The 57,671-nt window shown below is 40.2% G+C and carries 60 protein-coding genes and 1 pseudogene (2 of these 61 running past the window's edge); 43 read left to right on the top strand and 18 right to left on the bottom strand.

Annotated elements, in window-relative coordinates:
- The 5 genes from uxaC to AC1D69_RS15770 form a co-directional block, all read left to right on the top strand.
- Positions 1-139: the 3' portion of a glucuronate isomerase gene (uxaC, locus tag AC1D69_RS15790; protein WP_495457132.1), read on the top strand. Its footprint begins 1,265 nt before the window's first position; 139 of the gene's 1,404 nt are visible here — the last part of the coding sequence; the start codon falls outside the window, past its left edge; it ends in the stop codon at positions 137-139.
- Positions 140-238: 99 nt separating this feature from the next.
- Entirely contained in the window at positions 239-1,240 is a 1,002-nt protein-coding gene (locus AC1D69_RS15785; protein ID WP_495457097.1) for a LacI family DNA-binding transcriptional regulator, read from the top strand.
- A 170-nt stretch (positions 1,241-1,410) separates the two neighbouring features.
- Positions 1,411-2,883: a tagaturonate reductase gene (locus AC1D69_RS15780; RefSeq protein ID WP_495457096.1), complete on the top strand. Its 1,473-nt coding sequence runs from the start codon at positions 1,411-1,413 to the stop codon at positions 2,881-2,883.
- A complete protein-coding gene (locus AC1D69_RS15775; RefSeq protein WP_495457095.1) occupies positions 2,880-4,370 on the top strand; it encodes a UxaA family hydrolase in 1,491 nt (496 codons plus the stop codon). The genes AC1D69_RS15780 and AC1D69_RS15775 overlap by 4 nt, the downstream gene beginning before the upstream one ends.
- A 208-nt stretch (positions 4,371-4,578) precedes the next feature.
- Positions 4,579-5,484 (top strand): DMT family transporter, encoded by a 906-nt coding sequence (locus tag AC1D69_RS15770; RefSeq protein WP_495457094.1) that lies wholly within the window; start codon positions 4,579-4,581, stop codon positions 5,482-5,484.
- A gap of 252 nt (positions 5,485-5,736) precedes the next feature.
- On the opposite strand, the gene AC1D69_RS15765 is transcribed toward AC1D69_RS15770, so the two are convergent.
- Positions 5,737-6,429 carry a DUF1129 family protein gene (locus tag AC1D69_RS15765; protein WP_495457093.1) on the bottom strand — a complete coding sequence of 231 codons (693 nt, stop codon included), beginning with the start codon at positions 6,427-6,429 and terminating at the stop codon, positions 5,737-5,739.
- Positions 6,430-6,613: 184 nt separating this feature from the next.
- On the opposite strand from AC1D69_RS15765, the gene AC1D69_RS15760 reads away from it, so the two are divergent.
- The 3 genes from AC1D69_RS15760 to AC1D69_RS15750 all read left to right on the top strand — a co-directional run bounded on the left by AC1D69_RS15760 (position 6,614) and on the right by AC1D69_RS15750 (position 8,663).
- Entirely contained in the window at positions 6,614-6,826 is a 213-nt protein-coding gene (locus tag AC1D69_RS15760; RefSeq protein WP_495457092.1) for a hypothetical protein, read from the top strand.
- 133 nt (positions 6,827-6,959) lie between these two features.
- Positions 6,960-7,790, top strand: coding sequence for an alpha/beta hydrolase (locus tag AC1D69_RS15755; protein ID WP_495457091.1), 831 nt, complete (start codon positions 6,960-6,962; stop codon positions 7,788-7,790).
- Between the two features lie 93 nt (positions 7,791-7,883).
- A complete protein-coding gene (locus tag AC1D69_RS15750; protein ID WP_495457090.1) occupies positions 7,884-8,663 on the top strand; it encodes a DODA-type extradiol aromatic ring-opening family dioxygenase in 780 nt (259 codons plus the stop codon).
- Positions 8,664-8,788: 125 nt separating this feature from the next.
- On the opposite strand, the gene AC1D69_RS15745 is transcribed toward AC1D69_RS15750, so the two are convergent.
- Positions 8,789-9,313: a DoxX family protein gene (locus AC1D69_RS15745; RefSeq protein WP_495457089.1), complete on the bottom strand. Its 525-nt coding sequence runs from the start codon at positions 9,311-9,313 to the stop codon at positions 8,789-8,791.
- A 236-nt stretch (positions 9,314-9,549) separates the two neighbouring features.
- On the opposite strand from AC1D69_RS15745, the gene AC1D69_RS15740 reads away from it, so the two are divergent.
- From AC1D69_RS15740 to corA, 4 genes are all read left to right on the top strand, one after another.
- Complete coding sequence (locus AC1D69_RS15740) at positions 9,550-10,623, top strand: DUF3048 domain-containing protein (protein WP_495457088.1); 1,074 nt, start codon at positions 9,550-9,552, stop codon at positions 10,621-10,623.
- Between the two features lie 194 nt (positions 10,624-10,817).
- Positions 10,818-11,432: a DUF47 domain-containing protein gene (locus AC1D69_RS15735; protein ID WP_495457087.1), complete on the top strand. Its 615-nt coding sequence runs from the start codon at positions 10,818-10,820 to the stop codon at positions 11,430-11,432.
- A 14-nt stretch (positions 11,433-11,446) separates the two neighbouring features.
- Positions 11,447-12,436 (top strand): inorganic phosphate transporter, encoded by a 990-nt coding sequence (locus AC1D69_RS15730; protein WP_495457086.1) that lies wholly within the window; start codon positions 11,447-11,449, stop codon positions 12,434-12,436.
- A gap of 117 nt (positions 12,437-12,553) precedes the next feature.
- A complete protein-coding gene (gene corA, locus AC1D69_RS15725) occupies positions 12,554-13,513 on the top strand; it encodes a magnesium/cobalt transporter CorA (protein ID WP_495457085.1) in 960 nt (319 codons plus the stop codon).
- A 69-nt stretch (positions 13,514-13,582) separates the two neighbouring features.
- On the opposite strand, the gene AC1D69_RS15720 is transcribed toward corA, so the two are convergent.
- Positions 13,583-14,143, bottom strand: coding sequence for a tyrosine protein kinase (locus AC1D69_RS15720; protein ID WP_495457084.1), 561 nt, complete (start codon positions 14,141-14,143; stop codon positions 13,583-13,585).
- Between the two features lie 300 nt (positions 14,144-14,443).
- On the opposite strand from AC1D69_RS15720, the gene AC1D69_RS15715 reads away from it, so the two are divergent.
- The 4 genes from AC1D69_RS15715 (at position 14,444) to rlmD (ending at position 17,946) form a co-directional block, all read left to right on the top strand.
- Positions 14,444-14,734, top strand: coding sequence for a YerC/YecD family TrpR-related protein (locus AC1D69_RS15715; protein ID WP_068661038.1), 291 nt, complete (start codon positions 14,444-14,446; stop codon positions 14,732-14,734).
- Between the two features lies 1 nt (position 14,735).
- Entirely contained in the window at positions 14,736-15,506 is a 771-nt protein-coding gene (locus AC1D69_RS15710; protein ID WP_495457083.1) for a sirohydrochlorin chelatase, read from the top strand.
- Positions 15,507-15,526: 20 nt separating this feature from the next.
- The gene (locus AC1D69_RS15705; protein ID WP_495457082.1) at positions 15,527-16,414 is read left to right on the top strand and encodes a diacylglycerol kinase; all 888 of its coding nucleotides are present in this window, start codon (positions 15,527-15,529) and stop codon (positions 16,412-16,414) included.
- Positions 16,415-16,485: 71 nt separating this feature from the next.
- Positions 16,486-17,946 carry a 23S rRNA (uracil(1939)-C(5))-methyltransferase RlmD gene (gene rlmD / locus AC1D69_RS15700; RefSeq protein WP_495457081.1) on the top strand — a complete coding sequence of 487 codons (1,461 nt, stop codon included), beginning with the start codon at positions 16,486-16,488 and terminating at the stop codon, positions 17,944-17,946.
- Between the two features lie 400 nt (positions 17,947-18,346).
- Here rlmD and AC1D69_RS15695 read toward each other — a convergent pair whose 3' ends face one another.
- Positions 18,347-18,805: a MarR family winged helix-turn-helix transcriptional regulator gene (locus AC1D69_RS15695; RefSeq protein ID WP_495457080.1), complete on the bottom strand. Its 459-nt coding sequence runs from the start codon at positions 18,803-18,805 to the stop codon at positions 18,347-18,349.
- A 143-nt stretch (positions 18,806-18,948) separates the two neighbouring features.
- On the opposite strand from AC1D69_RS15695, the gene AC1D69_RS15690 reads away from it, so the two are divergent.
- Entirely contained in the window at positions 18,949-19,878 is a 930-nt protein-coding gene (locus AC1D69_RS15690; protein WP_495457079.1) for an ATP-binding cassette domain-containing protein, read from the top strand.
- A 15-nt stretch (positions 19,879-19,893) separates the two neighbouring features.
- Positions 19,894-20,682, top strand: coding sequence for an ABC transporter permease (locus AC1D69_RS15685; RefSeq protein ID WP_495457078.1), 789 nt, complete (start codon positions 19,894-19,896; stop codon positions 20,680-20,682).
- 341 nt (positions 20,683-21,023) lie between these two features.
- Here the strand turns inward: AC1D69_RS15685 and AC1D69_RS15680 are convergent, their stop codons facing one another.
- The 3 genes from AC1D69_RS15680 to AC1D69_RS15670 all read right to left on the bottom strand — a co-directional run bounded on the left by AC1D69_RS15680 (position 21,024) and on the right by AC1D69_RS15670 (position 22,833).
- The gene (locus AC1D69_RS15680) at positions 21,024-21,338 is read right to left on the bottom strand and encodes a retropepsin-like aspartic protease (protein WP_495457077.1); all 315 of its coding nucleotides are present in this window, start codon (positions 21,336-21,338) and stop codon (positions 21,024-21,026) included.
- 70 nt (positions 21,339-21,408) lie between these two features.
- The gene (locus AC1D69_RS15675) at positions 21,409-21,711 is read right to left on the bottom strand and encodes a hypothetical protein (RefSeq protein WP_495457076.1); all 303 of its coding nucleotides are present in this window, start codon (positions 21,709-21,711) and stop codon (positions 21,409-21,411) included.
- A gap of 216 nt (positions 21,712-21,927) precedes the next feature.
- Positions 21,928-22,833 (bottom strand): helix-turn-helix transcriptional regulator, encoded by a 906-nt coding sequence (locus AC1D69_RS15670; protein ID WP_495457075.1) that lies wholly within the window; start codon positions 22,831-22,833, stop codon positions 21,928-21,930.
- Between the two features lie 199 nt (positions 22,834-23,032).
- Between AC1D69_RS15670 and AC1D69_RS15665 the strand changes: the two genes are divergently transcribed.
- From AC1D69_RS15665 to AC1D69_RS15640, 6 genes are all read left to right on the top strand, one after another.
- Positions 23,033-23,881 carry a sugar phosphate isomerase/epimerase family protein gene (locus tag AC1D69_RS15665; RefSeq protein ID WP_495457074.1) on the top strand — a complete coding sequence of 283 codons (849 nt, stop codon included), beginning with the start codon at positions 23,033-23,035 and terminating at the stop codon, positions 23,879-23,881.
- Between the two features lie 23 nt (positions 23,882-23,904).
- Positions 23,905-24,924: a Gfo/Idh/MocA family protein gene (locus AC1D69_RS15660; protein WP_495457073.1), complete on the top strand. Its 1,020-nt coding sequence runs from the start codon at positions 23,905-23,907 to the stop codon at positions 24,922-24,924.
- A gap of 24 nt (positions 24,925-24,948) precedes the next feature.
- A complete protein-coding gene (locus tag AC1D69_RS15655) occupies positions 24,949-26,172 on the top strand; it encodes a Gfo/Idh/MocA family protein (protein WP_495457072.1) in 1,224 nt (407 codons plus the stop codon).
- 158 nt (positions 26,173-26,330) lie between these two features.
- The gene (locus tag AC1D69_RS15650; protein WP_495457071.1) at positions 26,331-26,522 is read left to right on the top strand and encodes a CD3324 family protein; all 192 of its coding nucleotides are present in this window, start codon (positions 26,331-26,333) and stop codon (positions 26,520-26,522) included.
- A 595-nt stretch (positions 26,523-27,117) separates the two neighbouring features.
- Positions 27,118-27,663 (top strand): hypothetical protein, encoded by a 546-nt coding sequence (locus AC1D69_RS15645; protein ID WP_495457070.1) that lies wholly within the window; start codon positions 27,118-27,120, stop codon positions 27,661-27,663.
- Positions 27,664-27,754: 91 nt separating this feature from the next.
- Positions 27,755-28,270, top strand: coding sequence for a hypothetical protein (locus AC1D69_RS15640; protein WP_495457069.1), 516 nt, complete (start codon positions 27,755-27,757; stop codon positions 28,268-28,270).
- A gap of 2 nt (positions 28,271-28,272) precedes the next feature.
- Here AC1D69_RS15640 and AC1D69_RS15635 read toward each other — a convergent pair whose 3' ends face one another.
- Positions 28,273-28,473, bottom strand: coding sequence for a hypothetical protein (locus tag AC1D69_RS15635; protein ID WP_495457068.1), 201 nt, complete (start codon positions 28,471-28,473; stop codon positions 28,273-28,275).
- Positions 28,474-28,594: 121 nt separating this feature from the next.
- On the opposite strand from AC1D69_RS15635, the pseudogene AC1D69_RS15630 reads away from it, so the two are divergent.
- A pseudogene (locus AC1D69_RS15630) lies at positions 28,595-28,811 on the top strand (GNAT family N-acetyltransferase); the annotation flags it as partial.
- Here AC1D69_RS15630 and AC1D69_RS15625 read toward each other — a convergent pair.
- The gene (locus AC1D69_RS15625) at positions 28,812-29,342 is read right to left on the bottom strand and encodes a VanZ family protein (protein ID WP_495457067.1); all 531 of its coding nucleotides are present in this window, start codon (positions 29,340-29,342) and stop codon (positions 28,812-28,814) included. It lies immediately after the preceding pseudogene.
- A gap of 318 nt (positions 29,343-29,660) precedes the next feature.
- Between AC1D69_RS15625 and AC1D69_RS15620 the strand changes: the two genes are divergently transcribed.
- From AC1D69_RS15620 to AC1D69_RS15590, 7 genes are all read left to right on the top strand, one after another.
- Positions 29,661-30,629 carry a tRNA dihydrouridine synthase gene (locus AC1D69_RS15620; protein WP_495457066.1) on the top strand — a complete coding sequence of 323 codons (969 nt, stop codon included), beginning with the start codon at positions 29,661-29,663 and terminating at the stop codon, positions 30,627-30,629.
- Between the two features lie 178 nt (positions 30,630-30,807).
- Positions 30,808-31,968, top strand: coding sequence for a cobalamin-independent methionine synthase II family protein (locus AC1D69_RS15615; protein ID WP_495457065.1), 1,161 nt, complete (start codon positions 30,808-30,810; stop codon positions 31,966-31,968).
- Between the two features lie 351 nt (positions 31,969-32,319).
- On the top strand, positions 32,320-33,486 hold the full coding sequence (locus AC1D69_RS15610) for a DUF4317 domain-containing protein (RefSeq protein WP_495457064.1): 1,167 nt from the start codon (positions 32,320-32,322) through the stop codon (positions 33,484-33,486).
- Positions 33,487-33,678: 192 nt separating this feature from the next.
- Positions 33,679-34,419: a LytR/AlgR family response regulator transcription factor gene (locus AC1D69_RS15605; protein WP_495457063.1), complete on the top strand. Its 741-nt coding sequence runs from the start codon at positions 33,679-33,681 to the stop codon at positions 34,417-34,419.
- Between the two features lies 1 nt (position 34,420).
- Entirely contained in the window at positions 34,421-35,719 is a 1,299-nt protein-coding gene (locus tag AC1D69_RS15600; protein ID WP_495457062.1) for a GHKL domain-containing protein, read from the top strand.
- A 112-nt stretch (positions 35,720-35,831) separates the two neighbouring features.
- Positions 35,832-37,880 (top strand): serine hydrolase domain-containing protein, encoded by a 2,049-nt coding sequence (locus AC1D69_RS15595; protein ID WP_495457061.1) that lies wholly within the window; start codon positions 35,832-35,834, stop codon positions 37,878-37,880.
- Between the two features lie 146 nt (positions 37,881-38,026).
- Positions 38,027-38,596, top strand: coding sequence for an SF0329 family protein (locus AC1D69_RS15590; protein ID WP_495457060.1), 570 nt, complete (start codon positions 38,027-38,029; stop codon positions 38,594-38,596).
- Positions 38,597-38,720: 124 nt separating this feature from the next.
- On the opposite strand, the gene AC1D69_RS15585 is transcribed toward AC1D69_RS15590, so the two are convergent.
- Both AC1D69_RS15585 and AC1D69_RS15580 read right to left on the bottom strand, forming a co-directional pair.
- On the bottom strand, positions 38,721-40,058 hold the full coding sequence (locus tag AC1D69_RS15585) for a M56 family metallopeptidase (protein WP_495457059.1): 1,338 nt from the start codon (positions 40,056-40,058) through the stop codon (positions 38,721-38,723).
- Positions 40,055-40,414, bottom strand: a complete 360-nt coding sequence (locus AC1D69_RS15580; protein WP_495457058.1) for a BlaI/MecI/CopY family transcriptional regulator — start codon at positions 40,412-40,414, stop codon at positions 40,055-40,057. Before AC1D69_RS15580 ends, AC1D69_RS15585 begins: the two co-directional genes overlap by 4 nt.
- A 204-nt stretch (positions 40,415-40,618) precedes the next feature.
- Between AC1D69_RS15580 and yaaA the strand changes: the two genes are divergently transcribed.
- Complete coding sequence (gene yaaA / locus AC1D69_RS15575; protein ID WP_495457057.1) at positions 40,619-41,371, top strand: peroxide stress protein YaaA; 753 nt, start codon at positions 40,619-40,621, stop codon at positions 41,369-41,371.
- Between the two features lie 246 nt (positions 41,372-41,617).
- Here the strand turns inward: yaaA and AC1D69_RS15570 are convergent, their stop codons facing one another.
- The gene (locus tag AC1D69_RS15570; protein WP_495457056.1) at positions 41,618-43,393 is read right to left on the bottom strand and encodes an ABC transporter ATP-binding protein; all 1,776 of its coding nucleotides are present in this window, start codon (positions 43,391-43,393) and stop codon (positions 41,618-41,620) included.
- Positions 43,380-45,155: an ABC transporter ATP-binding protein gene (locus tag AC1D69_RS15565; RefSeq protein ID WP_495457055.1), complete on the bottom strand. Its 1,776-nt coding sequence runs from the start codon at positions 45,153-45,155 to the stop codon at positions 43,380-43,382. The genes AC1D69_RS15570 and AC1D69_RS15565 overlap by 14 nt, the downstream gene beginning before the upstream one ends.
- A 161-nt stretch (positions 45,156-45,316) precedes the next feature.
- Here AC1D69_RS15565 and AC1D69_RS15560 point away from each other — a divergent pair, with 161 nt between their 5' ends.
- The 5 genes from AC1D69_RS15560 to AC1D69_RS15540 all read left to right on the top strand — a co-directional run bounded on the left by AC1D69_RS15560 (position 45,317) and on the right by AC1D69_RS15540 (position 49,772).
- Positions 45,317-45,943, top strand: coding sequence for an RNA polymerase sigma factor (locus tag AC1D69_RS15560; protein WP_495457131.1), 627 nt, complete (start codon positions 45,317-45,319; stop codon positions 45,941-45,943).
- Positions 45,940-46,764, top strand: coding sequence for a hypothetical protein (locus AC1D69_RS15555; RefSeq protein WP_495457054.1), 825 nt, complete (start codon positions 45,940-45,942; stop codon positions 46,762-46,764). Before AC1D69_RS15560 ends, AC1D69_RS15555 begins: the two co-directional genes overlap by 4 nt.
- A complete protein-coding gene (locus AC1D69_RS15550; protein ID WP_495457053.1) occupies positions 46,754-47,635 on the top strand; it encodes an ABC transporter ATP-binding protein in 882 nt (293 codons plus the stop codon). Before AC1D69_RS15555 ends, AC1D69_RS15550 begins: the two co-directional genes overlap by 11 nt.
- Entirely contained in the window at positions 47,632-48,768 is a 1,137-nt protein-coding gene (locus AC1D69_RS15545; RefSeq protein ID WP_495457052.1) for an ABC transporter permease, read from the top strand. The genes AC1D69_RS15550 and AC1D69_RS15545 overlap by 4 nt, the downstream gene beginning before the upstream one ends.
- Before the next feature lie 116 nt (positions 48,769-48,884).
- Positions 48,885-49,772, top strand: a complete 888-nt coding sequence (locus AC1D69_RS15540) for a spermine/spermidine synthase domain-containing protein (protein WP_495457051.1) — start codon at positions 48,885-48,887, stop codon at positions 49,770-49,772.
- A gap of 59 nt (positions 49,773-49,831) precedes the next feature.
- Here AC1D69_RS15540 and AC1D69_RS15535 read toward each other — a convergent pair whose 3' ends face one another.
- A complete protein-coding gene (locus AC1D69_RS15535) occupies positions 49,832-50,512 on the bottom strand; it encodes a formylglycine-generating enzyme family protein (RefSeq protein ID WP_495457050.1) in 681 nt (226 codons plus the stop codon).
- Between the two features lie 24 nt (positions 50,513-50,536).
- Complete coding sequence (locus tag AC1D69_RS15530; RefSeq protein WP_495457130.1) at positions 50,537-50,902, bottom strand: DUF4180 domain-containing protein; 366 nt, start codon at positions 50,900-50,902, stop codon at positions 50,537-50,539.
- Positions 50,903-51,223: 321 nt separating this feature from the next.
- Between AC1D69_RS15530 and tnpB the strand changes: the two genes are divergently transcribed.
- The 3 genes from tnpB to AC1D69_RS15515 all read left to right on the top strand — a co-directional run bounded on the left by tnpB (position 51,224) and on the right by AC1D69_RS15515 (position 53,378).
- Positions 51,224-52,375 (top strand): IS200/IS605 family element RNA-guided endonuclease TnpB, encoded by a 1,152-nt coding sequence (gene tnpB, locus AC1D69_RS15525; protein ID WP_495457049.1) that lies wholly within the window; start codon positions 51,224-51,226, stop codon positions 52,373-52,375.
- A 157-nt stretch (positions 52,376-52,532) separates the two neighbouring features.
- Positions 52,533-53,216 (top strand): hypothetical protein, encoded by a 684-nt coding sequence (locus AC1D69_RS15520; RefSeq protein ID WP_495457048.1) that lies wholly within the window; start codon positions 52,533-52,535, stop codon positions 53,214-53,216.
- An 18-nt stretch (positions 53,217-53,234) separates the two neighbouring features.
- Positions 53,235-53,378, top strand: a complete 144-nt coding sequence (locus AC1D69_RS15515; protein WP_495457047.1) for a hypothetical protein — start codon at positions 53,235-53,237, stop codon at positions 53,376-53,378.
- Positions 53,379-53,623: 245 nt separating this feature from the next.
- Here the strand turns inward: AC1D69_RS15515 and AC1D69_RS15510 are convergent, their stop codons facing one another.
- Both AC1D69_RS15510 and AC1D69_RS15505 read right to left on the bottom strand, forming a co-directional pair.
- Positions 53,624-54,163 (bottom strand): PadR family transcriptional regulator, encoded by a 540-nt coding sequence (locus AC1D69_RS15510; protein WP_495457046.1) that lies wholly within the window; start codon positions 54,161-54,163, stop codon positions 53,624-53,626.
- Between the two features lie 45 nt (positions 54,164-54,208).
- Positions 54,209-55,396, bottom strand: a complete 1,188-nt coding sequence (locus AC1D69_RS15505; RefSeq protein ID WP_495457045.1) for a YhgE/Pip domain-containing protein — start codon at positions 55,394-55,396, stop codon at positions 54,209-54,211.
- A 292-nt stretch (positions 55,397-55,688) separates the two neighbouring features.
- On the opposite strand from AC1D69_RS15505, the gene AC1D69_RS15500 reads away from it, so the two are divergent.
- Both AC1D69_RS15500 and AC1D69_RS15495 read left to right on the top strand, forming a co-directional pair.
- A complete protein-coding gene (locus AC1D69_RS15500; RefSeq protein WP_495457044.1) occupies positions 55,689-56,786 on the top strand; it encodes a nucleotidyltransferase domain-containing protein in 1,098 nt (365 codons plus the stop codon).
- Positions 56,787-56,977: 191 nt separating this feature from the next.
- A complete protein-coding gene (locus AC1D69_RS15495) occupies positions 56,978-57,538 on the top strand; it encodes a hypothetical protein (RefSeq protein ID WP_495457043.1) in 561 nt (186 codons plus the stop codon).
- Positions 57,539-57,632: 94 nt separating this feature from the next.
- Here AC1D69_RS15495 and AC1D69_RS15490 read toward each other — a convergent pair whose 3' ends face one another.
- Positions 57,633-57,671, bottom strand: partial view of an EamA family transporter gene (locus tag AC1D69_RS15490; RefSeq protein WP_495457042.1) — the end only. 870 nt of this gene lie beyond the right edge of the window; the window shows 39 of its 909 coding nt (coding positions 871-909); its start codon lies beyond the right edge, outside the window; the stop codon is at positions 57,633-57,635.

Below are 57,671 nucleotides of genomic sequence, written 5' to 3'. Positions count from 1 at the left end.
GTACTTCAGAAGACTGGTATGTCGCTTAATTGGAGAATGGGTAGAAGATGGCGAATATCCGGCTGATATGGAGTTATTAGGTTCTATTGTCGAGGGCATTTCCTATAGAAATGCGAAGGAATACTTTTCATTTTTATGATAATGTTAATTCATGCTTCACTAAGGGATACTCGTGATTTCAGTTAGGATGGGTTAACCTTATGTAGCTTACAGATTGTTACACAAGGAAGGAATTTATATGTCCGTCACGATAAAAGATATAGCCAAACTGGCAAATGTTTCACATACGACCGTATCACGCGCACTTAACGATAGTCCCCATATTAAAACGGAGACGAAAAGGAAGATCGTTGATCTTGCGGAACAGCTCAATTATATTCCTGATTACAATGCCAGAAGTTTGGTTATGCAGAAATCGTACACCGTAGGTGTATTTTTCACGAGTATAACAACGGGGACCTCATCCAGCTTCTTCTCAGACGTGATCCGAGGCGTGAATAGTGTCATTAGTGAGAATTACAACTTATTCGTAAGAGGTATCGATAACTATAAAGATTATAATTCGATCAATAAAAAACGGTTTGACGGAATTATTCTGATGAGTCAAAGCGATGTGGATAATGCTTTTATCTATCATGTATTACAGAGCGGAATTCCTTTTGTAGTGTTGAATCGTCAAGTACAAGACACCTCGATGATCAATATCGTACCTAATGATAAAGCTGGAGCATACGAAGCGGTTTCTTATCTCATAGGTCAAGGCCATAAGCAGATTGCTATGATTGAAGGGATCGAAGGATTCAAGTCAACTCAGGAGCGTAAAGATGGGTATCTGAAGGCACTCATTGAACACCGAATCCCCCTTGTTCAAGAGTATATATTGCAAGGTAGTTATGATATGGAAAGTGGATATCAAGCGATGGAGAAGTTATTAGGCTTGGAATCCCGTCCTACTGCCGTATTCTGCAGTAATGATGATATGGCCATTGGTGCGATGAGAGCTGCTTTTGATCGTGGGATACATATTCCCCGAGAATTATCTCTCGTCGGGTTTGATGACATTGGATTCGCACACTATACGACACCTGCGTTAACAACGGTTAAGAGACCCATTGAACAGATTAGTATGATGGGTGCGAAGAAGATATTGGAGCTTATTGATGAACCGAAGCAACCCGGTGAAGTTGTATTTGTGGATACAGAACTGAAGATTCGTGATTCCGTACGAAGCATGGCGTGATATATGTAGAATAGCTTGTCATGTATAGAGTACAGTTTTTAAGATACCGTGTACCTTAGAAACTGTGCTCTGAATATCATATAATGTGAAACAAATCACACAAGATAGATGTTTATAGATAAATGTTAACGTGTGCATAAATGATGACTAATTATAATGGAGGTAATATCATGGCAATGTTAAATCGAAGCACGTGGACACCGTCTTCTAATTATCCAGAGAAAATTGTGCAGTTTGGGGAAGGGAATTTTCTTAGAGCCTTTGTGGATTGGATGATTGATGTGATGAACCAAGAGGCTGGATTCAACGGGAGTGTCGTTGTCGTTCAACCCTTAGAGCAAGGATTGATTGACAAACTGAATGAACAAGGTGGACTTTATACGCTCTATTTACAAGGTATGAAAGAAGGAGAACCTGTAAAGGAGCATGCTGTGATTAGTAGTATCAGCAGAGGAATTAATCCTTACACCGACCATCAAGCATATATGGCGCTAGCCGCAAGCTCGGATATTCGATTTGTAGTCTCGAATACGACAGAAGCTGGGATCGCTTATGAACCTAACGATAAGTTGGAAGATCAACCTCAGAGTAGCTTCCCGGGTAAATTGACGGCTTTCTTGTATCGACGTTACCAAGAGTTCCAAGGCGACAAGGACAAAGGGTTAATTATTATTCCATGTGAACTGATTGACCGTAATGGGGATAAATTGAAGAAGGTTGTCCTTCAATATGCAACACTTTGGAATTTAGAGCAAGAATTCGTTATATGGATCGAAGAAGCGAATACTTTCTGCTCCAGTCTCGTAGATCGGATTGTACCGGGATATCCGAAGGATTCGATTCGTGAGATTACAGAAGAGCTGGGATATGAAGATGGTCTTGTTGTTGTGGGAGAGCAATTTCATCTATGGGTAATCGAGGGTCCACAATGGATCAAGAAAGAATTCCCGGCGGAAGCTGCTGGATTAAATGTCCTTGTTGTGGATGATATGGCGCCTTATCGGACGCGTAAGGTCAGAATTCTGAATGGTGCGCACACAGGTATGATGCCTGTATCTTATTTATACGGACTTGATACTGTAGGTGAGGCTATCAATCATGAGGTCGTTGGGAGGTATGTCAAGGATCTGATGGAACAAGAGATCATTCCGACTCTTGATTTGCCACAGGAAGAGCTGGCATCTTTTGCTGAAGATGTGATTGAACGGTTCCGGAATCCATTTGTGCAGCACTATCTCATGAGTATTTCTCTTAATTCGATCTCTAAATTCCAGACTAGAAATCTACCTTCTCTCCTGGAATATGTGAACAGAACAGGGAAGATTCCAGCCAAGTTAGCATTCTCTTTGGCTGCTCTCATCATGTTCTATCAAGGGAAGAGGGGGGAAGAAATTTTTCAGGTGTCCGATGATGCCCCTATCCTAGATTTCTATCAGACACTTTGGAACGATTGGGATGGTTCATCTATCGGTCTCGATCAGGTTGTGATGTCAGCACTTGGTAATAAGACACATTGGGAGTTGGACTTGAATTCAATTGATGGGTTAAGTGCATCCGTGATCGACTATACCAAGTGTATTCACCAATTGGGCATGCAAGAAGCATTACATCTTATGATGGAGTATGAAGGTGAGCGTGTATGAAAGAGACGCTGAGAATCAATCTAAATGACAACGTAGCTGTAGCTCTAAGAGAACTTCATGAAGGCGACAAGGTTGAGGTACATGATCAGACGATAGTACTGAAAGAGACCGTTAGTCGAGGGCATAAATTCGCAATTACAACCATTGGTACGGATCAACATGTCATGAAATATGGTTGTCCGATCGGGCATGCAATGCAAGAGATTGGTATAGGGAACTGGGTTCATACGCATAACACGAAGACGAACCTGAAAGGGATCGAAGAGTATAGCTATTTGCCGCGTAGGAGTGAGAATCCATTTGAACAGAAGAACCTCACTTTTAAAGGATATAGACGTAAAGACGGTAAGGTTGGGATTCGAAATGAATTATGGATTGTGCCTACAGTAGGTTGTGTAAATGGGGTAGCGGAGGGGATTCTAAAAAAATTTATAAAAGAAGTAGGAGACATCACTCCCTTCGAGAACACGCTCGTTCTTAAACATAACTACGGTTGTTCTCAACTTGGTGATGATCACCTGAATACCACCACTATTCTTCAGAATGCCGTTCGACATCCGAATGCTGGAGGTGTATTGGTTCTTGGTCTAGGGTGTGAGAATAATGAAATGCAATCTTTCAAGGAGTACTTGGGTGATTACGATGAAGAGCGTGTGAAGTTTCTAGTATCCCAAGATGTATCGGATGAAATGGAGGAAGGTGTGAAGTTACTTCTTGAAATCTATAAGGCCGCAGGGGGAGAGCACCGTGAAGATGTTCCGTTATCTGAACTTAAAATTGGCTTGAAATGTGGAGGCTCGGATGGTTTCTCAGGTATAACGGCCAATCCGTTATTAGGTCGATTCTCTGATTTCCTAGTCGCACAAGGTGGAACGACCGTCCTAACCGAAGTACCTGAAATGTTTGGTGCAGAGACATTGTTGATGGAGCGAGCCGCTAATGAGGAAGTGTTTCATAAGATCGTCGCACTTATCAATGATTTCAAACAATACTTTATGACTTATAATCAACCTGTCTATGAGAATCCTTCCCCAGGAAATAAGGCGGGTGGCATTACGACATTAGAGGATAAATCTTTAGGATGTACGCAAAAAGCGGGAACTTCAGTCGTTATGGATGTCCTAAAGTATGGTGAGCGGTTAGAAACCAAAGGGTTGAATCTTCTAAGTGCTCCAGGTAACGACCTCGTTGCCGCTTCCGCATTAGCCTCAAGTGGATGTCAATTAGTGTTGTTCACCACCGGACGTGGAACACCATTTGGTACATTCGTTCCAACCCTCAAAGTATCTACCAATTCAGCGATATATAAGTTGAAGGGGCATTGGATCGATTACAATGCAGGGACACTTGTGGAGGATGACTCACCTGACGAGGTGTTAGAACAGTTCGTGAACTACATCATTTCGATTGCGAGCGGCGAACAGGTCAACAATGAGAAGAACGACTTCCGTGAGATCGCTATTTTTAAGTCGGGTGTGACGTTGTAAGATCATTAAGAGATAGGGAAAAAGGGTGTCCTAAGAGCTGTTCATGGGCTTTTGGGGCACCCTGTTCTTTATGGAGACTATTATTTTGTAATGAAGGTTATTCATTAAACAAGCTAGTCTATGTAATTTCCTGATACTCGATGCATGTGTAGCGTGGTATATTTAGGGGCAGACATGTTGATTACGGTGATAGGAAGAAGGAATAGCTTTGTCTCGTCTTGTATATTTAGCACTTATCGCGCTTAGTCTTATTTGGGGTGGATCATTCTTTTTCATCAAAATGCTTCTTCATGATTTTGGACCTTGGACCATTGCTTTCTTAAGATCAGGTGCCGGCCTAGTGGTTATTGTATGTATTATGCTTGGGTTAAAGAAACCATTTAGGTTACGGTCGATTTCATGGGTCCCGATGACCATTATGGCGTTGATTAACACAGCCATTCCATGGGCTCTGATTGCATTCAGTGAGACACGCTTACCAAGTAGCATGGCATCCGTATTAAACGCAATGACGCCAGTATGGACCATTATTGTGGGGGTGTTGTTCTTCCGATCTGTATCGAGTCGAAGGCAGTGGCTCGGAATAGGTATCGCAACGATAGGTCTAATGGTTCTACTGGATATCAATCCGGAGACATTGATCTCGGTAGATCTCATTGGATTCGGGTGTATGATTGCAGCCACATTCTGCTATGCGATTGGATCTCAACTATCCAAGAGTCTTCTTACCTTAGGATACTCGATGTATCAGATGACCCTAGGAACCTTGTTGTGCACGATGATTGGAAGTGGAATCATGGCATTCTCAATGGAAGAGGTCTCTATACCTCAGCTTACTTCGTTATCTAATATCCTGATGATTATTGGATTAGGTGTATTCGGATCAGGTATTGCGTATATCTTGTTCTATTTCATGGTTGAAAAAGGAAGCCCTGAATTTGCAACGATGGTAACCTATCTTGTTCCCTGTACCGCTATTCTCTGGGGATATACTTTGTTAGATGAGCATATTAGATGGACACTGTTGGTGGGGTTAGTAGTTATTCTTACTGGAGTATTCATAGCTAGTCGCAAAAATAAGCCGAAGCAAGAGAAGATATTATCAGCAGATTAGTAAACCACGAATCTATATTGAATACGGGAAAAAACCTTCACTAAACACAACTGGCATCCATGTCAGCGGTGTATAGAGAAGGTTTTTTTATTATATATTTGAATGGCTAGGATCGGATATTTTTTTAGAAATGCCTCCCAATGATAGGTTCATAGTATATTTCATAGTATATATTAACCCAATTAGGAGGTATTGAAGTCACAAAATACCAAATATCATGATTTTTAGTTGTGAAAACTTAGGTGGGAAGGGTTATTTTCGATTAAATATGAATTTCCATCCCAGTAGCCCAACAATGGAAATGGCTAGACTAACCCATGGCTGAATTGTAAAAACAGGTAACATGTTACGTAATGTGTAACCAATCATCATAATGACAGCCACTACAATGATATAAATTAGGATCGTTCTCACATTAAGACTAGGCTTAGTTGCACGCTTCCTATTTGTATGAGGATCGAATTGCTCTTCGGGTTCTCCATTACGATTAAGTAACTTTGTAACAGCCTCAATCAGTAGAATGGATCCTAAAGCGATAATAATGAGTGATAAAAGACTGATACGATTAAAGGTATCCATGGAACCACCAACAAGTTGTGCTACGAAACCTACAAGGGCCTCCATAAAAAAGAACAAACTTAAAGCGATCCAAGGAATCATCACATAGTATTGAATACCCTCTACAGTCTTCCTTTTAGGTAAACTGCTAACCTTATTGCGACTATATTGTTCGGCATCCGGCCCGAATAACTGTTGTGCAGTAATCCCCTTCTCTTGTGCATCCAGAAGCTGATGTGCTAATTCTATTAATAATTTCTCACCTTGATCCTGATCCACATTACATGTGCGGAAATAAACGACAACGTCCTCGAAGTAGTCCTTATTCTCAGGTGTCATCTGCTCTCTTAAGCGATTGTTTTCTTTGATCATAGCTTTTATTGTCATGTTTGTTAGCGCCCCTATCTAGTTCAAGTATATGAACTGAAAAGATGGTTGGCAAGGAGAACTCGTTGCCAGGAATGGTAAGACTGCGTTTGTGTCAATATTGTGCAGGTGTATAAAAGCATCCGTTGATCCACAAAATATATAAAGAAGTTAAATCAAGCATGAAAACAAAGGAGGAGCTTATATGAGTGCTTATAAAGGTCACAATCTAAACTTTAAATCTGCTCAACTATCGGATGACCAAACCAACATCACATCGACAAATGAAGAGTTTGCATTAGAAATGGGAATAAAAGATGGGTTGGAGGCTCCTTCTGAACAAGGAACGAATGCGATGGACGATAACTGGGACGGGAAAAAAGAGACCTATAACATGTTCCTTCGTAGCTATGAATAACAAGAATTGAAAAGTGTAAATATCCATTGACATTCCCTTTTTAGCGATGATACAATAAATCCGTTAATTCTTATTAAACTTATCGGATTTATTTGTATATAGAAAAGTCGCTTTACAAGTAGGGGGAATGAGCATGGAACGTCACATATTAATCCGCCATAAAGAAGAGGAAATTACAGCTAATATTCACTATTCGGCTCCCAAAACAAATAAAGAGGGACGTAGTAAAGAACGAGTTCCTCTCGTTATTATTTGTCACGGGTTTGTAGGCAGTCGAATCGGAGTAGATCGGCTCTTCGTGAAGACTGCAAGAGAACTGTCAGAAGACGGATATATGGTTGTTAGATTTGATTATATCGGATGTGGCGAAAGCACGGGCGAATATGGCAAAGAAGGATTAGAATCCATGATTGACCAGACACGTGCCGTACTTGATTATACATTAGCATGTGCTGATGTGGATCCTACGCGAGTAACCCTAATTGGACATAGCCTAGGTGGCGCGGTGGCCATTCTAACGGCAGGACGTGACCGGCGAGTTAAGAATCTAGTTCTGTGGGCAGCTGTTGGGTATCCATTTAATGATATTGTGAAGATCACAGGTCGGGAAATATATGACACAGCCGTGAAGACGGGCTTCTCGGATTATTTAGGGTATGAGTTAACCCCAGCTTTCTTCGAGTCATTAGCACCGTTTCAACCTTTTCAACAAGCAGGTAAATTTAATGGAAACGTCTTGGTAATTCATGGAACATCGGACGATTCTATTCCGGTTGATTATGCCTTTCTATACCAGAAAGTATTCTGGATGCGTTCTGAGGGACGGTGTGATAAAGAGATTATTTTTCAAGCAGATCATACTTTCTCTACAGGATCTCATCGTAAGCAACTCCTTCATCGGACAAAAGAATGGCTGAATGAACAAGAAAGTTTCCAACAAGACTGGCAGAACTGGATGATTTGATAATATGGGTGATCCGACAGTATTGGTAAAATACCTTCATAAACGGTAGAATATAAAGTAGGAATGTATACTGTAGGTGGAGGTTGATTATCAATGACAATACCTTCTTTATTTGTAGCTCATGGCTCGCCATTGCTAGCTCTGGAGGATCATGAATATGCCCAGTTTCTGCAGGGGTTAAGTCAACATTTCAGAACTCCGAAGGCCATTGTGGTATTTTCAGCACACTGGGATACGCCATGTCAGTCGATGACGATGGATATATCTCATAATACAATGCATGATTTCTATGGATTTCCAGAGGAGATGTATGAACTCACATATCCTGCTCAAGGTGATCCTGAATTAAACAAGCGAATAGATGAATTATTTAAAAAAAACAATTTGAAATATACTCCCATTCAAGGTCGTGGACTCGACCATGGAGTCTGGGTTATTCTCCAGAAGTTATATCCCGAAGCTAATATTCCTGTTATTGAGTTATCTGTCGATTCAAAACGGTCACCCCAGGAACAATATAATATCGGTGCAATGCTTGCGGAACTTCGTAAAGAGGATGTACTTATTATTGGTAGTGGTGGAATTGTTCATAACTTACGAACGATAAGTGAGGGAGCACAGACGGATGAATGGGCAGTTGAGTTCGATCATTGGATAGCTGAGGAACTCGAAGAATGGGATTTGAAATCGTTATTCGCTTATCGGCACAAAGCACCATATGCAGAACAAGCTGTCCCACCCTATGGAATAGAACACTTTATTCCATTGTTCTACGCGATGGGAGCGGCGGATGATGAACGCAAAGCTAAACGACTATTTCAAGAATATCAATATGGCAACCTTAGTCTGAACTGTTGGATGTTCGGTTCATAGTACATGCGTACTAATAGAATGATGCAGTAAACAAAAAAGATACCCACAACTTGATCACGATTAGTGTTCAAATTGTGGGTATTTTTAATGAGGGATACTGACAGTTATATTTATCATATAACATTTTAGCGTAGAGCTTCTTTGGGTCTGAATTGAGTGACTTTGTTGGTGTCTTGTTTATGAAATAGACTGCGAAGATAAGGGAGCACCCAACGATCTAATCCGATACGACCTCCGTTAGCAGCAGCGACGACGATGAAGCATTCCATCAATAACATTTGAACGTTCGTACTTACTGTACCCGAGAGCAGGAAGGCGGCATTCATAACCAGTGCCATAAGTGCAGCGAATGTGGTGAATACACCTAAGATAAGTCCTAGTCCAACTAAAGTCTCTCCTAATGGAATTAAGACGTTGAAGAATTTAACACCAGGTAATGCTGCATGTTCTAAGAATGCTGCCCACCAACCTTGAACGCTAGGATTCTCACCTGTACTCTTTGCTATTGCCCCTTGGAGGAATCCTCCGGCATCGAAGCCACCAGTTAATTTATGTAGGCCACCTTTTACCCATGTATACCCTAGATAGAGACGAACGAAGGTAAGGATCCATGCTGCAACTTTGTTAGTTCTTAGCCAATTGTTAAACATAATATAGTCACTCCTCAGTTTTGGATGTAGTTTCTTTTGAAAGATGATCATCTTCTATGTCTTTATTATATGTGAAAAAAATCACAAAAGGTGTGATTTAAATCACAAATTTAAAATATATATTAAGATAATTAAATCTGAAGCAAATAATGGGTTAATTTGTACGGATGAAGAAAGACAAATGACGAACTTTGTGATTAAATGGAAGAATCATATACAAGGAGGATCATACATCCATGCATCAATCAAAGTTGACATACTTACTTACTATGCTATTAATAGTACTTACTCTTTCATCATGCGCTAATTCTAAGCCAGAGGCTGAAGCACCTCCTGTAGCAGAACCCGCCATTGTAGAAGAGACGCCTCCGGCCGAACCTATTACACCTAAGTTAGAATATATTGCTCCACTTACGGGGTTATCTATAAAAGAACCTTCGAATGTCCGTCCGTTAACTGTAATGGTTAATAATGCTCCGGCAGCTAGGCCCCAGTCAGGGCTAAGTCAAGCGGATATGGTCTATGAAGTATTAGCAGAGGGTGGCATTACGAGGCTAGTCGCTATTTATCAAAGTCACAATGATGAGGTCACGATTGGTCCCATACGAAGTATTAGACCTTATCTCATTGAATTGGGGGAACTCTATAACGGCCTATTAGTACATGCCGGTGGCAGCCCAGATGCGTATTCGATCATTCAGAAACAGAAGAAGGAAGATCTCGACGAGATTGGTAAAGCAGGTGCCTTTTTCTGGAGAGATAAAAGTCGGAAAGCTCCACATAATTTATATTCTAATATAACCAAGCTACGTGCAGGTGCAGATAAACTTAATTATGAAAAAGAAGTAAAAATACCGACCTACCCATTTCGTTCTGAGAATGAAATTATATCAGGTGAGCATGCTACAAAAGTAGACATTACTTTTTTGCTCAAAAATTATGTCGTTTCTTATGAATATGATGACACGAATAAGCTTTACAAACGTTCCATTGATGGTAAACCACACTTAGATCTTACAAATGATAAGCAATTAGAAACAGCTAATGTGATTGTGATGAGCGCGGATCACGAAGTGCTTGATGATGTTGGACGTATCTCGGTCGATATTAACTCAGGTGGAGATGCACTAATCTTTCAAAAGGGTACCCTTATAAAAGGGAATTGGGTTCATGAAAAAGGTGATGTCATTCGATTTATGAAGGACGGCAAAGAGATTCCATTGGTCTCAGGTACCACGTACATAAATATCGTGCCTAATGACCCTAGTCTTGAGAACCATGTAACGATATCTAATGCAACACAGAATTAGGATTAAGAGGCAAATATTGAGTTAAATATTAGGGCGTTTGTGTTATTTTTTAGTAAATCATATAAATCATGGCTAAGTATGAAAATGCATATAGAGATCGACTTTACAAAGGGGTTAGGGGTTATGGTAAGATAGCAAAGGATGTCTTGTAAATTGACACATCTAAGGGGATATTTCAGTAGAGGAGCAATCAAATGAAATTGAAGAAAAAAGACATTTTTTTCGAAACGATGGAGAATATGGCAGATACAATTGTACAAGCTGCTGATTATTTTGCACTAAACGTGTCGAAATTTGCCGATGTTGATTTGTTTGCAAGTGACATGAAGAAGTACGAAACACAGTGTGATGAGTATACTCATACGATTATTAAGGAGCTCAATAAGACGTTTATTACGCCGATTGATCGGGATGATATCTTAGCACTGACCTCAAGCTTGGACGATGTTATGGATGGAATGGAAGCTACGGTATCTAGATTCTACATGTATAATCTGCTTGAACCAGACGAGTATATTATTCAGTTCGCAGAAATTCTTCGTCAATCCGCTTATGAGATTCAAAAGGCCATTCATTTGTTGTCTCAAAAGAAGCTTCTTGCTATTCGAGAATATACGATTCGTTTGAATGATCTAGAGAACCAAGGCGATGATTTACTGCGTATTTGTATAAAACATCTATTTGCAACGGTTAGTGACCCGATCGAATTGATCAAGAAAAAGGAAATTTACGAACGTCTAGAACAAACTACGGACACATGTGAAGATGTGGCCAATATGCTGGAATCGATTATTATGAGCAATTCATAAGGGGTTTACAAAACATGGAAACGTCATTTTTCGTTTTAAGTATCGTCATCTTTCTAGCACTAGCATTCGATTTCATCAATGGATTTCATGATACAGCTAATGCCATAGCAACTTCAGTCTCCACTCGTGCGTTGAAGCCGAGAGTAGCAATCATAATGGCCGCATGTATGAATTTCCTTGGTGCTATTTTGTTTACTGGTGTAGCCAAAACCATCGGGGGTAGTATTGCTGACCCCAACACTCTAGATAACGGGATTGAGGTTGTCATTGCGACTCTACTCGCTGCGATTATCTGGAACTTATTGACATGGTGGTTCGGTATTCCGTCCTCCTCATCACATGCATTGATAGGTGCATTAGCAGGAGCGGTACTGGTAGGAGCTGGGGCTAGTAATGTGAAGTGGGAAGGATTTATTAGTATTGTTCTGGTACTTATCTTTTCTCCAATCATTGCATTCGCCATTGGTTATATTATTATGACGCTCTTGAAATGGATATTTGCGAAGAAGAGTCCTCATACCGTAAATAAAGGTTTCCGTTCGGTACAAGTGATCACGGCAGCCGCTCAATCCTTCACCCATGGTACGAATGATGCACAGAAAGCGATGGGGATTATCACATTTGCTCTAGTCACATCAGGAAGGCTTGACACATTTGAAGTACCACTATGGGTTAAATTATCAGCAGCTACAGCAATGGCGCTTGGTACATCCATTGGTGGATGGAAAATTATTAAAACGATGGGAACTAAAATCTTTAAAATCGAACCCATTAATGGATTTGCAGCAGATATGACTGGAGCTTCGGTTATATTGACTGCTACGGTTCTTCACATGCCAGTAAGTACAACACATGCCATTACATCAGCTTTATTAGGTGTTGGTAGTGCTAAACGTGTATCTGAAGTGAAGTGGTCGCTTGCAGGGCGGATAGTCATCACATGGTTCATCACAATTCCTATTTCGGGAGTGTTAGCAGGAATTATTTACAAGATTTTATTCTAAACTATACAGCCTTTAGATCAACTATAGAGACATACTGGGGTAGAAGTGGCCAATCAATGAAGGTTGGCTTTTTTTGTATCATAAGGTTAGCGTTTTTAGAGAGGAAGTCTTTAAATTATGATTAGGACACTTGCGATTACCCATTCACATGAGGTGAAAGTCGGAATTCCATTGGAAGAGATTCGGATGGAAGACTACGCTTGGATTTGGACGGATTTCAACGCACCAACCCTAGAAGAATCAGCACTACTAGATACCTATTTTCAGTTCCATCCATTGGCTGTCGAGGATTGTATGCTCGTATTACAACGTCCCAAGCTGGATTTCTACGATGATATACAGTTTCTAGTTCTCCATGCACTCAACCCAGATACGTTACAAGCAGAAGAAGTGGATCTATTCCTGAATCAACAAATGATCGTATCCTTCCATCACCGGGAGTTGCCAGAGGTTGACGAGGCATGGGCACAAGTTATTCAGAATGCTCACAATCGTAAAGTATGGGCTAGAGGGCCAATTGCGTGTGCGTATACATTAATTGATATGATGGTTGATCGATACTTTCCTACGTTATACAGTATTGAAGATGAATTAGCAGAGATTGAGAATCAAGGCAAGGATGAATCGGTGGAAGAATTAATGAATCAAGTATTTGCTCTAAGAGGACGCTTGTTGAAGTTAAGAAGGACGATTGTTCCGATGCGAGATCTTATGTACCGAATTATTAATTCTCAACATGTGCAGAGCAGTAGTGAGCATAAGGTATATTTTGCCGATATTTATGACCACTTACTGAAATTAGCAGACATGATTGAGGCTGATCGAGAAATGACCTCAGATTTACGTGATAGTTATATCTCGCTTAACTCTAATCGCATGAATGCGATCATGAAGACACTGACAGTTATTACAGTCATCTTTATGCCTTTGACTTTAATTGCAGGTATTTATGGTATGAATTTCGTTCATATGCCTGAACTCGATTGGAGATATGGCTACGCTATCGTGATGGCAGTAATGTTCTTACTAGGTGGGGGCATGGTGATGTGGTTCATTCGCCGCGGTTGGTTTAAATAATAAGAGTGCTCACATTAGCTGTGGCACTCTTAACAACGGCGAACGAAGAATGTGTTCATGAGATTAGATTTAGGATTTCTTCTTGGTCTTCTTAGCAGATGTCTGCTTCGTTGTTTTTTTACTTGGAGTCGTCTTACGCTTCGTAGTTGAGGAGGATTTCTTGCGTTTACGTTTACGGGGCCGATAATAAATAGCCTCATCGTCTTCGGGAGTGCTTTTGGTCTTACCTTTACCGAAGGAGCCCATCATTAGCTTGATCATTGGAGCCATTTGTTGCACACTCGTCATGACCTTCTGGAATTTCCCCATTGAACTTACGATCCCATCAATACCTCCCATTCTGTCGATTACACCTTTGAGTTCACCAATATTTGCTAAAGAGAATCCTGTCTTAGCAGCTGCTGTCGCGGCGGGAACGATGGCTGTTGATGCAGCTGTAGAGTCAATTAGATCAGCCGCAGCTAATCCGTTCAATCCACCGCCTTGAAATGGAGATAAGCTAGATGATTCAAGTTGAGGGACATCACCTAAGGAATCAATACCAGGGTATGGATTAGTATATGAAGACGAAGAGAAAGGACCGAGTGAACGCTGGTTGCTCGGAGAACTACGATGGTAATGCTCAGCCATGATTATCACTTTCCTTTTCAGATTGGTTTACAATACTGTATGTGATAGGCGAACATTAAGTATGGACGAATGCCCCCATTACCCGAGATAGGAGCGGAAATGGGCATATGCCTAGCTCGATGAATATGCTAGAATAATAATGATATAGTGGTGCAGAAGAGAGCTATTCCTTATCAAATAAGTATCCATATTTATGATTGATGGCTCACTTCTCTACTGCGGGAAATCGTTAATGCTTGAAAAGACTGCTTCGACTACAGTACAATGAGGTTACATAGTAATAGTAGAGGATGATTAGCGGTGCAACTAAAGAAGTTAAATGATAAGAGTGTTGATCAGTTGTTTGAAGCGATATTGACGCTTAAGAATGTTGAGGAGTGCTATGTTTTTTTCGACGATCTGTGTACAGTGAATGAAATTCAATCACTCTCTCAGCGTTTGGAAGTAGCACGTATGTTAGGAAAAGGATCTACGTATAATCAAATAGAAGCTGAGACAGGTGCGAGTACAGCTACTATCTCCCGTGTTAAGCGTTGTTTGAATTATGGTAATGATGGATATAAAATGTCATTGGAACGTTTAGGGCGATAATATGTTTAAACCAGGTATATTAATCATCAGTCATGGTTCGAGAGAGCCTTCGTGGGTAAATCTGGTGGATGAAGCTGTGAATCAGTTGCCGCCGCAGGAATCAATTCCTGTGGCGGTTTCCTTCTTGGAGATTGTGGAGGGCAGATTGATTCAAGATGGAATTAATCTGCTCGAAGAACAAGGTGTAACAGATATTATCGTCATTCCCCTCTTTATCTCCTCGGGTAGTACTCATGTTGACGAAATTGCTTACGCACTAGGTGTGAAAGAGACAGCAGATTGCGATACGGATCTGGAACCTTATCACGTTCGTGCTAATATACATTATGGAGTTCCTATGGATGATGATACGGTTGTCGCACAAATGGTGTGGGATAAGGTACGCCATCTTTCTATAGATAGTGACCGAGATATGATTCTTTTAGTAGGTCATGGAAGCATTTATCAAGGGTTCAAAGAGCGTTGGGAGAAAGGAATATCTTCTCTTGCGGTCAAAGTAAAGGCGATTAGCGGAGTGGCTTCCGTGGATTATGCACTACTGAATCCCAATTCTGTGCAAGAACGTACGGAATACTGGCAGAGAGAATATGGCTATAATGTTATTGTGGCTCCTCTTTTTTTGAGCGAGGGGTATTTCACTCGACATGTTATTCCGGAAAGACTTAAGGAACTATCGTATCGTTATTCAGGTCAGGCACTGTTACCACATCCTCTGTTATCTCAATGGATAGGACAACAGGTACATGCCATGTTAGAACAGTTAAAATTATGATAACAGGTGGCGTATCTCGAATGAAGAGAGCAAGATTAATATATAACCCTACCTCAGGTCGTGAGGAAATGAAAAAAAGGCTTGCCGATATATTGCAACGTCTTGACCAAGGTGGAATTGAGACTTCTGTCCATGCTACTACGGGAGAGGGAGATGCTACCCGTGAAGCCTCGGATGCTGTTGAACGGGGATATGATATGATCATTGCCGCGGGTGGTGATGGTACGTTGTATGAAGTGGTTAATGGGATGGCTGGTAAGGAGAGTCTTCCACCACTAGGTTTATTTCCGCTCGGAACTACTAACGATTTCGCTCGTGGCCTTGGTATTTCTAAGAATTGGGAAGACTACTGTGATCTGATTGTAAGACAAGAGACACGACCTATTGATGTAGGGAAAGCGAACGATCGATACTTTATTAATATTGCAGGTGGTGGAACACTAACGGAATTAACATATGATGTTCCCAGTAAGCTTAAGACATTAATTGGACAACTTGCTTATTATCTAAAAGGGATCGAGAAGATGGTCAGTCTATCTCCACAAGAACTCTTCATTAAGGCCAATGGGCAAGAGGATCTTCACGACGAATTTATGTTGTTTCTTATTGCCAATACCAATTCTGTAGGTGGGTTCGAGAAGCTAGCGCCAGGTGCACGTATTGATGATGGACTATTTGATGTTATTGCACTGAAGAATTGTAATTTGGCTGAATTTGTTCGTGTCGTGAGTATGGCGCTACGTGGAGAACATCTGAACGATAAGAAAGTGATCCATTTCCAAACGGATTATATGGAAGTTACTTCACCTGGTGAAGTGCTGTTGAACCTTGACGGTGAGCTTGGGGGTTCATTGCCAGGAACATTCTCGATGTTGAAACAGCATATTCGAATATTTGCGGGATCATAAGAAATCTTATCCTAGGGATGAGTTAACACATATATGTTGAGAAGATTAAGGAAAGAAGTGAATATAGCATCATGAAAAAACACCGTAGCGGTCGGCAATCCGATCGCCGTAGCAATCCCACTCCATTGATCGGATTGCCGGTATCTAAGAATGATGAAGTCATTATCGACATCATCGGCATGAACCATGACGGAGAAGGGGTAGGCCGTACAGAAGGCTATACCCTTTTTGTGCAGGGCGCGCTCCCTGGGGAGTCAGTTCGTGTGAAGGTACTCAAGACCAAGAAACAATATGGTTATGCGAAACTTATGGATATCGTTCAGCAGAGCCCAGATCGCATTGCGGCACCTTGTCCGATCTATGACAAATGTGGCGGATGCCAACTTCAGCATATGGACTATACAGCTCAATTAGGATGGAAACGACAATTAGTCGTAGACAATTTAGTACGGATTGGAAAGTTAGAGGTAAGTGCAGACCGTGATAACGATGGACAAGGGATTACAGTTCTTCCTACACTAGGTATGAGTGAACCATGGCGTTACCGTAATAAAGCTCAAGTACCTATCGGTGTAATGGATGGTGGGCTTGTGGGTGGTTTCTATGCCAAAGGAAGCCATCGAATTATCGACATGGAGGCTTGTCTCATTCAACATGAGAATAATGATGAGATTGTGGCACATGTCAAAGCGATCGGTCGTAAGCTAGGTATCACGGCATACGATGAAGAAACAGGACAAGGCTTACTTCGACATGTCGTTGTCAAAGTTGCTTTTCGTACCGGCGAAATGATGGTTGTCTTAGTTACGAATGGAGCGAAGATTCCAAACGTAGATACATGGATTGCTGAAATCACGAAGGCAATGCCATCTGTGACGAGTATTTGCCATAATGTGAATACCCAACAGACCAATGTTATCTTCGGAGACAAGACAAGAGTCCTGTGGGGAAAAGAAGTCATTTACGATTATATCGGTGATGTGAAATTTGCAATCTCAGCTCGTTCGTTCTATCAAGTCAATCCAGTACAGACCGAAGTATTGTACGGGAAGACGTTAGATTATGCAGGATTAACTGGAGCCGAAACCGTGATAGATGCTTATTGTGGTATTGGTACAATCTCACTATTCTTAGCTCAGCATGCGAAGCAAGTCTATGGCGTGGAGATTGTCCCTGAAGCCATTGAAGATGCCCGGGCCAATGCTGAACTGAACGGCATGAACAATGTTGAATTCGAAGTTGGCGCATCCGAAGATGTGATCCCGCGATGGAAAGAGCAAGGCATCACCCCAGACGTGATCGTTGTTGATCCACCGCGTAAAGGATGCGATTCACGCTTGCTAGAGACAATCCTTTCCATGCAGCCGGAGCGGGTAGTGTATGTGAGCTGTAACCCCTCAACGTTAGCGCGTGATCTACGCGTACTAGAAGATGGCGGGTATAAGACGGTGGAAGTGCAACCGGTGGATATGTTCCCGCATACGACACATATCGAAACGGTTTGTTCCTTGATCTATCAGGGTTTTGAGTGAGTGAATAGAGGAGTTGGGGACGAAATGGGGACGTGAGCTATTCACGTCCCTATTTTAATCGTGATTGAGGCTTGCCGGATACATCTCCATCCGATGGCTATTTTCTCTTGACCGGTATGAAAGGATACTAGTATGTCATTAGTCTTGCTTGGGAAGAAAGTGAATGCTCATAGATATCATTGATAAAAAATACATTCATTCACTCGGCTTGCCGGCGTGAAGCTAGCTGTAAGTAAAATCCCGTCCGCGATATGCGAACAGGATTTTTTTTTTGGTTTTGATGGGATGATCGGGCTGAAACGCAGATCTTACGGTGTTCTTCGATCATGTTGACCATAATGGGATGATGAAATGCCAATGCAACTGATCCAGCAACTGCAATTTCATGGATTTACCTACCTTAAGGATTGTTTCGAAATTTAGCGACTTCGGGTTTAATATCTGCTAAAAGTTTTTCTAAAATATGATTAAATTGTTGTTTTTCCTCAATCGTTAAATTACTTAAAAATACTGGCTGAAAATCTCCATTTTGATTTATAACCACTTTGCCGGCTTTAGTTAAAGTAATCATCATAACGCGTTGATCTTCTTCAGATTTATACCGCTCGATGAATCCCTTTTTTTCAAGCTTTTTAATAATTTCAGAAGCAGATTGTGGTCGCATATCTAATTGACTGACTAAATCTTTTTGAGAAATATTAGGAGTTTGATGAAGGATGCTCAATATTTTCCCTTGCCCTCGATTTACAACACTAAACGCTTTGCCTTTAAGCATACTCTCTTTTAGGAACAGCGTAAGTAAATCACTAAAATTCATGAAATTATTTGTTATATCAATATTCAATTGCTTTTCATCCATGATAATTTCCCCTCAACTTTTCTTAGTACACCTCTATTTTATCAGGTTACCGAAGTAATTCAAATAAGGGTGTTGACAATTTAGTAAGGGTACCTTATATTATTAGTAAGGGTACCTTATTAAATTGCAAAGGAGAAAACAAGATGACAGAGCTAGCTGTTTCAACAAAAGAGCTCGTTAAAGAGTTTCCTAACAAACGAGCAGTCGATGGTATTTCTTTGGATATAAAAAAGGGAGAGATCTTCGGCATTCTAGGTCCGAATGGTGCAGGAAAGACAACTTTCTTACGAATGCTTGCAACGATTACAAAAGTTTCGGGAGGCAAAGCCTTGATTTTTGGTAAAGATGTCACAAAGGAAGCTCGAACTATTCGGAGCCTAATTGGCTTAACGGGTCAATATGCAACAGTTGATGAGGAATTGACTGCTATGGAAAACTTGAAAATTTTTGGCCAATTGAATGGTTTATCTACGAGCCAATCCAAAGCGCGGGCTCTTGAACTTCTCAATCAGTTTTCATTAACTGAAGCAAAGGATCGACCAATTCGTGAATTTTCAGGTGGGATGCGTAGACGGTTGGATTTATCGGTGAGTTTAATTGTGAAGCCACCCATCATTTTTCTTGATGAACCTACAACAGGCTTAGATCCACGTACGCGAGGAGAAATGTGGGAAGTAATCCGCAGCTTAGCAAGTGATGGAGCAACGATCTTGCTGACAACTCAGTATTTGGAAGAAGCAGATCAATTAGCAGATCGACTAGCCATTATAAATCATGGAAGAATCATTTCTCAGGGAACTCCAAATGAATTAAAGTCGATGTTAAGTGAGACTCATTTTGAAATTACTCTGGAACATATGAAGGATGTTGAAAGAACCAAGGAACTAATCAAGACAGAAATCGCGCAAGAAGCAATATTTTCACCCGAAGGAACCAAATTAATCGTTAAGTTGGCAGACACAAAAGTCATGACGAAATTACTTTTATGTTTGACCCAGCAAGATATTGAAATCAAAGATTTTTCGGTGAGAAAGCCAACGCTTGATGAAGTGTTTTTGGAATTAACGAAATAATAAGGGGAGATCAATATGGAATCAATGATAAGTAAGCAAAACAACTTAAAAAGTACCATGGTTGATATTTTAGTAATGGCAAAAAGAAATATACTGAAAATTAAACATAATCCCGATAAATTGATTGATGTAACTGTGATACCCATTTTCTTCATGATCGTCTTTTCTTATTTGTTTGGAGGTGCAATTGCTGGCGGAGTAGAAGGATACTTACCCATCATCGTACCAGGGATTTTGATTCAAACACTGGTCATGTCGTCATCAGCAACAGGTACACAATTACGAGAAGATTTGGATACAGGTGTTTTTGATCGTTTCAAGTCACTACCCATTGTACGGATTGCCCCATTAGCTGGTTTAGTGGTTTCTGATATTTTGCGATATATCATGGCAGCTTTTTTCTCGATTGGTACGGGTTTTATTCTTGGGTGGCGTCCCGAAGCAGGGTTTGGTTGGCTAATCGTTGCTTCACTATTGGTTATTTTTGGTGCATGCGCAATCAGTTGGGTGTTTGCATTAATTGGTTTGCTATCCAAATCTGCATCAACGATCTCTAGTATTTCGACAATGGTCACAATGATGATGTCGTTTTTATCCAATGCCTTCGTGCCTATTGATACGCTACCTACCTTTTTGCAAAGAGTAGCTGAACATAATCCTGTTACTTATTTGGTCACGGCGTTTAAAGATTTAGCCAACCATGGAGAATTCACTTCAAATGTATTAATGACTATCATCATCGGTGTGCTAATGGTTCTGATTATCGCTCCAATTACAGTTAAAATATATAATGAAAAAATTTAGAAATCTAATTGGTAGCGTCAAAGAGGGATTCTAGCACATAAACATTGAAAACGAATATGGACGGTTTATTGGTGAGGAATTTGAATAAACTAATGATAACATTGAGGATCGGATGAATGGATATGGGGGTGGGGGTCAAACCCAGTGCCATCAAGCCTTTCCTCTATTTTGATATCAAGACATTATTCAGATTGTAATAAAGTTGTGATAGAAAAAGTTGAGTCAAATATTGAGGGGACCACGGTTTTGTAGCAGAGGGTTATTATACTGAACAAAGGTTTTTTTGAGTGCATAGAGGAGTTGGGGAAGAAATAGGGACGTAAGCTATTCACGTCCCTATTTTAATCGTGATTGAGGCTTGCCGGATACATCTCCATCCGATGAAGATCAATGACCATGTTGCCATTCTTAAGGATGTCTAGACCGATGAGGCCATTAATGTAATTAATATCATCATGAAAAACACCAAAATCAATAGGGATGCCTTCCATGATAAAATCGCTTATTTGGATCTGATCAAGCTGTTTTTGAAAAGTGTATTCGTCTCCACCGATCCCAAAACTCCGAACAAGTTTATCGCCATTTTCGAATTTAATGCCTAGTTCAGATACAATATCAGAGGATAAAAGGGAGTATGCAGCGCCAGTATCAACCACTAAATATAACTTCGTAATCCGATTTGTGATCTGGCAGATGGGGAAATGTGGTTTTCTATCCGAGGCGGTATCACCTGATCATCAAACCTGCAAAAGTACAGTTTCCTGCGAAAATACATGAATACCAAACCTTTATGGCTTGAGAAGGAATTTTATCAATCAAAAACTGTACAATCGGGGATAACCCCCGCCAATCCAGTACCTCGTATTCCGGATGCAGATTATCAAAATTACCTCGTAGCGACCACCATACATTGCGGCAAAATAGCTTCTCTGCTTCCCGGTGTCCCCGTCGCAGACGGCCGCTTCTTTCTCCTGATCTTTTCTGCAAATGGTTTTGAAAAAATGCCTCATGCGCTGCCTCGAAATCCATTGTGCCAACCTCCCGGATCATACTGAAAAACGCCCCAGTTCCATTCACACTGCGAATGGTCTGGGACGTTCTTCGTCACTCATCTTTTATTATATTGAAATAGGATTCAGTTAGCCAGTCTGAATTTATTCAAATACCTGCTCATCCTTTTGATGTCGTGTGATTGTTATTGCTAGCTTCACATGAGGATGGGGATGTATGGATGGACAAAGAGTCCTACAAAATCCGCGACAGCTTGCGGTAATTACTCGCGGAGATTCCCTCATGGCGGCGGAACATTCTGCTGAAATAATGAATATCTGGGTAGCCGACGTGAATGCCGATTTGTTCAATAGTCAGATCCGTTTCCCGAAGCAGCCTTCTTGCTTCCCGATGGCGAATCGATTGTACATATTCGCTGGGGGGTAAGCCAATGATTTGCTTAAATAGCTTGGCCGTGTAATCGATACTTAGTGCTAGCGAATCTGCAATTGACTGATTCGTCCAGGAAATACTTGGATTTTCCTGAATGTGTACAGCTATTTTGGCGATTTTTTGATTATAAGGTGATGTTGCGGCCAAAGTCTGGGACGGCGATGTTCGCATGAGCTGCACCAGTATGTTCATCATCAAGGACTTGCAGATCAGTTCGAAGCCTGGCTCCCGCATGGTAAACTCCTGGACAAGCTGCTCCATCAGTTGAACACATATCAATGAAGGTGTATAAACCGTTTGTGAGGAGAGTGGAGGAAAAGCTTCAGAACATGCCTCTTGAGCAAATGTATTCATATGAATGCTGTCTTCATTGACGACCAGGTCTGCCTCTGTCATGATCGTTAGCTCGTTAAAGAAATCAAAATGGATACCGAGAAAGAGAGCATCCGGTTCAGAGATGATTTTATTCTGATGATAAACCCCGGCGGGAAGGTACATGAGTTGACCAGCGTGATAAACATATTCCCGCCCGTGCATGATCGTTACTGCTTGACCCTGCACGACATAGAGAAGCTCAAAATCATAGAGCCTCCGTCGCGGGAATATGAATGTCGCCGCACGCTGAAATTGAGCGTAATGAATACTCGGCGACCATTCTCGAAAGGTGGTATGACGCTGCAGCGGATAAGAGTTTTCAGATTCAGCCATAATTAACTCCTTTACAGGTATTCAAAAATGATAACGGAATTGTCCAAAAAATTACTTTTATGACTAAAGAAAATATCACCTAAATCGTTTATTCTAAAGTTATTATTACATGATCACTCCTTAGATTCAAATGAGCTGAATTTGATGAAGAGGGCTTAGCCGAGTTTACGGTTACTATTTAAAATGAGGAGGTATATTCATGAAAAAAGGAATTAATATCTGGTCATTTAACGGAGAATCATCAATTGCAGAATGTATCAAGCTTGCGAAAAAAGCGGGATTTGACGGTATTGAATTGTCGCTTAACGCCAGTGGTGAACTGGGGTTGAACAGCGGAGACAAGGAAGTTCAAGAGATTAAGGCACGTCTGGAAGAAGCAGAGCTTGAGATCGCAGGGCTGGCTACCGGCTTATATTGGGATTATCCAATGACTAGTGGAAGCAAAGAAACGCAGACAAAAGCCATTGATATATGCAAAAAGCAATTGGAGCTGGCTGGAGCATTGGGTGTAGATGCCATTCTGGTCATACCGGGTGCTGTTGGTGTTGACTTTATTCCCGGTGCTGAAGTGACAGATTATGAAAGAGCTTACGAAAGGGCGCAGGAATCTATTGGCGGATTGGTTTCTCATGCGAAAAGTGCAGGAGTATCCATCGCCATCGAGAACGTTTGGAATAAATTTCTGTTATCACCGCTGGAAATGCGTTCATTCATTGACGAGATTGGTTCTTCCTATGTAGGTTCTTATTTTGATGTTGGTAATACGCTGCATAACGGATATCCGGAGCAGTGGATCCGTATCCTCGGAAGTCGGATCAAGAAGGTACACTTCAAGGATTACCGTCGCCAGGCGGGTGGCCTGCACGGCTTCGTCGATCTGCTGGCTGGTGATGTGGATTATCCTGCCGTCATGAAAGCTCTTGAAGCCATCGGGTATGACAACTATGTAACGGCCGAAATGATTCCAAACTACACGTATTATACGGATCAGATCATCTATAATACTTCCGGCGCGATGGATGCCATATTGGGTCGCAAATCATTCTAACTACAAGGGGAGAGATTTAACTTATGTTAAAAGTAGGGATCATCGGATTTGGGTTTATGGGCCGAATGCATTTTGACAACTATGTAAGACTGACGGAAGAAGGCGTACAGGTGAAGGTTACTGCTATCTGTGACCTGCGCATTGATGAACTGAAGGAAAGCTCGGTTGAGGGCAACATTGCCACAGAACAAGAGGTGTATGATCTTTCTCCTTATAATTTGTATTCTTCTATCGATGCAATGCTGGACAAGGAAGAGCTGGATCTCGTCGATATTGCCCTTCCTACCTATTTACATGCGGATATTGCCTGCAGAATGTTGGAAAGAGGGCTGCATGTATTTTGTGAGAAGCCCGTCTCCGTCACATCTGCTGAAGGCTGGCGGATGGCTGAAACAGCGAAACGCAATAACAAAACGCTTATGATCGGACAATGCTTACGTTTCTGGCCAGCTTATCAATATTTGAAGGAAGTCGTGGAAGATGGCCGTTTTGGTCATGTGAAGTCCGGTTACTTCTTCCGTGGAACCGCACTCCGAGAAGGCTGGCAAGGCTGGTATCTGGACAAAAGCAAAAGCGGTGGCTGCATAACGGATATGCATGTCCACGATGTAGATATGATTCACTGGCTGTTTGGTAAACCTGATCAAGTATCCTCCATTGGACGTAACGTGGTTACGGGTAGCGGCTATGACATCGTCTCGACTAATTACTTGTATTCAGATGGAAAAGTACTAAATGCCCAATGCGATTGGACACTTGAAGGAGATTTTGGCTTCACGATGACCTATCGGGTGAACTTTGAAGGCGGCAACCTGGTCTTCGAAAATGATCAAGTCAAAGTGAATCCAAATGACGGCTCCGGCTTTATTGCCGAATTGTCAGAAAATACGGGCTATTACGGTGAGCTTAAATACTTTACCGAGTCAATCCTGAGTGGACAATCGGTAACTATATGTACACCTGAAAGTGCAGTTGGCACCTTGGAAATCATCGAGGCTGAGATTCGTTCGGCCGATCAGTCTGGTAAACTAGAACAGCTTTAAGAAGCTAAGATATTGGAGGCACAGATGAAACGTACAGTAAAGGTTGGCATAGTTGGACTCGGCAATCGTGGAATGGGATTATTGGATGAAATTATTTTGAGAATGAAAGATGTTGAAGTTCTTGCCGTGTGTGATCTATATGAAGATCGTTGTGAAGCTGCAGCGGCCAAAGTCGAAAGCACTGGTGGCAGTCGTCCGTTCGTTACGCAACAATACGGGGAACTGTTGGCGATCGCAGAGATTGAAGCGGTAGTCGTTAGTGCTTCCTGGAGTGATCATACCCATATAGCTATCGCTTCCATGGAAGCGGGTAAATATGTGGCAAGTGAAGTAGGCGGAGCCGCTTCCATCCAGGAATGCTGGAAGCTGGTTGAAGCCTATGAAAGAACGAAAGTGCCTTGCATGATCATGGAAAATTGTTGTTATGGAAGAGAAGAGCTTATGGTTCTTAACATGGTAAAGCAAGGTGTGTTTGGTGAAATCGTACATGCCTCTGGTGGATATCATCATGATTTGAGAAGCGAGATTGCGTATGGTAAGGAGAACCGCCATTATCGGCTGGACAATTATATTCATCGAAACGGTGAGAATTATCCTACTCATGAGCTCGGTCCCATTGCCCAAATTTTCAATATCAATCGAGGCAATCGTATGGTCTCTCTCGTTTCAATGGCTTCTAAAGGAAAAGGAATGCAAGAGTACATTGCAGAAAAGAAGCCGGATGATAAGGAGCTTTTGCATACAGACTTTATGCAGGGGGATATTGTAACGACGATTATCAAATGCGCACGCGGGGAAACCATCACCATAACACTGGATACAACATTGCCAAGATATTATTCCAGAGGATTCACGGTCAGAGGAACCAAGGGGATGTATATCGAGGAGAATCAGTCGATATTTATTGACGGGCAGCATGATGAGAATCATTTTAACTGGAAAGAGCAATGGGGTAATGTAGAAGCATTCCGGGAGCAGTATGAGCATCCGATCTGGCGGAAGTTTCTAAGTGATGGTGTTCAAGGCGGTCATGGAGGCATGGATTGGCTAGAGTTTGTAGAGTTCTTCGATGCAGTAAGGAATGGAACAAACACACCTCTGGACGTGTATGACATGGCCGCTTGGATGAGTATTACAACACTATCCGAGGATTCAATTGCCATGGGAGGACAACCGGTTGCCATCCCCGATTTTACAAATGGCAAATGGGTGAATCGCAAATCAAGCTTTCCTGACATTCAGCCGTAAATCGATAATCATACGGAACGCTTAGAATACCAAGCGTTCTTTTTCTAAATCATGTCTAAGTAAGTGAAATAACGTACAGCAAAGAGAAATTGATTGAATGGATTTATATAGACTTTATTTAGAAGCAAATGCTAAATAAAGCTAAAGAGTAGATAATTATGAAATATATAAATGCAGCAGAAGTACTACCGGAAAAATTATTAGTAGAAATCCAAAACTATATAAAAGGTGAAATGATTTATATTCCTAATAACGGTCTGCAGAAGAACTGGGGAGAAAAGAGCGGCTCCAGAAAATATTATGCAAAGCGTAATAATAATATAAAAGAACAATATAAAAGAACAATATAAAATGGGAGAGTCTATTGATAAACTGTCAGATGTTTACGGACCAGCATTTGATACAGTAAGAAAAATTATTTATAGCTAGTTATAAACAGGACTTCACTGTGTTGGAGTCCTGTTTTAGTTGTGGCCCTTGGTGTTATCAAGTTTTCACTAGAAAGTTTATGTGTCGTTTTGAATGAAAAAGTGAAAAACGAAAGATGAAGTTGACAACTATCTGTATGAAATTCGATATATTTTTTTTGTTATGTACGTTGCTTCTCACTTTTACGACTAGACATACTCTATATATTAGAGAGGAAAAATTATCAGTTTTTTAGTTGAGACAAGATTTTAGCTGATAATGGAATTTTTTTATATATTCCTTTTATGTCAAATTGCGACTTATATTATATATCACATCCTAAGTTATTTGTTATTCTTTTCACGTACTAGTACAAAACACAATACAGGAGGTAGTATAATGAAAGTGTTCAAAAAAGGAGCAGTTTTTTTATTGACTATTGTGCTGTTATTTACGTTGTTAGTGCTAGCGATGTTCAATCTACCGATGTTAATGGAGTGCGTGGTATTGACTTAGATCAATTTTTTGCAGACAATCTTGTACCACAAGAAAAACAGGTTCTGCTTAAGGAAAAAGTTAAAAATAGTGAATTATGGGATGCGTTGTGATCAGGATAAATATTATCGTTTCCCTGATGGTTCATTCATCTATGTAGGTACGGAGGTTGGAACGACAAGTAAGGATCCTGGAATGATACAACCATTTGGAAGCTCAACAGATCAATATGGAACTACATATTGGGATTTCAAATGCACAAAAACCATTGGTACAGCAAGTACCTATGTATACGCAGACTTCCTCTTGACTTTCGAAGGGAATGGATATAAATCAAACTTTAAATTATATGGTGCAAACGCTTCGGGGTTTGGAGTCACTGGGACCCCTTCCACAGAAATAGTAAGATCGGATGAGGACTTAGAAAAATCAAGATCTGCTTTGGCTCGTTCCTACTGGTTTGCAAAAACTGATCTTAATCTTTCTTGGGAAGGAAATGGAATTAATACTTCTATTGGAACCACTTGTTCTCTTTGGCTCGCTGCAATAAGAGGGAAATTGTATGTAGATTCAAAACTCCCATATTGAGGAAATTCATATAATTCAGTGGGAGACATCTATATGTCTCCCTAACTTTCACAAGTAGTCTGAGATAAATGTGATTAAAAGGAGAGAAAGTATGTTTAGAAGAAATTTAGCGTTAACATCATTATGTCTTATTCTAATCACGACTATTATCATTCTTTCGTATCAACAATTTCTACTTCGTCAAGATCCGAAAGTCTATAGCTTCACTATTGAAACAACTGACTTTCGAATAAAGGACATCGAATTTATAGTTTATCCAGCCTCTAACTCTGTGTATGTTTCTGATCACTATTTAGAAATTATTGGGGAAAACAAGCGGTTTTCAAGTGTTGCCTACAATATATCTATTGATGGAAAAATGATTTTGTCGAATAATCAAGCGGATGATCCATTTACTTTACCCGATGCTTTCAATGGTAAGATAATCTACACCTTTAGAAATTTAATTCGAGATGTAAAAGTTCGATCTGATGATGAAATTAATATTGAAATAATATATGAAGTAAACGGGGTTACTAATAATAAGGTGGGAACTGTTAAATTGAAAAATGTAATCAAGCCTTTTTCCACAACAGGCAATAGTAATAAAAATATCATTCGCTATTAAGGTCACGATACCCCATCACCCGTTAAAGCCCAAGCGACCACCGGAAAAGCGCTGGCGTTCCATTGGGCTTTTTGCTTCGCTTCCAGCTCTGCAACCACGGTGCCTGATGGCGTGAAAAAAGCGCCAGAAGAGGAAGAGGCAGTCTCAAAAGTAGATAAATCTTCTACAGAGGTGCAGATTTCCCTAAAAAAATATTGATGCAAGATGCAAGAAAAATAGCAGGTCAAGGTGGGTTAATATGCTATTTGGTGTCTTTGGTCCATTGCGGCTTGCTTTGGGATAGCCCCTTTTATTTAGTTTGGCATAAAATAAACATAGCCATGAGATTATAATAAAAGGTCAAGGGTTAAGTGGGGGATATTTGCCAACCCTAAAACCGATCAATTACTTGGAATTATTGAAGCCATCGACTTTAATCAAAAGGTAAACACTGTGACGATTCGCTACTATTTATCGGATGAGACAAGCAACACTATGGGCAGGTAAAGTGATTGTCGACTTAGAAATATATAGTATTTTAAAAAAAGATTATGAGAAATGATCAACGATTAACTATAAAAATCAATGAAAATAATACTATAAAAATAGCTGTACCAATCGAAGCTAATATATTTACAATTCTCTTAGTCTTTGTATCACTTTTAAATATGTTGCACAGTATGAAGTAAACCCCAATTCCGATAATCCCACCTAGCGTATTTCCTATGAAATCGGTCATATCGGTAGCACCAATCGCAAATATGAACTGGATTACTTCAAACAATAAACTTACACTTGCTATAGGAGTAATTTTTTTTATAAATGTCGAATCTGGCTTCAACATACTTATATATATTCCGAATGGGATAAAAATAAGAATATTATTAATAATCTCTCCAAAATTAATCCGATTGTTAACAATAGCTGAACCGGCAAATGGGATTAAATTAATGCCTCTTAAATTAGGCAATTCTTGAAACGAAAAAGTCATTTTAAACAATATGATCCATGTTAGTGCTAACAAGTATATAACCAACAAACTCACAGTAAATCTCTTTTGAGTTCTCTTTTGAGTTCTCTTTGATTTCTCCAAAAAAAACGTCTCCTTCGTATGAATCAATATTTTATGTGTTATCACCCATATAAGTTGTGCTAATGAAATCAGTATATGCCTCTAACATGACTATCAAGTGACTCCATAGTGACAATCTAGTCACATACAATGAACATGGAGACAAGCACACTTAGGGTGGGTAGGTAAAGGAACTGTCGATTTAGAAGAAAGTGATTGATTGATAAAAATATACTTAAAGAAGACATTGGATGAAGATAATATAACAAAGCTAGGTTATACTTTAATAATGATTTAATTATTTTTATTTACCTGTAATGAGAGGAATTGAATTTATATATGAAAGAAAATTTTTGGATGGATTTACCTAGACCATTTTTTGTACTAGCACCAATGGAAGATGTGACGGATGTTGTTTTTCGACATGTCGTGAGTGCAGCAGGTAAACCTGATGTATTCTTTACAGAGTTTACGAATTCGGATAGTTATTGCCATCCTGAGGGACAAAAAAGTATGCGCGGGCGTTTGCTTTTTACTGAAGATGAACAGCCAATGGTTGCACATATTTGGGGGGACAATCCTGAGAATTTCCGTCAAATGAGTATTGGTATGGCAGATCTTGGCTTTAAAGGCATCGATATTAATATGGGGTGCCCTGTACCCAATGTGGCCATGAGAGGTAAGGGAAGTGGCCTTATCCTTCGCCCAGAGATTGCTGCAGAGTTGATCGAAGCAGCCAAGGCGGGAGGACTGCCTGTAAGTGTGAAAACAAGACTTGGGTACACGGAATTAGACGAGTGGAAAGAATGGCTAACACATATATTAAAACAGGATATTGCGAATCTCTCTATCCATTTACGTACAAGAAAAGAAATGAGCCTAGTCGATGCACACTGGGAATTAATATCTGAGGTCAAAAAGTTACGTGATCTTGTAGCACCGCATACGTTGCTCACCATAAATGGAGATATTCCCGATCGCCAAACGGGTCTAGAACTTGTTGAAAAGTATGGTGTGGATGGCGTGATGATTGGGCGCGGTATTTTTAAAAATCCGTTTGCCTTTGAAAAAGAACCAACAGAGCATAGTAGTAAGGAGTACCTCGATCTCCTAAGATTGCATCTCGATCTTCAAGATCAATACCAAGAAGAATTGCCACGTTCAGTTACAGCGATTAATCGCTTCTTCAAAATATATGTCAAAGGTTTCCGAGGCGCAAACGAATTAAGAATTCAATTGATGAACGCGAAATCTACGGATGAAGTACGTACATTACTTGATGATTTTGAAGCAAACCATATTGATTAATATCGGACGATAAGTGATCCTTTAAGAAAGCTATTATAGCTATCTCGTAATCTCAGATAGCAGTTATAGCTTTTAGCTATAACTAGATATTACTTTTAAGTGTTACGCCGTTCGTACTCCTCCATGCTAGAATCAAAACATTACAAAAAGACAGTTGTTAAATGGAGGAGGATTTATCATGTGTAATAGATTTCAAATCGTAGGTAGCCTGTTGCGACCGTCGAATTTATTAGAATATAAGCATCAAATTGAACATCGTGATGATATCAATTATCCCTTTTACGATAATATTCAGGGGTATGAGCAATGTGAATCTGAGGCGATTCAGGCTATAGTCGATAAAGAAATTAACAATGATTTGTCTATTCTTACGGATGGAGAATATTCCAAATCGATGTGGCATCTGGACTTTGTCTGGGGCTTCCAAGGAATTAGACGCTATATAGCGGATCATGGATATTTCTTCAGAGATACCGATGGAACTTCCAAATATGAGACTCGAAAAGATATTGGTTTGCGCATTACAGGTGAATTGAGTGGGAAAAACCATCATTTTATTCATGTGTATAAAGAACTTCAAGCCGCTGCTGGTGACCGTGAAACCAAGCTGTGCGTAGCTTCTCCTTCACATATTTATGGTGAGTTATCATGGTCAGATAATATTGGTGGCAAAGATGCTGTTTATAAGGATAAACAAGAGCTTAAAAACGGTCTTGTTAAGGCTTATAAAGAGTTTGTCGAAGAATTTGCAGTTGCTGGAGGGAGAATCCTTCAATTCGACGATTGCTTATGGGAGCTATTTGCAGATGATAACCCGAACTCTCCATATACGGGTGAGAGTATCAATCAAGAGGAAGTACAGTCTCTTGCTACAGAATTTATTGATATTAACAATACCATAATTGATTACGGTCATAGCTTAGGTTTGAAAATGTGGACGCATAATTGTCGTGGTAACTACGATTCCCGTAATATGGGTGGTGGTTCCTATGCCAAAATTTCGAATCTGTTCTTGAAGCAGCTTAAATACGATCGCTTTTTCCTTGAATGGGATGATGAACGTGCAGGCTCACTTGAGGCACTTGCGGTATTCAAAGATAAGCCTGAAACAGAAATTGTACTTGGATTGTTGTCTTCTAAAACCAATACGCTTGATGACGAGGCTCGTGTAGTTAGAATGCTTGATGAAGCATCGAAGATTATTAATAAGGATAGATTATTACTGTCTCATCAATGCGGTTTTGCATCTTGTGATGGCGGCAATGAATTAACGGAAGATGAACAGTGGGCAAAAATTAAACAAGGACAACGTATTGCCCAGCAATATTGGGGTAAGTAATAGTAAATGAAGTAAAGTAGGAAGTGATTCCCTCCCTCAGATTGTCGAAGGAACTTGTCGACAGTCTTTTTGTGGATTATGGGTTTTGAGTGCGGTTTTGTTGTAAAATAATGGAGAGAAAGTGCTAGGATGGAATAAAGCAAGACTTCGATTGCGACTGGAGGTCATCCATTCTGCCTGAGTTGCGCGAGACTGTAACCCAGTTCAATATACCGATTCATATCGGTAGAAATGTTTGGATCGGTGCAGGAAGCGTGGTAACCAAGGTGAAATAGCCTTTCTAGCGAAGGTTATATATATCGTTTATACTGGTAAGACCCAATCCACCTCTTAGGAGTTGTCTAACAAATCATGAACAAAAAAGAAGTCGCGCACATACGCAAGCAGTTTAAGCTGGATCACGATATGATGGATATTCACAATATTCTCAACGTGTATATTATGAAGGACAGCAGCGAGGTCTATCATTGGGAACGTCAGGCGTTTGCTCTGGTAGACAGAGAGAAGCAGGAGCTTCATATGGCCAATTTCAAAAAACTACTGACTGGCGATTTGGATCAGAAGTTGTTCGAGTTGAAGTTTCATGAGGAAGCTGAGGACCCATCGCGCGTGATACTTCACCAAGCATTGACGACAGGCGATCCAGAAGAATGGAAGGACCTGATGTTGCTGTTGGTGGATAAAATGTTGGTGGACACCAAGTACGAAAAAGATATGGTAGTCACGTTCGTTCATGGACAGTACTTCCGGCCGACCAAGGGTAGAAATGAAGAATCAGAAGAGAGTGGCAATGACGAAGTGTCTGCGCATCCGTTCATTCTATGCAGCGTCAATTCCACCGAACAGCAACGGAAAACGCTCTTGTTTGATTATGTGGAGCGGGAATTCAAATACAACGTCATTGTAGATCCGATTATCAAATTAAGTTCGCCCGAGCAAGGATTCTTTTACCCGAGCGTGACGGACAACTATTCCGACGTGAGCCGCATTCTATATTGTACGGCCAAATCGAATTTTCCAGATCCGAACTTCATTGAACAGGTGTTGAATGCCGAGAGATCCGTGACAGTACTGGAAGAGAGAGCTATCTTCGAAGAGATCGTGAAGGAAGTGGTGGGTGAACAACTCGACGTATCCACTATCGCGCAAGTATACGAGGAAATCTACCAGGTCATCGAGAGCAACGCAGATAAGGAAGAACCTCCAATGTTGGATTTTAAAGATGTAGAACGCGTGCTAACGGTAAGTGGCGTTGAGAACGTGACTCCGGAAAAAGTGGAACTCGCATTTCAAACGATCATCGACGATAGGAACTATGAAATGAAGGCAAGTAGCGTGATGCCGAAGTTTACGTCAAAATCGATTAAGATCGATACCAAGGTAGCCTCCATTTCGGTTAGCCCGCAGGATTTAAAGTATGTGAGACAGGTGAATTATCAAGGGAAACGATGCATTATGATTGAGATCGACGAAGATGCCGTAATCGAAGGATTTACGCTCAGTACAGAGACATTATAGATTTGTAAATTTGGGGATTTGGATGAATGGATATGGGACAAACCCAGATCCATTCATCCAAATCCTCTTTTTTTGCATTTTAGGGATTGGAATGTGCAGTTGAGTCCAGTTTGGTTCATAAAGATTGAAAAGAATGTATACTGGAATATAGTCCCATAGTCGATGTGATGGAAAATGAGGTGTATGTTATTTATGTATAGAGTGGCTATTGTTGATGATGAGGAAAAACAGAGAAACCTAGTAAAGAGCATGCTGATTACGTTATCTATTAAGACAAATATAAATTTTGAAATGGAGTTATTCGACTCGGGGGAGCAGTTAGTGTCTCATTATGAGAATCATGAACCTCCATTCCATATCTTCATATTGGATATTGAAATGAATGGTATTAACGGGATTCAAACCGCTCGAAGAATAAGGGATTTAAATAAGCTGAATGAACAAATTATTTTTTTAACAAGTTACCCTGAATATATGGTGGAAAGCTTTGACGTAATCACATTTCAGTATTTAATCAAACCGATTGAACCCCATATCTTAGAGGAAAAAATAATAAAGCTGTGTCAGTATTTCCAAGCACTTGATAAGAAATTTATGATCATCAAGTCAGCGTATGAAGAAGTGGTTCTGAGATATGATGACATCATTGGTATTGAAGTAGCCAAAAGTCTCACCATAAAGAGCAAGTTAAATGTGATCACAACGAATCAGACCTATGAAAGCAAAGGCATGATCTCCGATTATGTTCAAGCCTTAAAAGAATATAATTTTTTGCAAATTCATCGGTCCATTATTATTAATCTTGTTCATGTTAGGAAATTCGCTAGTGGAGCTGTACTGATGTCAAATGGCATGGAGTTTCCTATAGGCCGTTCTAAAATGAAAGAGGTCAAAGACTTTTATACAAAATTTATGATAATGAAGGTCACTTGAGATGATTCAGACTAATTTGCCCATTGTCTTTTGTATTGCACTTGTTATCGGTTTTCAAATCAATTTATTCTTTAACTCGGTCTTTGATAAGTCTGCTAGAAAGCCTAAAAGATTCGGTTACTTCGTTATTACAGGTATACTTGTTGTTGTATATTTAGCTGTGCCTATGTCTGCTATCTTATCCTCGATTCTAGCATTGCTTATGATATTTAGTTTAGCGCAATCTTATCAAGTAGAAATAAAAGCAAAAATCATTTTCGCTATACTTTATGGTGTGTTAATGTCTATCGTTAATTTTATATCTCTTTATATTTTTTATGCGGTAGATTCCTTAGATATAAGCAACTTTGAGCCCGTTCATGGGCAAGACGAATTGGCATATACAAAGTCTGTCTTTCTAAGCTGTATTCTCATGTTTGTTGTTATTCAGATTATACGTCTCATTGCCAAACGTCGAAGCTTTTCTTTCCATTATCGTTACTACATTCTATTCATAATTGTCCCGATCATAAGTATATACCAGCTGAATGTTCTAACGTATTACAGTGAGAAGAATATCTATTATTTCATTTCGATTATTGGATCTCTTTTTATTAATGTTCTCATCGTTTATATTTTTGATAATATCGCTGATAAATATCAATTCATGCATGAGAATGCCCAATTGCAACAACAGATGGACTATCAAGATGCTAACTATGAAAAAACAGTTCACAGCTTCAAATCTATGAAAAGAATTATTCATGATACGAATCAACATTTTCTGTATATTGAAGAGTGTATTAAGCGAGATGAATTGGCAGCAGCAATGGAGCATATTAAGGTTACGTTGAACAAAGTTGAAGGTGCCTACCATAGAGTTAATACGGGTAACTTGGTCATCGATGCCCTTGTTACGAATACGCTTACTATTGGAGAAGCCAACGGCATAAGAATAGATACGAAACTTAGCTTATATTCGCAGGAAGTTCATATGGACCGTTATGACTTATGTGTCGCTTTGGGTAATATGTTGGATAACGCTATAGAAGCCTCTAAGAAAGTACGCAGTGCTGAAGATCGGTATATGCTTATCAAAATACATTCAGATGAGTCTGCGTTATTCATTCACATTCTTAATCATATGGAGAATGGCGTTACGCATTTGCAAAGCCAAAAGACCAACCCGGAATATCATGGGATTGGCTTAATCAATATAGCTAGGATCTGCGACAAGTATGGTGGGAATATGGCCATCGAAACAAAAAATAAAGTGTTTCACAATATGGTTGTACTTCCTTTTCATACGAACAATCCCTAAACATCCTGTTGTTTAGGGATTGTTTTTTTCGTTTCAGGGTGTTTTGAATCTATATCATCCTCGCTCATCGTATGATTCATTTAGCAATAATAAATAGAAGGAGGAATTGACAATGAAGAAGATCATTTCAGTATTCATGACTACCATGCTTTTTATATTACCGATGACCCCCGTTTTTGCTCAAGATCAACAGGCTCCAATAAAAGAGAGGGTTCAAAGTATGGCTTCGGAGATCGTGTCCAATTATGGAGTTAGTGGGGTGCAATATGCCATCAATGATAATGGATCGATTGCTCTATCAGATAGCGCTGGTGTATACGATAAGGCTACCAAGGCTCCAATAACCAAAGACACGATGTTCGGGATAGGCTCCGTAAGCAAGATGTATGTAACGGCTGCAACGATGATGCTAGTGGATACGAATGAAGTTGATATAGATCAACCACTCACAACGTATATTAAGGATTTTAAAATGTTGGATGAACGATATAAAGAAATTACGCCGCGTATGTTAATGAATCATTCGTCTGGACTTTACGGTACTCACTACGGAAATAGTATGTTATTCGATGATAATGATACCAAGAACCATGATGAATTATTAGTAAGATTACAATCAGAAAGCTTGAAATCCAAACCGGGAGAATATTCCGTTTACTGTAATGATGGATTTCAGCTGCTAGAAATATTGGTTGAACGTGTAAGTGGGTTAAGCTACACCAAATTCCTTGAAACCCATATAAGTACCCCAATGAATTTAAGTGGTACTAAGACGCCACTCGACAATTTTGATAGACAAAGGCTCGCAAAAACGTATTTTCCTACAATGGATCAAGCTTTACCCGTTGAGAATGCCAATGTCATTGGGGCAGGTGGCCTATACTCAACTGCAGAAGAATTAAGTTTATTTTCCGAGGTGTTAATAGGTAAACGGACTGATATTTTATCTGAAAAGTCAGCAAAGTCTATGCAAAGTCATGAATATAAAAATGGAGTGTGGGTATCTGAGGAGTCCAACAGTTTTAATTATGGCCTTGGCTGGGACGCTGTTAATTTGGCACCATTTGATGATTATGGAATAACGGTGTTATCCAAAGGTGGGGATACAGTCATGTATCACGCTGCTGTGACTGCCATACCCGAATATAATATTTCTGTAGCTGTGCTCTCATCAGGTGGGAGTTCACTCTACAATACGATATTTGCATCTAATGTTCTATTGGAATACTTGAAAGATAAAGGGATGATTAAAGACATCCTACCTGACAAAACATTTGAACCTGCAACAAAGGTGGAAATGCCATCCGATTTGCTTAGCTATTCTGGATTATACGGTACAGTGGGTTCAACCATAAATATAGAAATCAAACATGGGGAGATGGCTTTACCAGAGCTAGAAGGGCTAATACCACCGCAACAATATGTGTATGCTGGCGATGGGAAATTCGAGAGCAGCGATGGCAGTGTAGTAGTAAGCTTCGACAAACAAACCAATGGGAAAACATATTTAAAAGTTAACGCGCATGTGAATTTTCCTGGAGTAGGTCAAATGGTTATGGTCGCTTATGATTATCAAAAGCTAGATGCCAATCCTCTAAACCAAACAACAGAAAAGGTATGGGAAAAAAGAAACGGAAAAAGTTATTATGCGTTAGATGAGAAAATCACTTCTATATTTTATCTAGCACCAGCGATATTAATCAAAAATATATCTCTTGATAAGAATCAAGGATACGCAAATGGGACTAAGGTTGTTGATGAGAATAAAGCTGTAAATGCAGTGGAAATCCCTATGATGAACGGGAGAGATGCCTTTGATTTAAATTTTCATACATTGAACCAGACGGAGTATTTAACAATTGATGGACTATCTTATATAAGCGAGGATGCTGTGAAGCCACTCTACGGAGGGAAATTATCGATTTCTACCTTACCTTCTGATGGTCATGCTGTATGGTATAAAATTGATGGGAAATCAGCCAATAAGAAAATGACAGTCAATATTCCAAAAGGTGGAGGATATGCTGTTTATAATAAAGAGGGAGAGATTGTGAATTTCACTATGGCAAGTAATAGTGATTCAGTCATTCTACCAGAAGGTGGATTGATGGTCTTAGGCGGCAATGCAGGAGCAGTGTTCAAGATCAGCCTGTCAAAATAAAATAAAATAGAACAAAGACGAGATCAATGTGAGGATTGTGATGAATGAATCTGGGGGCAAACCAGATCCATCAAGCCTTTTCCTCTATTTTTATATTAAGAGGGATGATAGTATACTTAGATGATAATGAATACTTAGGAGGATATATGTCCTGGAGCAAATTGAAGCAACAACTGGAGAGTTTCCTCTGTCCAGCGTTACATGGAAGGGTCGAATACCGAGCAACCAGTTACCGCTATTCACCCGACAAAGCAGGCACTTGTTATATTGCGGTAGATAAAAAGAACGTTCTTAATATGAGTGATATAACTACCTTAATCAGATGGTATCAGACGGAACTGGAGATTAAGAATGATCCAGATATCCAAATTCCGATCAACAATGAAGAAATTGAAGACCTTAGAATAGATACCCATGGAAAAGTTCCGGAGGATCGTCTAATAGTAATGGCAAGAAGTCGGAAAATATCAGAACATGCCAAGGAGCTTTTGTCAGCACAGTCATCATTAAGTAAATCAAATTTTACCGTTGTCGCTACCAAGTATTTATCCACTCCAATAGAGGAAAGCATAGAGTGTAATGATATCTTATTGAATATTCTAGCTTTAGTGGACAGACGAGTTGGCAAAAAGCGAATTCTAAACATGACCGAGAAGATGAAGTTAAAACATCCCATTGTGCAGTATTTCTATGAACTACGGCGTAGTACGTTATAGAAAAATTGCCCCATGGGGCACCTGAACAGCGATTGGTCGCTATTAAGCTCTGTAGAGTTTCTACAGGGCTTTTTATTATGGATTGCGTTTATAAGCCCCCTCCGGTAAATTACCGAAAGGTAGGTTAATCGCTACTTCCTGATTTAATTAATTGGTCTTCATAGACCGTTTTATAGTTAGTCACGATAGGTTCACCATTTTCTTCGCCAATGGTGAGTATTTCCTCTGTTTTGTAGGAAGCAGGCTCGCTAGTTTGCGTCAAATAAGTAATACCCGCACTATTGCCGTCAATTCTAATTTCAAAGTCGACGACCCAGGGGCTAGAAACACCGATGTTGAAATTCCAATGCTCCCCGCTTCTAATGATCTGTTCTTGCTTGAATTGTTCCTTCATGTTTGTAGACATCATTTCATAGCGGGGTTCCCCGTCACGAGTTATAAGTGCATTTGCCCAAACTGTTGCTAACTCATTAATCGTGCTCTCCGATAAATCTTGTTTGTTCGCAGGGTTGGCCGTAAATCCCATTATAAATATGAGGGTTGCTATGCAAGTTGCTATGAGAACAGAAAACCCTGGTTTTTTATAGTTTAGGACATTTTTAATTCTTGCTTGAACATGGCTCTCTCCGAAAGCAAGCGGACTCCCAGAGATTAAACCACGTTTGGTAACGGATAGTGTAAGAAGAGATTTGGAATAGCCACCCTTTACCTCACTGCCCATTTTTCTAATTACATTTTCATCGCAAGACATTTCCATATCCCTACTCATGAATGCAAAGCAAATCCACATTAGCGGATTGAACCAGTGAACAATTAACACTAGAAACGAAAAAGGTTTAATTAGATAATCCAGTCTTTGAATATGTGTTTGCTCATGCGCCAGAATATAAGAAAGCTCATCATCACTTAGACCGATCGGAACATATATTTTAGGCTTAATAAATCCACATACAAAGGGTGTGCTAATCCTGTCGGTTTCAAAAATGCCTGCTCTTACAAGGGTTGCGGTGCGTACATTATTTATGACTTTTAAGTAAGAGATAACGCAATAGATAAGTAGCATTACCACCCCAATACCCCAAATGAATCCGGCAATCTCCATAGTGATTTGCATGGGATTAATACTAGTATAGGGGGATGCAGGTGGAAGAGGTGAATTCACAAGTTGATTTATTCCGCTAGAACCGAGATCAACCGCAGGAGTTTGCATCAAGCCGATATTAAAAGGGATATACTCCATTGTTCCACTATTTGCTTGAGTAGTAGGCTTCAGAAAGCTTAGAAAGCTAAACGCAGAATTAAAACTAGAAGGGAATACAAGTCTTATAAGGACAGCCAGCCATAATGAATAGGAGAACACCTTGGGTACCTTCTTTAGGAGTAACCTTATCATAATAACAGCGAGCGCTACATAACTTGCGGTAATGCTCATATTTAGTATAGCGATAAATAACGTGGTCATTTAGTCGCCTCCTCAATAATACGTTTCAACTGTTCTGCTTCTTGTTCAGTAATTTTATTTTTTCCTAAGAAGGCAGTTAGAAATTGCGGTAATGAACCATCAAAGGCTTTTTCTATTAAGGCTTCACTCTCATACCTTTGTGCTTCTTCACGCTTAATAAGAGTGGATACTATAGCATCTTGATTTTGCACAATACCCCGCTCACACAGCTTTCTTAAAACGGTATAAGTAGTCGACTTTTTCCAGCCTAATTTCTCGAGACAAAGTTTAACAAGCTCTGTTGAATTAATAGGTTCATGATCCCAAATGAGAGATACAAATTTATATTCTGCATCAAATAGTTTATAGGGCTCCATTTATTTCACCTCACATCATAAGTTTATTGCAGTAGACCTTAATGCGAGTTTATTGTAGTAAACCTGTTTTGTCAATAGGTGGTCCAAACGTACGAAGCGGCGGCAGTCAACAAATTTCACGAACTTACCCCAAGCCTGCGTTGATTAAGTGTGATAGGATAAGGGTATACTTAATTCCCCGCGGGGGTAAGAAAAGGGTGCATCATGAGAATTATTATTTCGCCTGCCAAGAAGATGAAAAGGGACACAGATATTTTCGATTGCCGCCAGATGCCGCAATTTATTAGTGAAACGCAGACTCTTCTGGCCTTATTACAAAAGTTGAATTATGAAGAAGCCAAATCGTTATGGAAATGCAATGATGCCATCGCCACGCTGAATGCGGAACGGATTCGGGACATGGATGTCATGAGGAACCTTACACCGGCTATTTTTTCTTATGAGGGGATCCAGTACCAGTACATGGCACCTGGGATCCTTCAAACAGAAGAGCTGGAATATCTTCAGCAACATTTACGGATATTGTCCGGGTTCTATGGAATCGTTCAGCCATTTGACGGCGTTGTTCCATACAGACTGGAGATGCAGGCTAAGCTTAGCGGACCTAGTTTCGCCAATATCTACGAGTTCTGGAATAGAAAACTAGCGGATCAGCTATTTTCAGAGACTGACATCATTCTGAATCTGGCCTCTAAGGAGTACAGCAAGTGCATCTCTCCATATGTTGGTGGAAACGTTCGAATGATTAGCTGTGTATTCGGGCAGGAAATTGATGGCAAGGTAGTTGAGAGAGCTACCCTGGTCAAGATGGCCAGAGGGGAAATGGTACGCTATATGGCCGAACGCCAGATCACGTCTGTGGAGGATATTAAAGGCTTCGACGGGTTTGATTTCAGCTTCTCGGATGAGCTATCGAATGATAGTACGTATGTGTTTATACAAAAACAAAATAAATAGAGTAAGTAGTACATTTTGGGTAATCTTGAAGGCGGTTGAATAACCATCTTCGGGGTTACCTTTATTTTAATTCGCTATTTTTTGGCTTCAATTTATAGCGATATCGTAAATGGATATGTATGAAATTAGCCTAAGAGATGGGTGGTTATCTATACTTTTGTTATACGAAAAAAAGACATCCTTCGCACAAATAGAGTGTGAAATGGATGCCTGAAAATAAAAATGGAATACGTTCGAAGTAGCTGATTAAGCTTCCATCTTCTGCGCCGTGTAGAGCCGGTGATAAAGGCCACGTTGTGCGATAAGCTCATCGTGTGAGCCACTTTCTGCAATGCCTTTGTTGGACACATACATAATGCGGTCGCAGTTCTTCACGGTGGACAGGCGATGAGCAATAATGAACGAGGTACGTCCCTTAAGCAACTCATTCAAGCCCTTCTGAAGCAAGCGTTCGGTCTTCGCATCAATCGAAGAAGTTGCTTCGTCCAAGATAAGAATACGAGGATCAGCCAAAAGCGTTCTAGCGAACGAAATGAGCTGTCGCTGTCCTTGAGATAGCTTGGAGCCACGCTCGTTGACCTCTGTCAGGTAGCCCTGATCGAATTCACGGATGAATTCGTCGGCACAAACGGTTTTTGCAGCAGCGATGACTTCTGCTTCGGTGGCATCCAGTTTGCCATAACGGATATTGTCCAAGATGGTGCCGGAGAATATGAAGCTGTCCTGTAGCATAATTCCCATTTGGCTACGAAGAGATTTCAGTGTAACCTGCGAGATATCCTGTCCGTCGATAAGAATCTTACCACTAGAAATATTATAGAAGCGTGAGATTAGATTGACGACTGTCGTTTTACCTGCACCTGTTGGTCCTACAAGGGCTATACTTTCTCCTGCTTTGACATGGAAGGTGATATTCTCCAGGATATTGAGTCCCGGGTCATAAGCGAAGGTTACGTTATCAAAGGTAATATGGCCGGATACAGAAGGAAGCGCCTTAGCATCCGGAATATCGCTGACAGTAACTGGCTCATCTAGCGTTTCAAAGATACGCTCAAGATAGGCAACGGCGTTGATGAAGTTATTGTATAAGCTCGAGAGATTCAGAATCGGCTGCCAGAAGCGGGCAGCATAGCTACTCATAGCTAGAATGACACCAAGTGTCATACCCTCAGGACTGAGTGTCAAGAGACCCACAAGGAAAATCATCGATGTAACGATAGTAGACAAGTTGTCGACGGAGAAGGGGATAAGCATGTTGTAACGTAGAGCCTTCATCCACTCCGTGCGGAAACCGCCTGCGAGACGTGTGAAAATCCCCTCATTGCGTTGTTCCCGGGAGAACATTTGCGTCACTCCGATGCCGCTGATGCTCTCTTGCAAATAAGCATTTAGGTTGGAGTTTTTGTTAGACACAGCCTGCCATGCTCGGCGCTGTTTGGTTTTGATCAGCAGCATGATGCCTAGGAACACGGGCAATCCTGCAAGGATGACGAATGAGAGCCGGACATCGACCGCAAACATAAAAACCGCGATAAAGAGCAAATTCACGATTTCTAGAATAAAGTTAATAATACCGTTGGACAGTACATCTGAAACAGAGTTAACGTAGTTCACGACCCGGATGAGGATCTTACCCTGCGGCCGGTCGTCATAATATTTAAAAGGTAAGTTCTGCAGGTGCTTGAACAAATCCGTGCGGATGTCGAATATAATATCTTGCCCGACACTTGTCATGATACGTGATCGTATGGTAGCCAGATAAACGCTGACAACAATGGCCACAAGCATCAGTGCGGACCAGCCCAGTAATGCAAGCTTCGCTTTTGCCGGAATGGTCACGTCGACCACATGCTGCATGATAAGCGGAGCTGAGAGTGAAATGGCCGCAGAAAGTGCACTAAGCACAAACGCTACAATCATTGGTGTTTTCTTTCGTTTGATATATACCATCGCACGTCGGAAGTGTTTGATATTAAACGGCGATTCAAGATTTTCATCGACGTCGAATTTATTCCTTGCCATTTGCAATCACCTGCCTTCCAATACCCTCGTTCTGCAGTTTGAATACTTCATAGTAATAGCCTCGTTTCGCAAGCAGTTCGGCATGTGTGCCTTCTTCAATCAGCTTCCCATTATCCAAAATGAGAATACGGTCAGCTTGTGAAGTGGTAGACACCCGCTGTGCGATAATGATCTTCGTGCAAGGATAATCTAGCTCGCGTAGACTTTTCTGAATGTGTTCCTCTGTCTCATTATCTACAGCAGAGGTTGTATCATCCAGAATCAGGATGGGACGATGAACTGCTAAGGCTCGTGCCAATGCTATACGTTGTTTTTGACCTCCAGAAAGACCGACACCACGTTCCCCGACAACGGTATCATAACCTTCAGGCATCTTGGTGATGAAGTCGTGTGCGGCTGCAAGCTCGGCATAGCCTATCGCATCTTCTTCTGAAAGATCGGGATCGCCATAGGCGATATTTCCGTCGATAGTATCGGAGAATAAGAGGACATCTTGGGTTGCCATACCGATATTACCTCGAAGCTCATCAAGTTCCAGCTCTCGCACATCAACGCCATCTACGAGTACACGCCCTTCGGCTACATCGTAGAAACGAGGGATCAGGTTGATGATTGTCGTCTTGCCCGATCCCGTCGAGCCCATGATTGCGATGGTTTCACCGGGTTCAACGGTAAAACTAACATCGTCCAGTACGATTGCGCTGTCATATTTGAAGTGGACATGATCGAACTCAATACGTCCTTCGTAACGGCGTTTGTCTACGGATGTATGCTCGTTTACAATGTTAGGCCGGGCGTAATAGATGTCAATGATTTTGGATAAGCTCGCAAAAAAGCGCTGAATGTCGTTGATAATAATACCGATGTTGCGCATCGGGTTGGATATGGCCCAGATCAGTGACGAGAAGGCCATGAACTCACCAAAAGTGATCCGACCCTCCATAAGGAACAACCCACCGGCTAACATAAGAATGACGTTGAAGCCTTGTGCAAAGGATTCCAGATAAGGAAAATAATCAAGCCAAACAAGGGCAGCCTTTTTGTTAGCCGTGGAATAGTTGACATTCTTCTCTGTGAATTTCTGTATCTCGAATTCCTCGCGGGCAAATGCCTTGACTACACGGTTGCCTGAAATATTCTCCTGAGTAGTCGTATTAAGTTGGGACAGCCGCTCGCGTAGGTCAATATACATGGGACGGACACGTTTGGCGAATATGTAAGCAACAATAAAAATAGGAGGTGACAAAATAAGCATCCACAGCGTTAGCTCAGCATCTATGGTTAGAAAATAGATAACGGCGGCTATGAAGATCGTTAACGATTCAATGATCGTTTTGAAAATCCACGCCATAGAGTGACGGACCATGTCCAGATCACCTGTCATCTTCGTCATGAGATCACCAGTGCGGTTATGATCGTAATATCCCCTGTCCTGTCCCTGAATCTTGTTGTACATATTGATACGGATATTGTACATCATATTTTGCGAGGATTTCTCGTACTGCATGGTCGTAAAATAAGCTAGTCCTGTACGCAGTAAAGAAAATCCAATCATGCCCAGGCAGAGCATAATTAATAATTGCCGTTCTTGTGTAAGATTCTGCAGGGCATTGTCACCAGCTATAAACGTGTCGACAATGCGCTGACTGATGTAAGGATTCACGATCGTGAGACTTGAGCCCACTACCGAGAGGCAGAGCGCCAGAATGTATCGCGTTCGATTTCCCTCTAAGTTCTGCCATAGCCATTTCAGTTCGAACATCTGATCACCTATTTCTTATTGTGTTACACTCTTGCCTGAAAAGAGTGAATAAATCAAAGTGATTATAACATTATCGAACGATCAAGTATCGATTATGGTGAAATTTTCTTGTTACAATCATTTGAACATTTTGAAATAATGACATGTGCATCTATTAAAGGATAAATTTCGTAATTATATGTAGAAAGAGAGGGGGAGGAGAAATCAAAGAAGACAAATGGGTTCGTCAGGCAAAGGAAGGTAATGAGGCGGCAGTCGAGTTGTTGATTCGTCATACCTACGATGATATTTATCGTTTTGTGCGATGGAAGGTGTTTGATGCTGATTTAGCTTGGGACTTATCACAAATGACGTACGAAAGGGCTTGGCTTAAGTTAGATACCTTTCAGGAAGAGCAAGGTAGTTTCCGAACATGGCTGCTTACCATTGCTCACCATATCTGTATTGATCACTTACGCAGTAAGGCTACCAGACAGGCGGGGCTAACCGAGAACTTAATGGATCACATTCCTGCGAATGGAGATTTTCTCGATGGTGTGCTTATGAAAGAAGAGATTAGACAGGTTTACACAGCTATTCAATCGCTACCATATGAGCAACGTAATGCGCTGCTTTTACGATATAAAAGTGATCTTACGTTTACGGAGATTGCTACTGTAACAGCAGAATCCGAATCGACGGTAAAGTCGCGGGTACGGCGTTCGTTAATTAAACTGCGTGATATGCTGAGCCAATCTGCTGAAGATAGGTCATCATCTCATTCCTACAAGAAAGGAAAATTGAAATGAAGCGTACTTATAATCATAGGGACGACCTAGATCTTAATTCACAGGACGAGCTGTCAGAAGATACTGTCGAGACGTTAGTAAGACATATACAGCTAATGCCTGAGTATCCACTACCTAAAGGTTTTGTTGAAGAAGCTATGTCAAATTGGCGTAAGTCTAAGCGTTTGCTTCCTTCACCCGTCGAACCATCTCATCTAAAACTGGCTCAGAAGGCTAAAATAATTGTTTCCCAGGGATTGTGGAGGGACGTTGTGTTGGGCGTGTTAATGTTTGTGATAGGTTTCCTCATTCTGAGTGTCAGTGAGCTGGTTCCAGCGATTCTCATTCTACCCGTTGCAGGCTGTATTCCCCTGTTAGTCGTCATCGCTAATACGGCTAGACATACCCTGTGTGGTATGGGGGAACTCTCGCGAAGTCTCCGCATCCCGATACACTGGTACATGCAAGCCCGACTGTTGTTCATCGGTATGGTGGCTTTACTGCTTAATATCACCGTTATCGCTGTTATTTTCCCAGCATGGGGTGGGGAAGTTCTGATGCGAGTCGCCCTGCTATGGTGTACACCCACCCTTATGAATGCAGCTATTGCTCTAATGCTATCCGCCCGTATTCGTAGCTTTGGGCAGTTAGCCACCGTGCTGGTTCTACTCCCTATCTTTTGGCTGATCCTGTTTTCGAGCGAGTCGGCTATCAGATGGACAGCTTCTATTGATTTAATTAGGCTCTCGATATTTGCAATTGTAACGATGGCCATGCTGGTGGTGACGATAATTATGAATGGAAGATATCTAAAAAGGGGAGGTTTTTTAAGTGGAGCTTGAGTTACACAATATCGTACACAGTTTCAAAAAAAAGCGTGTTTTAAAGAACATCTCAATCTCCATGACGCCTGGCATTTATGGTCTGTTGGGACCTAACGGAACGGGAAAAACGACACTGATGCGCATTGTGGCCGACGTACTTACGCCGACTCATGGACAAGTATTGCTAAATGGGCAGGACAAGGATGCGATGGGTGAACAATATCGTGCGCAGCTTGGTTACTTACCTCAGGAATTGGGCATGTACAATCACTTTACTGCACGTGATTTTTTATATTATATAGCGGCTCTTAAAGGGCTTACTAAACAAGAAGCAAGTAATCGAATGGAGGTACTCGCTCAAACACTTAATCTGTCTGGAGAGTTGGATAAAAAATGCGGCAAATATTCAGGCGGTATGAAACGTAGACTTGGGATCGCCCAAGCTTTGCTTAATAACCCGCAGATTCTTATATTAGACGAACCAACGGTCGGACTTGATCCCATGGAGCGTGTACGATTTAGAAATATGATATCGGAAATATCAAGTGACCGAATCGTTATTTTATCAACACATATCGTTCCTGACGTCGATCATATTGCCAAGCAGGTACTACTGATGGGACAGGGTAAACTGCTACGCCAGGGCACAATTAACGAATTAACAGCCGAATTGCGAGGGGAAGTATGGCAAGCGATTGTTCCCAGACGACGGCTAGCACAAATAGAGGAAAGGGGAGATGTGGTTAATATGCAGCAACTTGATTCTGAGTTAGAACTGCGAGTTGTCAGTAAGGAAGCGCCATGCGAGGGTGCTGTTCAAGTAACTCCGTGCCTTGAAGATGTGTATATGCATTATTTCCGTTCTAAAGAGGGGATTATATCCAAATGAAACGTTTAATCATGTTTGAGCTGCGCAAGATTATGGTTCGTAGAGTTTGGTTTGCCATGGCAGCGTGTGTCGCTATAACGATATTTTTCTTCGTGGAAACGGCTCCAGCACCGGGAATGAATAGTATTATGGCTGTTCAAAAGGAGAGACCAGATCTTATTGCTGCTCATGAGGGTCCGATTCAAGATGCTCTAGCCAAGAAATATGCACCAACTTTGGAAATGGAGCGAGCTGAAGACACCAAAGGGAGCAAAGAAGAGAAATTAGAGCGAATTATACAGCAAAATTATGCTGTAGCTGCTTATCAATCGAGTCTATTTAATGATCGCTTAAAGGATCTAAGAGTACAGAAGGAGCATTTGGAGTCTCAACACATAACGGAATCCTATGACTACAAAAATATTAGTAAAAAGCTCACTATGATGGAGAAGATCGATCTTCCTGGTTTCTACGTGACAATGAATTGGAGAGAGCTATTTTATTTTATCTCGGAATTATCTAGTCCTAGCATTTTGTTTATCGGTCTTGTTATGGTGTTGGCACTAGCTCCGCTGTATTCAGGAGAAGCAAGCTACAGAATGGATTCGCTTATTCTATCCAGTAGATATGGTAGGCGAAGTGTTGTCGCTGCCAAATTAATCGCAGGATTTATTTTTACGTTTGGTTGGGTCACTGCTTTCTATGGGATATGTGTCATCGTAAGTTGTATGCCAAATGGATTTGTTGGTTGGAACGCTCCACTCAGCAGCTACCTTAGGGAGAGCCCTTACGCATTGACAATACTTCAGGCATTTTTCCTGCAATATGTAATAGCTTTAATGGGTGCTTGCGGACTATTGTTATGGACGGCGCTTATTTCCGCAGCATTCAAGAACAGCTTAAGCAGTTTTGGATTGGCCATGACGTTGGTCATTCTACCGTTCATCTCGCTCCCTGGAGTTATTGGAAAGGTAATCCCATTACTTCCTACCAGCATCATGGCAAGCAGTAATTTGATTAAGAATTATAAGGCATATGATATATTGGATACGCCTATTCTATATCTGAACCTATCCATTGCAGTCACGGTTATTGTGGGGATTGTCATACTACTACTCATTCCGAAGACTTTTGAAAGACGGTTAAAGGTATGACGCACATAATACATCGTTCTACGAGCCGAACCTCACTTTGCTTCTTGAAGCATATGACCGTATAATTCATGGGTATTGAATATTGAAGTGGGAAAATTCAAAAAACAGGTGAGCATATGGAACGAAGTAAAGGATTACCAGATAAAATAAAAGAAGATAATTACAAATTATTTACGGTACTAAGTCATTATTTGAATAATTCACCGGACTATATTAACGAAGAAGAAATGAATGAGATGATCCAAAGTGGAGTAACTTCTGAATATGCTTTTAAGTTAATGTTAGCGGCTGCTTTCGGTCTAGATATTGTGGACAATGTTAAGGATAAGGATTTCTTTAACAAGTATTTTAACAACATGGTCCATCAACTGGATGCCAATGAATATCAGGATAATCCATACTATAAGAATATCAAGATCCCAACGATTAAGATCGGTCATAGTGAACTGAAATATGAGAAATATAAACCTTTTGAAGGCTTTGTGTGTAATGATATCATTCAAACCGAAGAGGGGAGACAAATTCCTCAAATCGGATTTTTTGATACGGAATTCAGTTTTCCAGCCGTATTAGAAAACGATAGAATCTGGATGACGATTACACCGAATGAAATTGAAACGATGAAAGAAGCGGTCGATCAAGCATTTGGTGACGTACTTACTTTTGGACTTGGGCTTGGCTATTATGCGTATATGGTATCTGAACAAGAGAATGTGGAAAGCGTTACGGTTGTTGAAATGAATGAAGATGTCATTTACTTATTTAATAAATATGTATTACCACAATTTCAGAATGCTCATAAGATTACGATTATTAAAGCAGATGCTTTTGAATATGCTCAAAGACACATTACTCCCGGGACATATGATTTTGTATTTACTGATTTATGGCATGATGTTTCGGATGGAATAGACATGTATTTAAAAATGAAAAAGGTTGAAAATCAAAGTCCTGATACGATATTTACGTATTGGATCGAAAAGTCCATGTTATGTTATTTGTAAAGCCTGATATTTCAGGCTTTTTCACATTTTACTTACCATTTGTTTGAGAATCAACCCCATTACAAAGACCGCGCAAGGCGGAATCCAAGGTCATCGATCCCAAACGATGGGTGACTGCGACGACGACATGAAGCCCCACAACCTCTTTCCTCTTCAGCCCAGCTACCACCTCGAAATATTCGATAGGAACCATATACGTTCTCGTCATATAGATCCCAACACCATTCCCAAACGTTCCCTAACATATCGTACAGACCCCATGCATTAGGTTCCTTTTGTCCCACCACATGAATGTTGTCTTCTGAATTATCTTTGTACCAAGCGATTCTTTCTATTTCTCCGTATCGATATCCTGTGGTTCCTGCTTTACATGCATACTGCCACTCTGCTTCTGAAGGAATGCGATAACCGGTTGCTTCCCAATCACAGAGAATTTCTTCACTGTCATTACTTATAGAATAACACTCCGTTAATCCAGCTTGTTGAGAAAGTAGATTGCATAAGTAGATAGCCTCATTCCATGAAATATTTACGACGGGCTTCTGATATCCATCAATAGAAATAGGTGATTTATTCGTAATGGAACAATACATCTCCGTTGTTACCTGATATTTCGAAAGAAGGAATGATCTTATTTCGGTTGTCCATATCCGTTTAGTTCGGTCGTCTCTTAATTCTATTTCCCCGCCTGGGATGTGGACCATCGGATCATCATCATAACGCTTGTATCCATCGGACATGAACCTGCCTCCTTATCATCAGAGTTAACTAATGCTCAATTTATGAAGAGCTTGTTGTTCATTAGACATGAAAAATAGATCCTTCCCGTTATTACTCTCATACATAAAGTCTTTAAAATTCTTACTTGAATACTCAGAAAAGTCGCCAATGATCGCAATCTTTACGTGATAGTTAATAAACTTTTGCAATATTTCACCTGCAAGCCGCGTTTTTAAGTTGAAAAAGTCGTCACATATGGCTGACTTATTTATAATAATTCGATGACAACCAGCTTCATAATTTACGGTTGCTATCAAATCCAACGCCGACTGAACATCTGTTATCAGCATCTCACTGTCGCTTATAACAGCTATTTCTACATTATTCTCTTTTATTTTGGTTATTCTCATCGTTATCTCCACCATTCATAGCTTAATATTAATTCGTTCTTCACGACGTAATCTATACGATATGGGCTACTCTGTCAAGGATAGCAAAATGATTGGCTTGGTTCCTTTATATAGACAACAAGGGAAATAAGAATACGTCATCGAATAGTAAATATGTTGGTCAAATCGAAGGATATGGTCATTCTCGGCAGTCCTAGGTTCGCACACCACCTGATGCAGCTTGATGAATTAGTTTTCGCAAACTCGTGACTTTAGTCGTGAGTTAGAATACAGAAACACAGATCCGGGAATACATCGAAAATCAGAAAGTGAGGTGAAGCTATGTCAATTAAAAAAGCTTATAAGTTCCGAATTTATCCTAACAAAGCACAAGAAACTCTAATTGCTAAAACGATAGGATGTTCAAGATTTGTTTTTAACCACTTCCTAAATAAGTGGAATGAAACATACAAGGAAACAGGCAAAGGATTGACATATGCATCATGCTCTTCTGAACTCACAAATCTCAAAAAAGAAATAGATTGGCTAAAAGAACCAGATAAGTTCTCTTTGCAAAACGCTTTAAGAAACTTAGATGATTCTTATAAGCGATTCTTTAAGAATCAGAATGATGCTCCAAGGTTTAAAAGTAAAAAGAATCCTATTCAGTCCTATCAAACGAATTTTACAAACGGAAATATTGCTGTTATGGACAACAAGATTAAGTTACCGAAACTTGGACTTGTTCGCTTTGCGAAATCGGGAGAAGTAGAAGGACGCATTCTAAATGCTACTATTAGACGCAACCCTTCTGACAAATATTTTGTATCTATACTTGCGGAAACAAATGTAGATTCACTTCCAAAAACAAATAAAGACGTCGGAATAGATGTGGGGCTTAAAGATTTTGCTATTCTGTCTGATGGTACAGTGTTTGGTAATCCTAAATTCTTTCGAACACTAGAGTTTAAGTTGGCAAAGGAACAGTGTATTCTTTCTAGAAGACAAGAGTTAGCGTTGAAGCAAAAACGTCCACTTATTGAAGCTAAGAACTATCAGAAGCAAAAGAAGAAAGTCGCACGTATCCATGAACACATAACCAATGCTAGAGCAGACTACTTACATAAGATCTCTACTGAAATCATCAAAAACCACGATGTAATCGGTATTGAAGATTTATCAATAAGTAACATGCTTAAGAATGGTGGTCTTGCCAAGGCAATCAGTGAAGTATCGTGGTCGCAATTCAGAACGATGCTTGAATACAAAGCAAAATGGTACGGAAAACAGGTTGTAGTCGTAGCTAAGAACTTTGCAAGTAGTCAGCTATGTTCAAGTTGTGGATATCAAAACAAAGCCGTTAAGAATCTTGCATTACGTGAATGGGATTGTTCAGAATGCGGAAGCCATCACGATAGAGATATTAACGCAAGCTTAAATCTTAAAAATGAAGCGATAAGATTTCTAACCGTAGGAATTACGGGGATAGCCTAATCCATTAGAAGCCATTAGGTTTCCGTACTTAGGAATCATGTCACTTTAGTGATGAGTAGTTCAATAGTAGCTAATGGACCATTTTTTCTCTGTTGCACCTTTTATTAATTAATATATGGTAAACTTGGGACATTGTTGAATAGTAGGGGGAAGGTATATGAACAAGAAATATTGGGTGGGGTTTATTGTGGTAGTGTTCTTGCTAGGCAACGTAACCGGAGCCTGGGCAGGATCTGCTTGGAAGGAAGTAAAGGCGCTCTTTAATCCTTCGCTCAAAGTGGAATTGAACGGTCAGGAAATCGATGGTGTCAAAGCATTACAGTACAATGGAAGTTTATATTTGCCCGCTAAGAGCGTTTCTGATTATTTCGGTCTAAATTCGAAGCTCGTTTTCGACAACAAGACAAATAAATTAATCATCGGCGGTCCCATGTACGTGCATTTGGATGATCGGGACACCGCGAACTTCTTCCAGATTGTCATTAACGGCAATTGGAGGCCCTCTGTAATGACTGATAATTGGATGTTATACAGCAACTATTATATGGGAGTGGACTTCCGATTAGAGTCAGAGGAAGGCTTGAGCTTGGACAAGTATGTCAATCAGGCATTAAAGAATGCGTTCAAGTACGTCAAAGTGAACAAGCAAACGAACACAAAGGTCGACGGAGCAGAAGCCCAGGTGATTGATTACGAGGCAAGTGACACGGTCGGTAAGTTGGTCTTCATCCAAAAGGATACCAATTTCGCAACCCTGCTGTTCTTTGTCGATAAGACTCGGTATCAGGCTAAAGATTTGAAGGAATACGAAAAAATTATTGCAAGCTTCAACATTCAGTAGACTCCGAGATATGGAATCTTGAGTCGAATATCAATATTAATTAACGGGCGCGCCGGATTTGGAGCCCCGTTTTTTTTTAATAAACTTGCCGTTACAGACAGCGCGGTTAACTGTATCGCAAGTAGTGTAAAGCAGAGAATCGAGCTTGAAATTGCAGGTTAGGGCTTAGGATGTCTAGGCATTCGACACATGAGGAGTGTATAACAGAAAATAATTTTAAGTATAGAAACGGCATTAATAATTACAACTGAAATACAATCTTCCATTACGCCAACGGGAGACGATAGCCCAATTAACCACCTTTTGACACAGGAGGTCTTCTTAGGGTCACAACTCAACATTATAATTTAACATAGCCATGTTGTTAAAAAGAGAAAGCCTTGGACTAAATAGTCCAAGGCTTTCTTTTATATGGTCTTATTTTTTAACTTTTCTAATAGAGTTTCCAACCAGTGGGTGGATTGCTCGATTAGAGATCCAAAGTAGCTATCCATGAAATCGACAACTTCACGAATGGAATCATCTACATCCATTTGATGGTATATTTGATTCATATACTCTGTTTTCTTTCGTGACTGTTCGATTTTCTTCTCGATAATCGGAATCACTTTGTCCGTTTCAACATAACGGAGATTCATAAGACCGACAATCATATCTGAAATCGATTCTGAGCTCTCTATTAACTGATATATTTTGAGTGGGAGTTGCTTACGTCCTTTATCAGTAATGGTAAATACCTGCTTATCTGGACGATGTTCTTCTTTAATAATCTCAACTTGTTCAATTAAGCCTTGTTTCGAGAGTGAATCAAAGTGATAATACAGTTTGCTTTCAGTAAGATTACCCATTTTATCAAATGGAATAGGATGAGATAGTTCTTTTTTTAATTTATACGGATAATTATCTTCATCCATTAACTTACTTAAGATATAAATTTGAATTGACATCACAAACCCACTCCTAATTTGTTGGCTAACTACATATTACCAAACTTAGGCGGTTAATTCAGCTTTGTTTTTCTCTTCAATAGTTTGTGTAGTTTCTTTAGTCACAGCCATTGGTTTATGAACAAACCGGACGATTACAACGTTGATCAGCATCGCACCGACGAATACCGCTGCTAATCCCCATAAGAATGGTGCTGGGCTGATCGAACCAAACATTTGTGCCAAGTAAGCTTGCACAGAATAATACATCGGTGTGATGCGGCCGAACCAGTCGTATGGTGTATACATCATCTCACGAGGCATAGTCGCACCATTAGCAAGTGTTTGCATCAATAGGATTGGAATATTTAGAACCATACCCCCTTGACCAGCTAAGAAGACCATCATTGCGCAGACGTTAAATGCAGCCATAAACATTAGAATTTGCTGACCGGCGACTGGCAGAAGTATAGATAAGTCTATATTTGCAACAGAGAATGCAATAGCCATAGCGAAGACTGTTGCTACTACCGCGATAATAAGAGCTGTTAACTGTACGTAAACAAATAATTTTGTCTTACTTGCTTTTCCACGGAATGCTACAAATGAACCAACTAATTGCAATGATGCAATCATAGCACCAGTATAGGCTGCCATCGTTAAGAACATAGGTAACATGTTGTTATGCATGCCATCTGGAACATCATTGATAACTACATAATTCCCAACATAACTGTTTTCTATTTGTGCAGCAAGAGCCGCGGCTTGTTCTTCAGGTACCTTGAAGTTCTTTAATATACCTTGTGCCGTTTGCTCTGAGAAGTTCGAGCTTAATTGATTGTTAATTTGTGATACAACGGAAGACATCGATGAAGATACCATTGTGGCGGAAGCTTCGTTGACTGTGAAATCAATACCTGCGGATACTTTGCCACTTTGAACATTGGCAGAGAACTCTGCAGGAATATGAACAACTAAAGCTAACTTATTATGCTCTAATTCATCCATTGCTTTATTATTTGTAACATCTGTTTTTATCGTTTTGAATGGTAAGCTTTCTGTAAGCTGACTTGAAATCTGAGCTCCATATTCACCGGCATCATCATTAACGATTGCGATTTTTAAGTCATCCATGTTTCCTGGAATTGCTGCATATCCCGGGATGAAAATTCCAAGCATGGCTACGGCATAGAACACTGCCATAAACATAGAGCCAATGGCCCCTTTAGATTTCAAAAATTGTTTAAACTTCAATGTGAATTTCCTTTCTCTTAGACGCTTTTTTTATAGTACTTTAATTAAAGTACTTTGATCAACTGTGATATATCTTACAATAATATAAATTGAATGTCAATTTTAGTTTGATTTGAATGAAAATAAGACGCCAGGAACGCTCCTGTACGTCTTGTTTATTTTTCTGTTGGGGCTTGATCCGATGACCCTTTTATGTGGTAGAGATTGAATATAATTGAAGTCGGACTACCTATTCTATCACGATGCTAATATAATAAAATTTAGGCGGTATATGATGGAGAGGAAGATAAATATGGATGACGTGATTAGACAAACAATCATAAATAAAAATGAAAATCTTATTCGTATGGTTATTGAACGTGCAAAAAGAGATTTTCCAGAGGATATTGCAATCATTGGGCTTACAGGTTCATTTAGTACCGGAGATTTCCATGAAAAAAGCGACCTTGATCTAATTATCATTAATAATACTGACCGTGGTTGGGGCATATCTTCCTGTTTTATTCTGGAGGATGTCGGATATGATATATATTGTACTCCTTGGGATACAAGGATAGAGGATCAAGCGAACCTTGAGAGTGAAATGGTTTCGTGTCTGATTGGTTTACAGATATTATATTGTGCAAGGCCTGAATATTTGGAAAGGTTTAATGAATATAAACAGAGAGCACTCGATGCATTGGCAAAACCTATAGGGAGCGACTGCATTAGTAGAGCAAACAAATGTATAGCTATAGCAAAACAGGAATATACCAATACATTACTTTCGGATGATCTAGGAACAATAAGATATGCTTCATCTGAAGTGGTATACAACCTGTTAAATGCTCTGACGCATTTGAATAATACCTATTTTAAACGGGGCATGAAGAGACAGTTGGAGGAAATATGTACTTATACATATAAACCCGATCATTTTGAAAGAATATATATGGATGTGATCGAAGCTAAAACAATTGAAGAAATAAGAAATACATCATATGTTCTCCTAAAAAGCGTAGTTGATCTTTATGACAAAATGAATGAGCAATTTGAAGAAAAACCTATACCGACCTATGATAATCTCCGTGGCACCTATGAGGAATTATGGTGTAATATCCGCAATAAGGTGATCATCAGTGTGGAGACAAATGATAAATCTTATGTTTACCAGGTTGCTATGAGTGCACAAAATTACTTTGACGAAATGACAAAAACAATAGGAACAACAAAGATTGATTTAATGCAGTATTTTGATGCAGATCATCTTCCTGTATTTAAAGAAAAATTTCTGCAGGCTATGGATAACTATTTGGAGGAATACAACAGGGTAGGAAGAAACGTCGCACGATACGATACTTTCGAGCAATTATATAAGCAATATATGATGCTGAACACACCCAAGCAATAGCACAATTACTGGTTTACTAGGCCTCTTTCTGAGATTCTTATGTAAATTACTTAAAGATGGATAAGGTATTACGCTGATGTCTTCATGGACTTCAGCGTTTTTATTATGTGAAGGCATAAAAGAAGAAAAGAAGTAGAAACTATGTTCACATTGTAGTAGTAAATACAAATGAATTCCATGGAGGTAACGTAATGGTACACAACAATAAGAATTTTCAGAGACACATTCAAGCATCACTTCTAATCCTCATCTGTATGTTCACGATACTAAGTGGCTGTTCAAAGGCAGAACCTGAATCGCAAAGATCAACACCTTCAGCAGAATCTCCAACACCAACGGAATCCAATAAGAATAACACAACAGAACAACCTAATTCACAATCAGATGTAACCGGGTCGGAAACAGCGGGACTTCCCACAGGTGTGCAGATCAAAAAAGTTGTCAAAGAAGAGACATTGAAAAATGGTGTTCATAAAAAGGTGGAGTTATTAACAGATGGTGGTAAACGAATTACAATTACCGATTCAAACAATGAGATAGTGATTCAACATCTTGAATATGAAGGGATGATTCTAACGGTTAATGGAAATGAAGTTACCGTTCAAGTGGAAGACGGAGGACATCAAACCTTGAACATCCCTAATAAAGTAGTGATTGAAGATGATGAGAAGCTTGGGTTGAACAAAGGTGTTGAAATCGAGTGGGAGGTAAACACAGATGGACAAATTCAGAGTGTCGAATTAGATAATTGATTTTGATTTCGGATAATAATTTACTACATCTTTAACGAACTAAAACAGTCCTAAGCAGTTGAATTGCTTAGGACTGTTTCTATTGTAGAAACTATTACAGCTCATCAGCAATACCTAACAATGCGATACCTAG

The organism is Paenibacillus sp. Y301, from assembly GCF_059445505.1.
This window is presented reverse-complemented; position numbering and strand designations above follow the sequence as displayed.

Excerpts from the sequence above, each read along its gene's own strand:
- AC1D69_RS15785 (WP_495457097.1), top strand. The coding sequence starts at position 239 with ATGTCCGTCACGATAAAAGATATAGCCAAACTGGCAAATGTTTCACAT.
- AC1D69_RS15780 (WP_495457096.1), top strand. The coding sequence starts at position 1,411 with ATGGCAATGTTAAATCGAAGCACGTGGACACCGTCTTCTAATTATCCA.
- AC1D69_RS15775 (WP_495457095.1), top strand. The coding sequence starts at position 2,880 with ATGAAAGAGACGCTGAGAATCAATCTAAATGACAACGTAGCTGTAGCT.
- AC1D69_RS15765 (WP_495457093.1), bottom strand. The coding sequence starts at position 6,429 with ATGACAATAAAAGCTATGATCAAAGAAAACAATCGCTTAAGAGAGCAG.
- AC1D69_RS15760 (WP_495457092.1), top strand. The coding sequence starts at position 6,614 with ATGAGTGCTTATAAAGGTCACAATCTAAACTTTAAATCTGCTCAACTA.
- AC1D69_RS15755 (WP_495457091.1), top strand. The coding sequence starts at position 6,960 with ATGGAACGTCACATATTAATCCGCCATAAAGAAGAGGAAATTACAGCT.
- AC1D69_RS15750 (WP_495457090.1), top strand. The coding sequence starts at position 7,884 with ATGACAATACCTTCTTTATTTGTAGCTCATGGCTCGCCATTGCTAGCT.
- AC1D69_RS15745 (WP_495457089.1), bottom strand. The coding sequence starts at position 9,313 with ATGTTTAACAATTGGCTAAGAACTAACAAAGTTGCAGCATGGATCCTT.
- AC1D69_RS15740 (WP_495457088.1), top strand. The coding sequence starts at position 9,550 with ATGCATCAATCAAAGTTGACATACTTACTTACTATGCTATTAATAGTA.
- AC1D69_RS15735 (WP_495457087.1), top strand. The coding sequence starts at position 10,818 with ATGAAATTGAAGAAAAAAGACATTTTTTTCGAAACGATGGAGAATATG.
- AC1D69_RS15730 (WP_495457086.1), top strand. The coding sequence starts at position 11,447 with ATGGAAACGTCATTTTTCGTTTTAAGTATCGTCATCTTTCTAGCACTA.
- corA (WP_495457085.1), top strand. The coding sequence starts at position 12,554 with ATGATTAGGACACTTGCGATTACCCATTCACATGAGGTGAAAGTCGGA.
- AC1D69_RS15720 (WP_495457084.1), bottom strand. The coding sequence starts at position 14,143 with ATGGCTGAGCATTACCATCGTAGTTCTCCGAGCAACCAGCGTTCACTC.
- AC1D69_RS15710 (WP_495457083.1), top strand. The coding sequence starts at position 14,736 with ATGTTTAAACCAGGTATATTAATCATCAGTCATGGTTCGAGAGAGCCT.
- AC1D69_RS15705 (WP_495457082.1), top strand. The coding sequence starts at position 15,527 with ATGAAGAGAGCAAGATTAATATATAACCCTACCTCAGGTCGTGAGGAA.
- rlmD (WP_495457081.1), top strand. The coding sequence starts at position 16,486 with ATGAAAAAACACCGTAGCGGTCGGCAATCCGATCGCCGTAGCAATCCC.
- AC1D69_RS15695 (WP_495457080.1), bottom strand. The coding sequence starts at position 18,805 with ATGGATGAAAAGCAATTGAATATTGATATAACAAATAATTTCATGAAT.
- AC1D69_RS15690 (WP_495457079.1), top strand. The coding sequence starts at position 18,949 with ATGACAGAGCTAGCTGTTTCAACAAAAGAGCTCGTTAAAGAGTTTCCT.
- AC1D69_RS15685 (WP_495457078.1), top strand. The coding sequence starts at position 19,894 with ATGGAATCAATGATAAGTAAGCAAAACAACTTAAAAAGTACCATGGTT.
- AC1D69_RS15675 (WP_495457076.1), bottom strand. The coding sequence starts at position 21,711 with ATGGATTTCGAGGCAGCGCATGAGGCATTTTTTCAAAACCATTTGCAG.
- AC1D69_RS15670 (WP_495457075.1), bottom strand. The coding sequence starts at position 22,833 with ATGGCTGAATCTGAAAACTCTTATCCGCTGCAGCGTCATACCACCTTT.
- AC1D69_RS15665 (WP_495457074.1), top strand. The coding sequence starts at position 23,033 with ATGAAAAAAGGAATTAATATCTGGTCATTTAACGGAGAATCATCAATT.
- AC1D69_RS15660 (WP_495457073.1), top strand. The coding sequence starts at position 23,905 with ATGTTAAAAGTAGGGATCATCGGATTTGGGTTTATGGGCCGAATGCAT.
- AC1D69_RS15655 (WP_495457072.1), top strand. The coding sequence starts at position 24,949 with ATGAAACGTACAGTAAAGGTTGGCATAGTTGGACTCGGCAATCGTGGA.
- AC1D69_RS15650 (WP_495457071.1), top strand. The coding sequence starts at position 26,331 with ATGAAATATATAAATGCAGCAGAAGTACTACCGGAAAAATTATTAGTA.
- AC1D69_RS15640 (WP_495457069.1), top strand. The coding sequence starts at position 27,755 with ATGTTTAGAAGAAATTTAGCGTTAACATCATTATGTCTTATTCTAATC.
- AC1D69_RS15620 (WP_495457066.1), top strand. The coding sequence starts at position 29,661 with ATGAAAGAAAATTTTTGGATGGATTTACCTAGACCATTTTTTGTACTA.
- AC1D69_RS15615 (WP_495457065.1), top strand. The coding sequence starts at position 30,808 with ATGTGTAATAGATTTCAAATCGTAGGTAGCCTGTTGCGACCGTCGAAT.
- AC1D69_RS15610 (WP_495457064.1), top strand. The coding sequence starts at position 32,320 with ATGAACAAAAAAGAAGTCGCGCACATACGCAAGCAGTTTAAGCTGGAT.
- AC1D69_RS15605 (WP_495457063.1), top strand. The coding sequence starts at position 33,679 with ATGTATAGAGTGGCTATTGTTGATGATGAGGAAAAACAGAGAAACCTA.
- AC1D69_RS15600 (WP_495457062.1), top strand. The coding sequence starts at position 34,421 with ATGATTCAGACTAATTTGCCCATTGTCTTTTGTATTGCACTTGTTATC.
- AC1D69_RS15595 (WP_495457061.1), top strand. The coding sequence starts at position 35,832 with ATGAAGAAGATCATTTCAGTATTCATGACTACCATGCTTTTTATATTA.
- AC1D69_RS15590 (WP_495457060.1), top strand. The coding sequence starts at position 38,027 with ATGTCCTGGAGCAAATTGAAGCAACAACTGGAGAGTTTCCTCTGTCCA.
- AC1D69_RS15585 (WP_495457059.1), bottom strand. The coding sequence starts at position 40,058 with ATGACCACGTTATTTATCGCTATACTAAATATGAGCATTACCGCAAGT.
- AC1D69_RS15580 (WP_495457058.1), bottom strand. The coding sequence starts at position 40,414 with ATGGAGCCCTATAAACTATTTGATGCAGAATATAAATTTGTATCTCTC.
- yaaA (WP_495457057.1), top strand. The coding sequence starts at position 40,619 with ATGAGAATTATTATTTCGCCTGCCAAGAAGATGAAAAGGGACACAGAT.
- AC1D69_RS15570 (WP_495457056.1), bottom strand. The coding sequence starts at position 43,393 with ATGGCAAGGAATAAATTCGACGTCGATGAAAATCTTGAATCGCCGTTT.
- AC1D69_RS15565 (WP_495457055.1), bottom strand. The coding sequence starts at position 45,155 with ATGTTCGAACTGAAATGGCTATGGCAGAACTTAGAGGGAAATCGAACG.
- AC1D69_RS15555 (WP_495457054.1), top strand. The coding sequence starts at position 45,940 with ATGAAGCGTACTTATAATCATAGGGACGACCTAGATCTTAATTCACAG.
- AC1D69_RS15545 (WP_495457052.1), top strand. The coding sequence starts at position 47,632 with ATGAAACGTTTAATCATGTTTGAGCTGCGCAAGATTATGGTTCGTAGA.
- AC1D69_RS15540 (WP_495457051.1), top strand. The coding sequence starts at position 48,885 with ATGGAACGAAGTAAAGGATTACCAGATAAAATAAAAGAAGATAATTAC.
- AC1D69_RS15535 (WP_495457050.1), bottom strand. The coding sequence starts at position 50,512 with ATGTCCGATGGATACAAGCGTTATGATGATGATCCGATGGTCCACATC.
- AC1D69_RS15530 (WP_495457130.1), bottom strand. The coding sequence starts at position 50,902 with ATGAGAATAACCAAAATAAAAGAGAATAATGTAGAAATAGCTGTTATA.
- tnpB (WP_495457049.1), top strand. The coding sequence starts at position 51,224 with ATGTCAATTAAAAAAGCTTATAAGTTCCGAATTTATCCTAACAAAGCA.
- AC1D69_RS15520 (WP_495457048.1), top strand. The coding sequence starts at position 52,533 with ATGAACAAGAAATATTGGGTGGGGTTTATTGTGGTAGTGTTCTTGCTA.
- AC1D69_RS15510 (WP_495457046.1), bottom strand. The coding sequence starts at position 54,163 with ATGTCAATTCAAATTTATATCTTAAGTAAGTTAATGGATGAAGATAAT.
- AC1D69_RS15500 (WP_495457044.1), top strand. The coding sequence starts at position 55,689 with ATGGATGACGTGATTAGACAAACAATCATAAATAAAAATGAAAATCTT.
- AC1D69_RS15495 (WP_495457043.1), top strand. The coding sequence starts at position 56,978 with ATGGTACACAACAATAAGAATTTTCAGAGACACATTCAAGCATCACTT.